This is a genomic window from Nocardia sp. NPDC049707, assembly GCF_040674855.1.
GTDB lineage: Bacteria > Actinomycetota > Actinomycetes > Mycobacteriales > Mycobacteriaceae > Nocardia.
On record NZ_JBFANN010000005.1, the window covers coordinates 1 to 57,671 of the forward strand.

At 65.2% G+C, this 57,671-nt stretch carries 47 protein-coding genes and 2 tRNA genes (1 of these 49 running past the window's edge); 25 read left to right on the forward strand and 24 right to left on the reverse strand.

Annotated features, from left to right (window positions below; translation table 11 throughout):
• The first annotated feature begins 146 nt into the window (after positions 1–146).
• The 8 genes from AB0J29_RS07100 to AB0J29_RS07135 all read left to right on the forward strand — a co-directional run bounded on the left by AB0J29_RS07100 (position 147) and on the right by AB0J29_RS07135 (position 12,860).
• Positions 147–683 (forward strand): NUDIX hydrolase, encoded by a 537-nt coding sequence (locus tag AB0J29_RS07100; RefSeq protein WP_062981726.1) that lies wholly within the window; start codon positions 147–149, stop codon positions 681–683.
• The gene (locus tag AB0J29_RS07105) at positions 680–3,376 is read left to right on the forward strand and encodes a DUF6049 family protein (RefSeq protein ID WP_364780627.1); all 2,697 of its coding nucleotides are present in this window, start codon (positions 680–682) and stop codon (positions 3,374–3,376) included. Before AB0J29_RS07100 ends, AB0J29_RS07105 begins: the two co-directional genes overlap by 4 nt.
• A gap of 184 nt (positions 3,377–3,560) precedes the next feature.
• Positions 3,561–7,955 (forward strand): lipid II flippase MurJ, encoded by a 4,395-nt coding sequence (locus AB0J29_RS07110; RefSeq protein WP_364780629.1) that lies wholly within the window; start codon positions 3,561–3,563, stop codon positions 7,953–7,955.
• 442 nt (positions 7,956–8,397) lie between these two features.
• Positions 8,398–8,931, forward strand: coding sequence for an RNA polymerase sigma factor SigM (sigM, locus tag AB0J29_RS07115; RefSeq protein WP_364781185.1), 534 nt, complete (start codon positions 8,398–8,400; stop codon positions 8,929–8,931).
• Positions 8,932–9,025: 94 nt separating this feature from the next.
• A complete protein-coding gene (locus AB0J29_RS07120) occupies positions 9,026–9,859 on the forward strand; it encodes a hypothetical protein (protein ID WP_364780631.1) in 834 nt (277 codons plus the stop codon).
• 241 nt (positions 9,860–10,100) lie between these two features.
• Entirely contained in the window at positions 10,101–11,087 is a 987-nt protein-coding gene (gene trxB / locus AB0J29_RS07125; protein ID WP_364780634.1) for a thioredoxin-disulfide reductase, read from the forward strand.
• 75 nt (positions 11,088–11,162) lie between these two features.
• Complete coding sequence (trxA, locus tag AB0J29_RS07130; protein WP_364780637.1) at positions 11,163–11,489, forward strand: thioredoxin; 327 nt, start codon at positions 11,163–11,165, stop codon at positions 11,487–11,489.
• 174 nt (positions 11,490–11,663) lie between these two features.
• Positions 11,664–12,860, forward strand: coding sequence for an N-acetylmuramoyl-L-alanine amidase (locus tag AB0J29_RS07135; protein ID WP_364496987.1), 1,197 nt, complete (start codon positions 11,664–11,666; stop codon positions 12,858–12,860).
• Between the two features lie 110 nt (positions 12,861–12,970).
• On the opposite strand, the gene AB0J29_RS07140 is transcribed toward AB0J29_RS07135, so the two are convergent.
• The 9 genes from AB0J29_RS07140 to rpmH all read right to left on the reverse strand — a co-directional run bounded on the left by AB0J29_RS07140 (position 12,971) and on the right by rpmH (position 20,126).
• Complete coding sequence (locus AB0J29_RS07140; protein WP_364780641.1) at positions 12,971–13,702, reverse strand: GNAT family N-acetyltransferase; 732 nt, start codon at positions 13,700–13,702, stop codon at positions 12,971–12,973.
• Positions 13,703–13,915: 213 nt separating this feature from the next.
• On the reverse strand, positions 13,916–14,959 hold the full coding sequence (locus AB0J29_RS07145; RefSeq protein ID WP_364780644.1) for a ParB/RepB/Spo0J family partition protein: 1,044 nt from the start codon (positions 14,957–14,959) through the stop codon (positions 13,916–13,918).
• A 25-nt stretch (positions 14,960–14,984) separates the two neighbouring features.
• The gene (locus AB0J29_RS07150) at positions 14,985–15,992 is read right to left on the reverse strand and encodes a ParA family protein (RefSeq protein WP_364780647.1); all 1,008 of its coding nucleotides are present in this window, start codon (positions 15,990–15,992) and stop codon (positions 14,985–14,987) included.
• A gap of 561 nt (positions 15,993–16,553) precedes the next feature.
• Positions 16,554–17,282: a 16S rRNA (guanine(527)-N(7))-methyltransferase RsmG gene (gene rsmG / locus AB0J29_RS07155; protein ID WP_364780650.1), complete on the reverse strand. Its 729-nt coding sequence runs from the start codon at positions 17,280–17,282 to the stop codon at positions 16,554–16,556.
• Positions 17,283–17,401: 119 nt separating this feature from the next.
• Positions 17,402–17,932: a protein jag gene (locus AB0J29_RS07160; RefSeq protein ID WP_364781188.1), complete on the reverse strand. Its 531-nt coding sequence runs from the start codon at positions 17,930–17,932 to the stop codon at positions 17,402–17,404.
• Between the two features lie 148 nt (positions 17,933–18,080).
• Positions 18,081–19,175, reverse strand: coding sequence for a membrane protein insertase YidC (gene yidC / locus AB0J29_RS07165; RefSeq protein WP_364780653.1), 1,095 nt, complete (start codon positions 19,173–19,175; stop codon positions 18,081–18,083).
• A gap of 4 nt (positions 19,176–19,179) precedes the next feature.
• Positions 19,180–19,533: a membrane protein insertion efficiency factor YidD gene (gene yidD / locus AB0J29_RS07170; RefSeq protein WP_364780657.1), complete on the reverse strand. Its 354-nt coding sequence runs from the start codon at positions 19,531–19,533 to the stop codon at positions 19,180–19,182.
• A complete protein-coding gene (rnpA, locus tag AB0J29_RS07175; RefSeq protein ID WP_364780660.1) occupies positions 19,530–19,961 on the reverse strand; it encodes a ribonuclease P protein component in 432 nt (143 codons plus the stop codon). The genes yidD and rnpA overlap by 4 nt, the downstream gene beginning before the upstream one ends.
• Before the next feature lie 21 nt (positions 19,962–19,982).
• Positions 19,983–20,126 (reverse strand): 50S ribosomal protein L34, encoded by a 144-nt coding sequence (gene rpmH / locus AB0J29_RS07180; RefSeq protein ID WP_084483849.1) that lies wholly within the window; start codon positions 20,124–20,126, stop codon positions 19,983–19,985.
• 617 nt (positions 20,127–20,743) lie between these two features.
• Here rpmH and dnaA point away from each other — a divergent pair.
• The 10 genes from dnaA to AB0J29_RS07230 all read left to right on the forward strand — a co-directional run bounded on the left by dnaA (position 20,744) and on the right by AB0J29_RS07230 (position 33,313).
• Positions 20,744–22,726 carry a chromosomal replication initiator protein DnaA gene (gene dnaA / locus AB0J29_RS07185; RefSeq protein WP_364780664.1) on the forward strand — a complete coding sequence of 661 codons (1,983 nt, stop codon included), beginning with the start codon at positions 20,744–20,746 and terminating at the stop codon, positions 22,724–22,726.
• Between the two features lie 840 nt (positions 22,727–23,566).
• Positions 23,567–24,742 (forward strand): DNA polymerase III subunit beta, encoded by a 1,176-nt coding sequence (gene dnaN / locus AB0J29_RS07190; RefSeq protein ID WP_364780667.1) that lies wholly within the window; start codon positions 23,567–23,569, stop codon positions 24,740–24,742.
• Positions 24,743–24,878: 136 nt separating this feature from the next.
• A complete protein-coding gene (gene recF / locus AB0J29_RS07195) occupies positions 24,879–26,066 on the forward strand; it encodes a DNA replication/repair protein RecF (RefSeq protein ID WP_364780671.1) in 1,188 nt (395 codons plus the stop codon).
• Positions 26,067–26,169: 103 nt separating this feature from the next.
• Positions 26,170–26,730, forward strand: coding sequence for a DUF721 family protein (locus AB0J29_RS07200; protein ID WP_364780673.1), 561 nt, complete (start codon positions 26,170–26,172; stop codon positions 26,728–26,730).
• A gap of 414 nt (positions 26,731–27,144) precedes the next feature.
• Entirely contained in the window at positions 27,145–29,193 is a 2,049-nt protein-coding gene (gyrB, locus tag AB0J29_RS07205) for a DNA topoisomerase (ATP-hydrolyzing) subunit B (RefSeq protein WP_364780675.1), read from the forward strand.
• A 47-nt stretch (positions 29,194–29,240) separates the two neighbouring features.
• The gene (gyrA, locus tag AB0J29_RS07210; protein ID WP_364780678.1) at positions 29,241–31,763 is read left to right on the forward strand and encodes a DNA gyrase subunit A; all 2,523 of its coding nucleotides are present in this window, start codon (positions 29,241–29,243) and stop codon (positions 31,761–31,763) included.
• A 39-nt stretch (positions 31,764–31,802) separates the two neighbouring features.
• A complete protein-coding gene (locus AB0J29_RS07215; RefSeq protein ID WP_364780681.1) occupies positions 31,803–32,867 on the forward strand; it encodes a DUF3566 domain-containing protein in 1,065 nt (354 codons plus the stop codon).
• A 136-nt stretch (positions 32,868–33,003) separates the two neighbouring features.
• A tRNA-Ile gene (locus AB0J29_RS07220) sits at positions 33,004–33,077 on the forward strand.
• Positions 33,078–33,107: 30 nt separating this feature from the next.
• Positions 33,108–33,215, forward strand: a complete 108-nt coding sequence (locus tag AB0J29_RS07225) for a DLW-39 family protein (RefSeq protein ID WP_364780684.1) — start codon at positions 33,108–33,110, stop codon at positions 33,213–33,215.
• Between the two features lie 25 nt (positions 33,216–33,240).
• Positions 33,241–33,313: transfer RNA gene (locus AB0J29_RS07230), tRNA-Ala, on the forward strand.
• A 334-nt stretch (positions 33,314–33,647) separates the two neighbouring features.
• Here AB0J29_RS07230 and AB0J29_RS07235 read toward each other — a convergent pair.
• From AB0J29_RS07235 to AB0J29_RS07265, 7 genes are all read right to left on the reverse strand, one after another.
• Entirely contained in the window at positions 33,648–34,478 is an 831-nt protein-coding gene (locus AB0J29_RS07235; RefSeq protein ID WP_364780687.1) for an NAD(P)H-binding protein, read from the reverse strand.
• Positions 34,479–34,508: 30 nt separating this feature from the next.
• Positions 34,509–36,122: an FAD-dependent oxidoreductase gene (locus AB0J29_RS07240; protein WP_364780690.1), complete on the reverse strand. Its 1,614-nt coding sequence runs from the start codon at positions 36,120–36,122 to the stop codon at positions 34,509–34,511.
• 49 nt (positions 36,123–36,171) lie between these two features.
• Positions 36,172–36,819: a TetR/AcrR family transcriptional regulator gene (locus AB0J29_RS07245; protein WP_364780693.1), complete on the reverse strand. Its 648-nt coding sequence runs from the start codon at positions 36,817–36,819 to the stop codon at positions 36,172–36,174.
• Between the two features lie 268 nt (positions 36,820–37,087).
• Positions 37,088–39,742, reverse strand: a complete 2,655-nt coding sequence (locus AB0J29_RS07250) for a family 78 glycoside hydrolase catalytic domain (protein WP_364780696.1) — start codon at positions 39,740–39,742, stop codon at positions 37,088–37,090.
• Between the two features lie 168 nt (positions 39,743–39,910).
• Positions 39,911–40,120: a hypothetical protein gene (locus AB0J29_RS07255; RefSeq protein ID WP_364780699.1), complete on the reverse strand. Its 210-nt coding sequence runs from the start codon at positions 40,118–40,120 to the stop codon at positions 39,911–39,913.
• A 137-nt stretch (positions 40,121–40,257) separates the two neighbouring features.
• On the reverse strand, positions 40,258–41,313 hold the full coding sequence (locus AB0J29_RS07260) for a hypothetical protein (protein ID WP_364780702.1): 1,056 nt from the start codon (positions 41,311–41,313) through the stop codon (positions 40,258–40,260).
• A gap of 40 nt (positions 41,314–41,353) precedes the next feature.
• Positions 41,354–42,061, reverse strand: coding sequence for a YoaK family protein (locus AB0J29_RS07265; protein ID WP_364780706.1), 708 nt, complete (start codon positions 42,059–42,061; stop codon positions 41,354–41,356).
• A 156-nt stretch (positions 42,062–42,217) separates the two neighbouring features.
• Between AB0J29_RS07265 and AB0J29_RS07270 the strand changes: the two genes are divergently transcribed.
• The 3 genes from AB0J29_RS07270 (at position 42,218) to AB0J29_RS07280 (ending at position 45,758) form a co-directional block, all read left to right on the forward strand.
• Positions 42,218–43,159, forward strand: coding sequence for an acyl-CoA dehydrogenase family protein (locus AB0J29_RS07270; RefSeq protein WP_364780709.1), 942 nt, complete (start codon positions 42,218–42,220; stop codon positions 43,157–43,159).
• Between the two features lie 710 nt (positions 43,160–43,869).
• The gene (locus AB0J29_RS07275; protein WP_364780712.1) at positions 43,870–44,907 is read left to right on the forward strand and encodes an ATP-binding cassette domain-containing protein; all 1,038 of its coding nucleotides are present in this window, start codon (positions 43,870–43,872) and stop codon (positions 44,905–44,907) included.
• A 32-nt stretch (positions 44,908–44,939) separates the two neighbouring features.
• Positions 44,940–45,758, forward strand: coding sequence for an ABC transporter permease (locus AB0J29_RS07280; protein ID WP_364781191.1), 819 nt, complete (start codon positions 44,940–44,942; stop codon positions 45,756–45,758).
• A 17-nt stretch (positions 45,759–45,775) separates the two neighbouring features.
• On the opposite strand, the gene AB0J29_RS07285 is transcribed toward AB0J29_RS07280, so the two are convergent.
• The gene (locus AB0J29_RS07285) at positions 45,776–45,988 is read right to left on the reverse strand and encodes a hypothetical protein (protein WP_364780715.1); all 213 of its coding nucleotides are present in this window, start codon (positions 45,986–45,988) and stop codon (positions 45,776–45,778) included.
• A gap of 257 nt (positions 45,989–46,245) precedes the next feature.
• On the opposite strand from AB0J29_RS07285, the gene AB0J29_RS07290 reads away from it, so the two are divergent.
• Complete coding sequence (locus AB0J29_RS07290) at positions 46,246–46,773, forward strand: peptidylprolyl isomerase (protein ID WP_364780718.1); 528 nt, start codon at positions 46,246–46,248, stop codon at positions 46,771–46,773.
• Positions 46,774–46,777: 4 nt separating this feature from the next.
• Positions 46,778–47,647 carry a rhomboid family intramembrane serine protease gene (locus AB0J29_RS07295; RefSeq protein WP_364780721.1) on the forward strand — a complete coding sequence of 290 codons (870 nt, stop codon included), beginning with the start codon at positions 46,778–46,780 and terminating at the stop codon, positions 47,645–47,647.
• A 44-nt stretch (positions 47,648–47,691) separates the two neighbouring features.
• On the opposite strand, the gene AB0J29_RS07300 is transcribed toward AB0J29_RS07295, so the two are convergent.
• Together AB0J29_RS07300 and crgA are read right to left on the reverse strand one after the other, a co-directional pair.
• Complete coding sequence (locus AB0J29_RS07300) at positions 47,692–48,156, reverse strand: PH domain-containing protein (protein WP_364780724.1); 465 nt, start codon at positions 48,154–48,156, stop codon at positions 47,692–47,694.
• A 130-nt stretch (positions 48,157–48,286) separates the two neighbouring features.
• Entirely contained in the window at positions 48,287–48,550 is a 264-nt protein-coding gene (gene crgA, locus AB0J29_RS07305; RefSeq protein ID WP_364350815.1) for a cell division protein CrgA, read from the reverse strand.
• 204 nt (positions 48,551–48,754) lie between these two features.
• Here crgA and AB0J29_RS07310 point away from each other — a divergent pair, with 204 nt between their 5' ends.
• Together AB0J29_RS07310 and AB0J29_RS07315 are read left to right on the forward strand one after the other, a co-directional pair.
• On the forward strand, positions 48,755–49,399 hold the full coding sequence (locus tag AB0J29_RS07310; RefSeq protein ID WP_364780727.1) for an aminodeoxychorismate/anthranilate synthase component II: 645 nt from the start codon (positions 48,755–48,757) through the stop codon (positions 49,397–49,399).
• Complete coding sequence (locus tag AB0J29_RS07315) at positions 49,396–50,523, forward strand: dihydrofolate reductase family protein (protein ID WP_364780730.1); 1,128 nt, start codon at positions 49,396–49,398, stop codon at positions 50,521–50,523. Before AB0J29_RS07310 ends, AB0J29_RS07315 begins: the two co-directional genes overlap by 4 nt.
• A gap of 190 nt (positions 50,524–50,713) precedes the next feature.
• Here AB0J29_RS07315 and pknB read toward each other — a convergent pair whose 3' ends face one another.
• The 5 genes in view from pknB to AB0J29_RS07340 are tightly spaced (at most 37 nt apart) and all read right to left on the reverse strand, a layout consistent with a single transcriptional unit that may run on beyond the window.
• The gene (gene pknB / locus AB0J29_RS07320; protein WP_364780733.1) at positions 50,714–52,618 is read right to left on the reverse strand and encodes a Stk1 family PASTA domain-containing Ser/Thr kinase; all 1,905 of its coding nucleotides are present in this window, start codon (positions 52,616–52,618) and stop codon (positions 50,714–50,716) included.
• A complete protein-coding gene (locus AB0J29_RS07325; protein ID WP_364780736.1) occupies positions 52,615–54,159 on the reverse strand; it encodes a protein kinase in 1,545 nt (514 codons plus the stop codon). The genes pknB and AB0J29_RS07325 overlap by 4 nt, the downstream gene beginning before the upstream one ends.
• Positions 54,160–54,196: 37 nt before the next feature.
• Positions 54,197–55,663: a penicillin-binding protein 2 gene (locus AB0J29_RS07330; RefSeq protein WP_364780739.1), complete on the reverse strand. Its 1,467-nt coding sequence runs from the start codon at positions 55,661–55,663 to the stop codon at positions 54,197–54,199.
• Positions 55,660–57,135, reverse strand: a complete 1,476-nt coding sequence (locus tag AB0J29_RS07335) for an FtsW/RodA/SpoVE family cell cycle protein (RefSeq protein ID WP_364780742.1) — start codon at positions 57,133–57,135, stop codon at positions 55,660–55,662. The genes AB0J29_RS07330 and AB0J29_RS07335 overlap by 4 nt, the downstream gene beginning before the upstream one ends.
• Positions 57,135–57,671 carry the end of a protein phosphatase 2C domain-containing protein gene (locus AB0J29_RS07340; RefSeq protein ID WP_364780747.1) on the reverse strand. It continues 954 nt past the right edge of the window, so only the last 537 of its 1,491 coding nucleotides appear in the window; the start codon falls outside the window, past its right edge; the stop codon is at positions 57,135–57,137. The genes AB0J29_RS07335 and AB0J29_RS07340 overlap by 1 nt, the downstream gene beginning before the upstream one ends.

Consider the following 57,671-nt stretch of genomic DNA (forward strand, 5'->3'; position numbering starts at 1 on the left):
GTCGTCGAAGCGCATGCGACGAAGTCGCGAGTCTCGACGGCTCGGACGCGAGACAGAAGGGGGCCGCGAACACGCCGCGCCCGCGCGGCCACAAACACAGCACGCCGCGCCGGAGGCACGGCAATTCAGCACAGTAGGATTGCGTGGTGTCTCCGGCCGATCGCGCGAACAGTCGACGCCGCCAGCCCCGGCGCCGCGGTTCGGCCGCCAACGCGGCAAAACCGCGCATGCGTACGGTACGGGAAACCTCGGCGGGTGGACTCGTCGTCGACGGGTTGGACGGGCCGAGCGATAAACGCAGCGCGGCGCTGATCGGGCGAACCGATCGGCGTGGCAGACTGCTGTGGTCGCTGCCCAAGGGACACATCGAAGAGGGGGAGACGCCCGAGCAGACCGCGATCCGGGAGGTCGCCGAGGAGACCGGAATCAATGGGATCGTGGTCGCCGAACTCGGCAGCATCGATTACTGGTTCGTCACCGAGGGTCGCCGGGTACACAAGACCGTGCATCATTATCTGCTGCGTTCCATCGGTGGTGAGCTCTCCGACGCCGACGTCGAGGTCACGCAGGTCGCGTGGGTTCCGTTGAGCGAATTGGACTCTCGGCTCGCCTATGCCGACGAGCGGCGACTGGCCGAAGTGGCGAACCGGATGATCGACCGGATGGAGACCGGCAAGCGATGACCCAGACTTTCCGGCATCGCGCAGCGATTCCGTGGGGGGTGGTGGCCGGGCGACGGGTGGGCCTGTTCCGGATCATCGCGACGGTCCTGACCATTCTCGGCTCGGCGACGGCGGTTCCGGTCTTGCTCGCCCAGCCCGTCGCCGCCCAGCCGACGACGCCGAATAGTTCGTCGTCGCCGAAATTCCTGAAGCTGACCCTGGATTCGGTGAATCCGTCCGCGGTGACCACCACCAGCGATCCGACGCTGACGGTCGCGGGCACCGTCACCAATATCGGCGATCGGGTGGTGCAGGACATCAGTGTCCGCATCCAGCGGGCCGCCGCGGTGTCGACGCCGAGCGGGCTGCGCTCGACCCTACGTCTGGACCAGGTCAATTACGATCTGACCGGTCCGTTCGAAGATATCGCCGATCGGTTGAGTCCCGGCCAGCGCAAACAGTTCACGATCAGCATCCCGTTGCGCTCCAACGGCGGTACGGCGTCGCTCGATATCACCAAGCCGGGCGTTTATCCGCTGCTGATGAATGTCAACGGGGAACCGGCCTATGGCACTCAGGCCCGCCTCGACGACGCGCGGTTCCTGCTTCCGGTGCTCGGCGTGCCGGCCGCCGTCGACGGCAGTTCGCCGATACCCGCCGCTCCCGATACCCCGGTGGCGACGACTCTGCTGTGGCCGCTGGCCGACCGTCCCCGACTGGTCGCCGGGGTCACCGGCCCACTCAATGGGAAGGCCGAGCTCACCGACGACGAACTGGCCGCATCGCTGGGCAAGGGCGGGCGGCTGGATCAATTGCTCGGGGCCCTGGAATCGGTGCTCGGCACCAATCAGGCCAGTCGTGATCGGACGCTGACCTCGGCGGTCTGTGTCGCGATCGATCCCGATCTGTTGATTACCGCACAGGCGATGACCAAGGGTTATCGCGTGCTGGCCAGCCCTTCCGATCCGGACGGTGCGACCAGGGCGGGCACCGGCGCCGATCAGGCTCGGACCTGGCTGGACCGGTTGCGCGCGGTCGCCGCGTCGACCTGCACGGTCGCGCTGCCGTTCGCGCAGGTCGATGTCACGGCACTGGCCGCCGTCAACGATCCCGAGCTGTCCACCCGGGCGCTGAACGAACCCGCCGAGATCGTCGATTCGATTCTGGCCACCAAATCGGTGCGCGGGGTGAGCATCCCGGATTCCGGCAGTATCGATGACAGCGCGGGAATGTTGTTGCGCGGCCACGGTTTCGGGACCGCCGTACTGGCCGATACCGGTACCGTCCCGCTTGGCACCGCCGGTACCTGGACGTATTCGCAGCCGATCACCACCGGACACGCCGGCATCGGTAGTCAGAGTTCCGCCAACCAGAGCAGCTCGAGTCCGCCGCTGCCGGAGACGAGCACGCCGGATGTGGTCCGGCTCGCCGAGATCGCCCCGGTGCCCGTCACCGCGGAGCCGATACCGGAACCGCGGACCAGCGCGCCACCGACCCCGTCTGCCATCGGTACACCGACCACAAGCACCTCCGCCCCGACCACGAGCCCGGCGCCCGCCAGCGCCCAGCCCACGCCCACCGATCCGGCATTGCACGCGGCGACCTTCGATATCTGGTCCGCGACCGCCCTTGCCGCGGTCGGCTCCAACCCGCCCACCCCGTCTTTCACCCCGGCACACGTCCGCTACGACGTCACCAACGACTCCAGGATGGCCCGCCTACAGGACGCACTAGGCGCCATCACCTGGACCGCGTTGAACCCGGAGCCGAACCGCCCGCGCTCGCTCTTACTGGCTCCGCCGCAGCAGTGGAGCGCGAACCGGGAAGAGGCCACCGCGATCCTGAAACAGGTCGACCTGCTGCTGCGCAATAACCTCGCGACTGCGCGTGCGCTCCCCGAGCTGGTCGCCGAATCGCCCGACCCACAGCCCTACGAACCCGACTATCTGCCGCAGGCCGCTCACGACGCGGTATCGGAAAGCTTCCTGCTGCCGGTCCACGACCAGGCCCGCCGGATCACCGATCTCATGCGCTCGCTCGTCGAGGTGCCCGCGGCCGAGCCGACACCGAATCAATATCTGACCCCGCTGCGCGACGATCTGCTGCGCGTGCTCACCCTGTCGGACCGGCGCTCCGGCGATTCCGCACAGCCGGATACCTATGCCCAGCGCCGGCTCGACCAGACGACCCGCACATTGGACCGGCTCTACGGTTCGGTCACCGTGCTGCCGCCCGGTGGGGTGTACACCTTGGCCTCCGAACAGAGCCCATTGCTCTTGGTCGCGCGCAACAATCTGCCGGTCGCCATCCGGGTCCGATTCCGGATCGAGGCGCCGGCGGAGACAAAGATCACCGATCCGGGTGAGGAGACGCTGCCTCCCACCGGAAGTCGGTCGTTCCAGATCCCGACCGAGGTCACCGACAGCCGTAACCTGGTCATTCCGATCTCCCTTACCACGTCCGACGGTGTCCCACTCGGCAATCCCACCTCGGTCTCGGTGCGTTCGAACGCTTACGGTCAGACCTTGGCAATAATTACGGCGTGTGCCGGAATACTGCTGCTCCTGTTGGCCGGGCGCCGGTTGTGGCGTCGGTTCCGCGGACAGCCGGATCCGGCCGACGAGGGTTTCGATCCAGGCACCCGGCGCCGGGTGAACAGGTACCGACGTGCGCGCAGGCGCGTACTACAGCAGGAGCAGCAGGAGGTGGGATGAGTACGAGGACACTTCGCTCGTGCTCGACTGTCGTCGCTGTGTTCGTTCGGTCGCCCGGCAAGCAGTCGGCCGTCGCCGATCGATACCGACCCGACACCCACTCATGGCATCGTGGAGGACGATCGCGTAACACCGTGGACGGCATCGGCCCGGCGACGGGGGCTGGCATGACGCAGGAGGCACGATGAGCGACGATGATCTATCGGCTCATCGGCAACCACCTGTTGATCGGCCCGACGGACCCCCGGTCCGCCGGGCGCCTTCGGCACCTTGGGAACGCCCGCTCGCGCAGCCACCGGCAGGACCGGAGGACGCGGAGATGACTCCCGATGAACGTTTCGGCGATTCGCCGCGCGTACCGCAGGTGAGCCGTCCCGGTCAGCCGCAGCGACCGATGCCGCCGCCCCGTCCGACCCCGCGCGGCTCGCAGCCGCCCACCGGTCCGATGGCGCCACCCTCCGGCGCATTGCCCAGGCAACCGGCGCCGCAGCGACCGGCGCCGCGTCCCCAGCAATATCCGGACCCGCAGCAATATCCTGAACCCCGGCCGCATCCAGGTCAGCAATCGCATCCGGGCCAGCGCCAATACCCGGTGTCGCCGCAACAGCCCGGTCCGGCTCGGCCGCGGCCGATGCCGGGACCGCCGGGCGCACCGCCTCGGGTCCCGCCCCAGCGTTTCGCGCCGCCGCCGAACTATCAGGCGCCGCGACCGAGCTATCAGACGCCACCGCCACAGCCCCCGGTGACGCGGCAGCCACCGATCGAACGACAGCGGCCGGTAGAGCATCAGCAACCCGTCGAACGTCGGCAACCGGTAGCACCGCAGCACCATCCCGTTCCTCGGGAAGGGGCCAAGCCGCGTACCCAGGAATGGCCCGCCGCACCCGCATCGGGCGCGGTCGCCACCGAAACCAAACAAAACGCGGGTTCGCGCCTGCTGCGCGACTCCGGATCTATCGCGATCGCCACCCTGATCAGCCGCGTCACCGGCTTCGGCAAACAGCTGTTGCTGCTGACCGCGCTCGGCCCGGCCGTCGCCAGTGCCTACACCTCGGCCAACCTGATCCCCAATATGATCACCGAGCTCGTCCTCGGCGCGGTCTTGACCGCAATGGTGGTGCCGACACTGGTGCGCGCCGAACAAGAGGACGAGGACGGCGGTGTCGCCTTCACCCGCAGGCTGGTCACCGCCGCCTTCGCCGTACTCGCCGCGGCTACGCTCTTCGCCGCGGCTGCGACGCCGCTGCTGGCGACCCGGGTCTTCGTCTCCTCGGACGGCAAGGTCAATACCGAGCTGACCACGGCGCTGACCTATCTCTTGGTGCCAGCCATCCTGTTCTATGGCATGTCGGCACTGTTCACGGCGATTCTCAATACCCGACAGAACTTCAAACCCGGGGCCTGGGCACCGGTGCTGAACAACGTCGTCGTGCTGGTCGTGCTCGGTCTCTATGCCCTCACCCCGGGTGAGATCACGCTCGATCCGGTCCGGATGAGCGATCCGAAACTGCTGGTACTCGGCGGCGGCATCACCCTCGGTGTGGCCACCCAGGCGCTGAGCCTGCTGCCCGCGATCAAGCGCAATCAGATCGATCTGCGACCGCTGTGGGGTGTCGACGCGCGACTCAAGCAGTTCGGCAAGATGGGCTCGGCCATCATCGTGTACGTGGTGATCAGCCAGATCGGTCTGATCGTCTCGAATCACATCGCCTCGACGGCGGATGAGGCGGGCCCGGCGATCTATACCAACGCCTGGCTGCTGCTCCAGCTGCCCTACGGCGTACTCGGTGTCACGCTGCTCACCGCGATCATGCCGCGGTTGAGCCGCAACGCGGCCGCCGATGACACACCCGCGGTCGTGGACGACCTGTCCGTCGCGACCCGCTTGACGTTGATCGCCCTGGTTCCGGTGGTCACCTTCTTGACACTGGCCGGTCCGCAGGTCGGCGAGGCGCTGTTCGGCTATGCGCGGTTCACCGGCGACGCCGCACGGCTCGGCACCGCGGTGAGCTGGTCGGCCTTCACGCTGATTCCGTACTCCCTTGTGCTCATCCATCTGCGCGTGTTCTACGCCAGGGAGCAAGCATGGACGCCGACCTGGATCATCCTCGCGATCACGACCATCAAGATCCTGTTCTCGGCACTGGCACCGGCGCTGGCGAGCGACAGCGGTCAGGTCGTGATCATCCTCGGTGTCGCGACCGGACTCGGCTTCCTGGCCGGTGCCGTCATCGGCGGCTATCTGCTGCACCAGAGCCTCGGTGATCTGCGCATGGTCAATGTCGGACGCACCGTGACCCGTGTTCTGCTCTCCTCGATCGCGGGTGGCGCGGTCATGCTGATCGTGGACAAGGTGCTCGGCATCGACCGGCTCTCCGGTGGCCCTGGCTCGCTGATCCGGGTGATCATCTCGGCCATCGTCATGTTCGCGGTCGCCTTCGGGCTGATGCGCCTGGCCGGTATTCCGGAGATCGTCGCGATCACCGTCGCCATCTCCCGGCGCCTCGGCTTCACCCCGCCCGCCCCCGATCTCGACCTCGAGGGCCCGGTCGAGGACGAGTACATGACGCAGGTGTTCCGGCGGCCAGAGCCGTATGTGGCATACCCTGGCTTCGACCCGTACATGGATGCCCAAACCATGGTGCTACCCGTGATCCGAGCTCATACCGTTGACAGCACCGGTATGGGTGAGTTCCCGTACCCTGTTCGGCAGAGAAGCACAGGTGGCGAGTTCGCCGAAACTTCGACATATCAGGGCGAAGGAGGAACGAGGGTGAGCGACGACGCGGCGCTGGGCGGCGTCCCAGCCGCCGAATCTGCTACGACCAAGGCAGGCGGGCTCTCCACAGATGTTCCGCCCGGCGGGGAGGCGTCCGATCCCGCATACGCGAATCAGGGTGCCGATAGCGGTCCGCCGGAGCACGATTCGGCGCCCGAATCCGGTGAGCAACCGCTGGAGGCCCCGCAACGCGATCCGATGTACGACACCGGGATGATCCCGATCCCGCCGCAGCTACCGCCGATGGACGATGCGGGCCGAAGAACGCCACGCGGCCCCAAGCTGATGCCGGGCGCTTCGGTAGCGGGCGGCCGCTACCGGCTGCTCGCGAGTCACGGCGGATCCCGCGGACTCAGGTTCTGGCAGGCGCTCGATATCAAACTCGACCGCGAGGTCGCGCTCACCTTCGTCGATGCCGATCAGAAGGCCACCGACAACTCCGGTCACGACGGTCCGCAGGCCATCCTGTCGCGCACACTGCGCCTGGGCCGAATCAACTCGCCGGGCTTGGCCCGCGTGCTGGATGTGGTGCGTGGCAGCTCCGGCGGCATCGTGGTGGCCGAGTGGACGCCGGGCCGGTCGCTGCGCGAAATGGCCGAAACGGTGCCATCGCCCATCGGCGCCGCCCGCGCCATCCGGGCGCTGGCCTCGGCCGCCGAGCTGGCGCACCGCGGCGGTGGCTCGCTGTCCATCGACCATCCGGATCGGGTCCGGATCAGTGCCACCGGTGATGCGGTACTCGCATTCCCGGGCACACTGTCCGATTCCGACGCGCAATCCGATGTGCGCGGCCTCGGCGCCATGCTCTATGCGCTGATCACTGCCCGCTGGCCGATCCGCGCTGGTGGCATGACCGGCAACGCCGCTACGGTCGGCGGGTTGCGGCTCGCCGATTTCGGTTCCGATGGCACCCCCGTCGAACCGCGGCAGATCCGGCCCGAGGTGCCGTTCGAGATTTCGGCGGTCGCGGTCCGTTCACTGGAATCGAATAAGGGTGTGCGCACCGCGGCGACCGTGCAGCATGTGCTCGAACAGGCCTCGGTGGTCGATCAGAAGACCGATTTCATCCCGGTGCTTCGCCTCGGTCAGCGTCCGCCGAACAGCGTCGAGGAATCGCTCGCGGATCCGGAATTGCTTGCGGCGGAACGGGAACGCTCGCAGCGGATGATGTGGATCATGGTGGGGCTCGGCATTCTGGCCGCACTTGTGGTCGGCATCATCATCTGGTGGATGGTCAGTGTCTTCGCACCGAGCGCCTCGAACGCACCGCTCAATGAGCAGCGCAATATCGGTCTCACCACGAACAGCTCACCTGGGCCCGCACCCACCTCCGGCGGTACGACGGATACGGCCGCGAGCGGGGTGCCGGTTCCAGTGACGAGCGTGTCGGTCTTCTCCCCGGAGGGCACTCCGGACAATGTCAGTGGTACCGGTGCGGTGCTCGATCACGATCCGGGCACCGTCTGGCGCACCGATCAGTACTTCCAGCAGTTCCCGGCGCTCAAGAAGGGCGTCGGGCTGCTGGCCACCCTGCCGAGTCCGGCCAAACTGACGAGCGTCTCGATCGAATCGCCGAGTCCGGGCACCTCGGTCGAGATCCGCACCTCGCCAACGGCCGCACCGACCCTGGACCAGACCCAGCTGATCGGCTCGGCCCGACTGGAGAACGGCATCACCGAAATCCCGGTCCACGGCGATCAGGCGGCCCGCTATGTGCTCGTATGGATCACCGGACTCGGCAATTCCGGTGGGCAGTTCCAGACTTCGATCGCCGAAATCCGCTTCGACGCCGCGGCTTGACCACGCTGGCGAGTGTTCGGGCCGAACCAGCAAGTGCGGCTGGGGCCGCGTTCAGGTCCTAAGTGAAGTGCCCGTTGACTTTTGGGCTTGCTCGACGAGTTACCGATGTTCTTGCGAATGTTCTCGCATCGCGCCCGCCGGTGTCGATTCCCCGGGCATACCGCACCGATTCAGCCCTGACTGGTCTGGTTGCTGTCAAATCTTTACTGACGATATGATCTAGCCGCGCTCTCACAGCAGGGGGAGCCCCCCGGGTTCTGGTTTTTCGATCCTGGATGCTGCGAAATTTCGATGGTGGTCGCTATGTCCGTCATCGCCGTGAGAGCTGTCCAAGGGGTTGGTTTTGCCGTCCGAGCTGAACGAGGATTCCCACCGGGGGAAGTCGCGGCCTGTTGCGTTCGACGAGCGTTCGTTCGTACCCGACGACCTCACCGATGTCGAATTGCTGCACGCCCATGTCCGCGGTCAGCGGCATGCCTTCGCCGAATTGCTGCGCCGCCATAACGACCACCTCTGGCAGACCGCCCTGCGCACTTCCTATACCCGCGAGGACGCGGCCGATTCGCTGCAGGACGCCCTGCTCTCGGCACACCGGACCGCGGCCACCTTCCGCGCCGAGGCCGAGGTGCGCAGCTGGCTGCATGCCATTGTGGTGAACGCCTGCCTGGACCGGATCCGGCGCAATAAGACCCGCCGCGCGGTATCGCTGTCGCCGGAGACCATGCCGGAACCGAAGGACACCAGGGACGATATCGCCGAACTGGAAATGTCCCTCGTCATCGACCGCGCGCTGTTCACGCTGCCGGAGGAGCAGCGGGCAGCGCTCGTCGCGGTGGAGCTCGAGGGGCGTAGTGTCGCGGAGACAGCGGCGCTGCTCAACGTTCCGGAGGGCACCATCAAGAGCCGATGTGCGCGGGGTCGGCTGCGGCTTCGAGAACGTTTGGAATTTCTGCGTGATCCGGGGAACCGGAAGTAGCTGTGATGCGTCATTAATAGTGACGGACAACCAGACGATATACAGCAGTGCCCGTGACGTGCGGCGGGCATCGACTCGAGAACCCGGAGGTGCGATGGCGACGCAATCCGTTCCGCAGCCTCCGTTCTCGCCCGAACTGCTCGCCGATCTCCATGCCGACAATCTGGCGCCGGAGCTGAGTGAGCAGCTATGGCCGGTGGTTCGCAATGATCCGGATGCCCTGCGGTTCCTGAACTCGCTCGACGACGTCAGCGCCGAACTACGCGCGCTCGGCCGGGACGAGCGCAACATCCACGCCATGCCCGCCGATATCGCGGCCCGGCTGGAGGAGTTCGTCGAAGGTCTGGATGCGGCGCGAGAGCCCAGCGAGCGGGTCGCAACCGTCCATCGACTGCCCTCGGTCACCGCACCGCCGGAGTCAACGGCCACGGTGTGGCCCGAATCCACCGATGACGCAACGGATTCCGAACCGGTGAACCCCACACCCGGCACCGCTTCCATCCCGCTGCGGCAACGCCGCACACGCGCGCTCCGCTGGCTCGCCGCCGCGGCTGCCGTGGTCGCGGTCGTGGCCGGTGTCGCGGTCGTCGTGGACGCACTGCGCGGGCACGAGGTGTCCCCCAGCGCCCAGCCGAGCACCGGCAATGTCCAACTCGGTGACGAACTCGACACCACCGTCGTACTGAGCGCCCTGGGTCGCAATGACGTCACGGGCGCACTCGGCACACCAACGGCCCTGAACAGCTGCGTCCACGCCAACGGCCTGGACCGCACCGTCCTCGGCTCGACCAACACCACCTTCCATGGCAAGGACGCCGTGTTGATCCTGCTCACCGGCCCGCGCCCGCGTAAGATCACCGCACTGGTCGTCGGAATCGGTTGCGGCGCAGACGATCCGCAGCAGTTGGCACTCACCGATATCGGTTGACGAGTGGGCGACTCCTCCGCCTCCTCGAACCTGCGCCGGCATCGTGGGTGCCACCGAAGCTATGTTGCCGACCCGCGGTCCAGCCGTGGACAGTGCTGGACGTACCCCGTTACCCGTAATTCCGAAATCAGCATGTTGATGGCTGACAGCCGATCGTAGGAAGCGGGCGCGGGCGCGGGAACATCTGCGTTTACCCTGTTGTTGACCGACACGTCTAATGAATCCCCCTCGGAAGGGTCACATGAGCAACGCAGTCCGCGACTTGATCATCGTCGGCTCCGGACCCGCCGGCTACACCGCCGCCGTCTACGCAGCCCGCGCCGAACTCCAGCCCCTGCTGTTCGAGGGCACCCAGTTCGGCGGCGCACTGATGACCACCACCGAGGTCGAAAACTTCCCCGGTTTCCGTGCCGGCATCATGGGCCCGGATCTGATGGAGGAGATGCGCGAACAGGCCAAGCGGTTCGGCGCCGATATCCGGACCGAGGATGTGGACGCCATCGACCTGACCGGCCCGATCAAGACTGTTACCGTCGGTGACGAGACGTACCAGGCCTACGCCGTAATCCTCGCCATGGGCTCGGCAGCGCGCTATCTGAACGTCCCGGGTGAGCAGAAGCTGCTCGGCCGCGGTGTCAGCGCCTGCGCTACCTGTGACGGCTTCTTCTTCAAGGGCCAGGACATCGTCGTGGTCGGCGGCGGCGACTCCGCGATGGAGGAGGCGACCTTCCTCACCAAGTTCGCCAACACCGTGACCATCGTGCACCGGCGTGAGGAATTCCGCGCCTCGCGCATCATGCTGGAGCGCGCCAAGGCCAACGAGAAGATCAAGTTCGTCCTCAATGCCGAGGTCGCCGCGGTCAACGGCGATACCGGCGTGACCAGCCTGACCCTGCGCGATACCCGCACCGGCGAGACCTCCGAGCTGGCCGCGACCGGCCTGTTCGTGGCGATCGGTCACGACCCGCGCAGCGAGCTGGTCAAGGATCAGGTGGCGCTGGACGACGAGGGCTATGTGCAGGTGCTGCACCCCTCGACCGCCACCAAGGTGCCCGGTGTCTTCGCCGCGGGCGATCTGGTCGACCACACCTATCGCCAGGCCATCACCGCCGCGGGCACCGGCTGCCGGGCCGCAATCGACGCCGAGCGTTGGCTGGCCGAACAAGGTGACATCGCCTCGAACACCCTGGATCACGCCGGCAACTCGATTGCCGTGCCCGCCAACTGATCTCATTATTTCTGCACTACCCGCGGCGCGAGCGACGGGCCCGGGGAGCGCCGCAATTCAACAAAGGAGATACCCATGTCCGAGAACACGGTCACCGTGACCGACGCGTCCTTCGCCGAGGATGTGTTGCTCAGTGCGAAGCCCGTCCTCGTCGACTTCTGGGCCGACTGGTGCGGCCCGTGCAAGATGGTCGCCCCGGTACTGGAGGAGATCGCAGGCACGCACGCGGATAAGCTGACCGTGGCCAAGGTGGATGTGGATGCCAATCCGGGCGTCGCCCGCGATTATCAGATCCTCTCGCTGCCAACTATGATGCTGTTCTCCGGTGGCAAGCCGGTCAAGCAGATCGTCGGCGCAAAGGGCAAAGCCGCCCTGTTGCGTGAACTCGACGGCATTATCTGACGTATTCGTCAAAGGAACGCCGTCATTCGACGACGCGCCGTAGGATGCCTGGACGCCGGGAATTGCTGAATTCCGGTCCGGGTCTGAGACAATCGACCGACCTCCGGTCGTGCGACGGTGTGAGCCTTCGCATGAGTGGGTACCCGGGTGGACGGAAGGAAAGGGCTCTCACGCATGCACCGACTTCGTCACGGCGATACCGGTCCAGCCGTCGCCGAGGTTCGGAGCACCCTGGCAAGTCTCGGGTTTCTGCATACGCACTCCGCCGCAGCAGATCACGCTGATGCGCGAGAGTACTGGATGGACACCGACGCTTCCTTCGATCGCCAGCTCGACTCGGCGGTTCGCGCCTTCCAACAGCACCGCGGACTGCTAGTCGACGGGGTCGTCGGACCGGCTACCTACCGCGCGCTCAAGGAAGCCTCCTATCGCCTCGGTGCCCGCACGTTGATCTACCAGCTCTCCGCGCCGCTCTACGGCGACGATGTGGCAACGCTGCAGCGCAGGCTGCAAGACCTCGGTTTCTATGTGCACCGCGTCGACGGTTACTTCGGCCCGCACACCCATGAGGCACTCACCGCATTCCAGCGGGAGATCGGCTTGGCGGCGGACGGCATCTGCGGTCCGGATACGCTGCGCTCGCTGGAGCTGCTCGGGGCGCGCGTCACCGGCGGCAATCCGCATCGCATCGCCGAGGAAGAGGTCGTGCACCGGGCCGGGCCGCAGCTCACCGGCAAGCGGATCGTCATCGATCCCGGCCTCGGCGGCCCGGATAAGGGCTTCGCGGTGCCGACCGAGTACGGCGATGTCTACGAGTCGGAGATCCTCTGGGACCTGGCCAGCAGGCTGGAGGGCCGAATGGCCGCCACCGGCATGGAAACCTTCCTGTCGCGGCCGTGGGGCGCCAACCCGACCGATGCCGAGCGCGCCGATACCTCCAATGCCTTCGACGCCGATCTGATGATCTCGCTGCGTTGCGCGACCAATCCGAGCCCGTCCGCGAACGGTGTCGCGGGCTTCCACTTCGGCAACTCGCACGGGTCGGTATCGATGATCGGTCAGGTGCTCGCCGGCTTCATCCAGCGCGAGGTGGTTGCACGAACTTCGTTGCAGGACTGCCGAACTCACTCGCGCACCTGGGATCTATTGCGACTAACCAAGATGCCGACCGTCCAGGTCGATATCGGTTATCTCACAAACGAATACGATGCATCGGTCCTCACCAACCCACGGATGCGCGATGTCATCGCCGAGGCGATCCTTATCTCGGTAAAGCGGCTGTATCTGCTCGGCCAAGACGATCAGCCGACGGGCACATACACTTTCGCTGAACTATTGGCGGAGGAAATGGCCGCCGCCGACCGGATGTAGCGAACTTCCTTCTGAATCAATAGATTACGAACAACCAATATACTTCCGATACGAGTGCGCTCCTGCCGACGAAACTGTCAGCAGGAGCGCACCGTTATCTGTGCTGAGTCTCAGGGAGCTCCGACGCGGAAGGGCACGGTCAGCGAGGCCGCGGCGAGTAGCTGATCGAGCGCGCGCTCCACATCTTCCTTCCAGCCGTGATCGGAGTTCAGTTCCAAACGCAGCCGGGGAAAACGATGATGCGGCGCCACCACTTCGAAGCCCACGTCCTCCAGGAAGTCGGCCTCGATCATGCAGGTTTCCGGCGAACATTCGGTCGCCCTACCGGCCGAGGCCACATCCCGGACCGGTGAACCGATCCGCTCCATCAACCGCATCGAGCCGAGCGAACGGTCCGACATCGCGGTTGCCGGGGGATCGGTGCGAATCCCGAAGGCCTCCAATGCGCGGACGCCGCGACGCACCAGATCGGCCACCACGGCCGTCATGAGGCGATGGGCTATGTCGGCATCCTGGTAGGGGAATTCGGCCCGCAGTGTGGTCAGCAAGACCGCGTCCGGGCTGACCGGCGATGTGGGGAAGAGGCCGGCACGCGGTACGGCGCTCGGTGGCGAATACAACGCACACCCCGCGACCTTGCCGTCCACGTTCGCGACCTGACCGCACGAACCCCACTCCAGCATGACCGTGGAGAGCCAGGCCTCCTTCTCGAAGACCGGATCACTGAACTCACGGGAGGTCGCGGCCACGGCCGGATCGATCTCCCAGAACACGCAACGCCGCGCATGCGCGGGTAGCTTATCGAGTCCGCCCAGGGTTAGTGCTGTGACGCTGGTCGACACCGCTCTGCTCAGCCTCCAGCTATCCGATTCATCCACGCTCACGCTGCATTCACTCGCCAGCAAGAATAAGCGATCAAAGCGAACCCGCCTCATTCCACGTCGCCGTGCTGTTGCTAAGGAGCCGCTCCGTAGGCCGTTTCCGCGCCGTCACAGTGACGTTTCGACGCCGGACCGACTGCCTACCGGAAATACACGGCTATTTTGCCACTTCTGTCACTTGCCGAGCTGCTGCTCCATCATGCCTACGATGCGTTCGAGGTCTTCGACCGAACCGAATTCGACAACGATCTTGCCCTTCCGCTTGCCGAGGCTCACGGTGACGCGAGTGTCGAATGATTCCGACAATCGCTCGGCCACATCCTGTAAACCCGGCATATGAATCGGCTTGCGCCGGGGGGCAGGGGGAGCGGCCGTATCCGGATCCCGGTTCGCCAGGGTGACGGTTTCCTCGGTGGCCCGGACCGACAATCCCTCGGCGACGATGCGGGCGGCGAGTACCTCTTGGGCGTCGGCGCCTGCCTCGAGGCCGAGCAGCGCGCGAGCGTGCCCGGCGGACAGTACGCCGGCCGCGACCCGACGCTGCACCGGGATCGGCAGCTTCAACAGGCGAATCATATTCGTCACCACCGGTCGGGATCGACCGATTCGCGTGGCCAATTCCTCATGGGTGACATCGAATTCCTCGAGCAGCTGCTGATAGGCCGCCGCCTCTTCGAGCGGGTTCAGCTGCACCCGGTGGATGTTCTCCAGCAAGGCATCCCGCAGCATCGCGCCGTCCGCGGTCTCGCGGACAATGGCCGGAATGGCCGCGAGTCCGGCCTCCTGGCAAGCGCGCCAACGTCGCTCGCCCATCACGATCTGATACTTGTCCACCCCCGGCTCCAGCCGACGCACCACGATGGGCTGCATGAGGCCGAATTCCTTGATGGAGTGCACCAACTCGGTGAGCGCGTCTTCCTCGAAAACGTGTCGCGGCTGCTTGGGATTCGGTTCGATCTGCTCCGGCGGAATTTCCCGATAGGTCGCACCACCATCCGACAATTGCTCATCGCCGGGGTCAGGGACCCGGTGCAGGAAGGCGGAAGCCGGCTGCGGTCCGATCGGATCGATGCCGATGACGACATTGGCTGCGGCGCTGCCGAGTCCCGGTGTGGCACCGAGCCCCGAAGTGGCACCGAGCCCCGGTGTGGCCGCCGGCCCCGTCGGAATCAACGCGGCAAGTCCGCGGCCTAGTCCGCCCTTCTTCGCCTGAGTCATCGGTTACCGACCCTTTCCTCGTTCGTCACTGCGCGCGCTCTGCCGCACCCGGCCGAACCACCGGCCGCGCGGCCATCTCGCGACCGGCGTCCAGATAACTCATCGCACCCCGGGAGCCTGGATCATAATCGAGCACCGTCATGCCGTAGCCCGGCGCTTCGGAGACCTTCACACTGCGGGGGATGACCGACTTCAACACCACATCACCGAAGTGCCCACGTACCTCCTCGGCGACCTGGTCGGCCAACTTGGTCCGACCGTCGTACATCGTGAGAATCACTGTCGACACATGTAGTTCGGGATTCAGATGCGACTGCACCAGACCGATATTGCGGAGCAACTGCCCGACACCCTCGAGGGCGTAGTACTCACACTGGATCGGGATCAGCACCTCCTTGGCCGCGACGAGCGCATTGACGGTGAGCAGACCGAGCGACGGCGGGCAGTCGATCATGACGTAATCGATGTCGTACCCGGCGATATTGGCCTCCTGGATGGCGGCCTTGAGCCGCCCCTCCCTGGCCACCATGGAAACCAATTCGATCTCAGCGCCGGCCAGATCGATGGTCGCCGGAATGCACAGCAGGCGCTCGCTGTGCGGACTCCGCTGAATCGCATCCCGCACCGACACCTCGCCGATGAGGAGTTCATAACTCGACGGGACACCCGAGTGATGTTCGATGCCCAGGGCGGTGCTGGCATTGCCCTGAGGATCGAGGTCGATCACGAGAACCGTCATCCCGGTATGCGCCAGGGCGGCCGCGAGATTCACGGTGGTTGTCGTCTTACCGACGCCCCCCTTTTGATTGGCGATGGTGATGATCCGTTGCTCGCGCGGTTTCGGCACTGTCACCTTTCCTGGATGCAATATCTGGCTTGCACGTTGGGCTTCGGCCGCTATCGGGGTCTCGCTCGGGGAGATGTGCCCGAACGGTGTGCTTCCAAATGCCTCCGCATCGAAGGTGCTGGAGTCCAGCATCCCCGGCACGCGCGACGCTGTTTCCCGTGAAACATTCGCCGGACCGCTCGACATAGACAGCTCCTAACGCGAGAACCTCAGATCACATGCGCCCGACCGAATTCGACGCCGTGTCATCACTAGCCGTGTCGGATCGAACTTGATGCTCAATCGGAACGGCGGCGTCCGCTCGACCGAGCGAAGCTCTTGCCGCTGCGGCACCCACATCCATCCGTGGCAACAACGCTCACGCCCGACGCTCACTAGCTTGCCAGCACTCAGCGCGATAAGAAAGCTGAATCGCGGCATCACGCAAAGGACACGCGAATCTGTACCGAATCGCATCGCTGCGAACAAGATTGACGCACCCGATCCGCTGCTTCACATGAAATATGAAGCCCCGGACCGACACCGAAGTTCTGTTTCACATGAAACATCGAATATGCCCCGAGGGAGCGGGTGGCCCACGTTGGGCGCTCTCGCATCCAATGAGCCCGACGGAATGGGGATCATCGTTTTCTCTAGCCGGGGACATGGGATTCGAAACGTCACGTGAAGTTTCGAGTTGCAGCCCGCCGAGATACAGACGCCCAGACACGCCGTTTCACGGGAAACATTGCCGCGAATCGGCTGCTGCTACTTCGATTTCCGCGCCGACCTACCGGCCCGACGTGACGGACGCCCGGCACGCGGCAGCCGCTCCGCACTGATCACCAGAGTCGGGGTGGAGACGAGTCCGGCGCCGCATTCCACAACGGTCGCATTCCCCGCGCCCGCCTTCGCCAATTCCTCGCCATCGCGCTCGAGTTCCTCGGCCGCGCTGATTCCCTTCAGCGCAAGCATCCGTCCATGATCACGCAATAGGGGGACCGACCACTGCGCCAACTTCGCCAGCGGAGCGACCGCGCGAGAGGTCACCACATCCGCGCCGCCTGCTTCCTTCAGCACGCCCGACTGCTCCGCCCGACCGCGCACCACGGTCATATCGAGTCCGGCCGCCTCGATGAATTCGCTCAGAAAGAGCGTGCGGCGCAATAGCGGCTCCACCAAAGTGATCCGAAGATCGGGACGCGCGATCGCCAGTGGGATTCCGGGTAGTCCGGCACCGCTGCCGATATCGACAACAGTGGCGCCCTCCGCCATCAGCTCACCGACCACCGCACAATTGAGAATGTGCCGATCCCATAGCCGCGGCACCTCACGGGGACCGATCAGTCCGCGCTCGACGCCGGCGGCGGCGAGGGCGGCACAGTACCGACGCGCGAGATCCAGCCGGTCTCCGAATACCACCGCGGCCGCGGCCGGGGGCTCCAGCTCATTCGGCAACGCGGTGATGCCGCCGAGATCTCGTTCCACGTGAAACATCCTTCCGAACTCGAGTCGATCAGTGTGGCGATGGGGCTAGGGGAGGGGAGCGCATCCGAGACATGAAAAGGGCCTCCGGTCCGAAGACCGGAGGCCCTAATCCAATCACAGTGCACGATTCAGGCAGGCACCACGACAACGTGCCGATTCGGCTCGACGCCCTCGCTCTCGCTGCTGACACCATCGACGGCGGCGACCGCGTCGTGCACGATCTTCCGCTCGAACGGAGTCATCGGCGCCAACGGCTCCGGCTTACCGGATTCCAGCACCCGCTGTGCGGCGGCGGTGCCGAGCGCACTCAACTCGGAGCGACGCTTGGCCCGCCAGCCCGCCACGTCGAGCATGAGCCGGCTGCGCACTCCGGTGGCCTGCTGCACGGCCAGACGGGTCAGCTCCTGCAGTGCGTCGAGCACCTCGCCATCGCGGCCGACCAGCTTGGAGAGATCACGGCCGCCATCAATACTCACGACGGCGCGGTCACCCTCGACATCGAGATCGATATCGCCGTCGAAGTCGAGCACATCGAGCAACTGCTCGAGGTAGTCGCCCGCGATTTCGCCCTCTTCGATGAGAGCTTCCTCGGCATCGTTCGCGGCGTCGGTGGAGTCGGCCCCCGCATCGGCTTCGCGACCGCCCGCATCGTTCACCATCGTCGTCGTCGCCACAGTGGCGTCCCCTCCGTCGGTTTCAACAGTCATTTGATTTCCTCTTCATCTGCTCATCGCGCGCGACCGGCGACCGGCGCCAATCGGAGAACGCGAACAGGGTTGCTCAGAGATCCCGCAGGCGCGCGAGGTGTCAGCGCCGTCGCTTCTGGTTGGGGCGCCCACGGTTGCCCGGCCGCTTCTGCCCGCCCGAGCGCCGCTGTCCCGCCTTGGTCGGCGACTTCGCGGTGCCGTTGGTCGACGGTGCCGCGTCGACCGCATCCACGGCATCGGCATCCGCATCAACCGGTGTCGCGTCGGAGGGTGACTGCTTCTTCTTGATATTGACCGGTTTCGCACCAGGCTTGGGCGCGTTCTGTGCGCGCTGCTCCAGCTTCTGCTGCTTCTTGATTTCCTCTTCCTTCGCCATACGGCCGAAGACGAGGTGCTGCTGCCCGTAAGTCCAGATGTTATTGGAGACCCAGTAGAGCAGGATGGCGATCGGCAGGAACGGGCCACCAACGAGCACGCCGAGCGGAAACACCCACAGCGCGAGCTTGTTCATCATGGCCGACTGCGGGTTGGCCGCGGCTTCCGGACTCTGCCGGGCCACCGAGGCGCGGGCGTTGAAGTGCGTCGCCAGACCGGCGATCACCATGAGCGGGATGGAGACCAGCGCGATGCTCAGCTTGGTCGGCACGCCGCCGTAGTCGGCGAAGGCCTCCAGCTGGCCCGGCGGGCTGGTGATGTAGGCCGAGATGGGGGCGCCGAAGATACGCGCGCTCAGGAAGGACTGGACGTCGACGGCGCTGAAGACGTAGTTCGGCGTATGCGCATTGTCGTAGGCCGACATGCTGAGCTGGCCGATACCGGTGCCGGTGCGGTTGAACGAACGCAGCACATGGAACAGACCGAGGAAGACCGGCACCTGCGCCAGGATCGGCAGGCAGCCCATCAGCGGGTTGAAGCCGTGATCCTTCTGCAGCTTCTGCATCTCGGTCGCCATCTTCTGGCGATCGTTCTTGTACTTCTTCTGCAGCTCCTTGATCTGGGGCTGCAGTTCCTGCATCTGCTTGGTGGTGCGCACCTGCTTGACGAACGGCTTGTAGAGCACCAAGCGCAGCGTGAACACCAGGAACACCACGGCCAGTGCCCAGGTGAGTCCGTTGTCCGCGCCGAACGCGAACCCGAAGACCCGATGCCAGAACCAGAGGATCCAGGACACCGGATAGTAAATGAAGTCGAGCACGGCTCTATGCACTCCCGTCGTTCGTATCGCCGATCACCGCGCGCGGTGATCCTTTACAAGCGTGTGGCGCCGATGGCTGCTGGTCGGCGGCTGTCTCGTTCCGTTCGCGTGTTTTCCGCTCCGGAACGGGATCCCACCCACCAGGGTGCCAGGGTGCGCATTTCGCCAATCGCACGACCGTCAATCCGAGGCCGACGAACAGGCCGCGGGTGCGTAACGCGGTCACCGCGTACTCGCTACAGGTCGGGGTGAAACGACACACCGGCAGGCGCATGGGGGAGACATACGTCCGGTAGAGCTCGATCAGGAAGATCACCGTGTTCGCGGGTAGCCGAGCAACGGTGGAGCGCGCACTCATCCCGCACCGGCCACGGTAGCGGATGGGCGAATCATATCGAGCTTGCGCAGCGCGCCACGCAGCTGGCGGAGCAACTCTGTCGAGTCGGTGGTCGCGGCGCCGGGCAATGCGCGGATGACGATATCGGCATCGGCGGGCAGCTCGGCGATCACCTGACCGCACATATGACGCAGGCGGCGGGCGACGCGGTGTCGAATCACCGCGTTGCCCACCGCCTTGCTGACTATCAATCCGAACCGCGGACCGCCCACGCGGACCAACGATCCGGCCTCTGCCGCATCGCTTCTTCGTCCACTCTCGCCCACAGTTCCGTCATACCCGTGCATGAGCGCGTGTACGACCAGATCTCGCCTCCCGATTCGCTGGCCGCGGCGCACCGTCCGGGAGAAGTCGGCACGATGATGCAACCGATACGGCTCAGGCAACACCGGAGCGTCCGAGAGCGAGGATCAGGCAGTAAGGGACTTGCGGCCCTTGCTGCGACGCGCGGACACGATGGCGCGACCAGCGCGGGTGCGCATACGGAGACGGAAGCCGTGGACCCGCGCCCGACGACGGTTGTTCGGCTGGAACGTCCGCTTGCCCTTGGCCACGGTCGACACTCCTCCAGTAGGTGGGCGCCGTTCGGCGCCCAAAGCTTGTCAGTGATACGTCTTTGCGCGATGAATCACGAGGTGGTCATCATCGATGCGCGTCGGTCCTGGCGCACGAGGTCGATACGACCCGACACGGTCAGCACAGGACCGCCACCGCACCAAGGGGTGACTGTACGAGGGTACTGATCGGCAAAGTGCGGGTCAAACTCGGCCCATCCGTATCGTAGACTGCTCGGAACCGCCGCACCGGAGTCATCGCTTCCTGGGCATAACCGTGAGTTCGTCCACACCCCGAGCCGCCGGCCGCCGCACCGACCAAGGTGCATAGCCAGGAGATTGCTGCAGAACCGCAGGTCCAGGCCGTATAGCGGCGGAGCGCAACCTCGTTTCACATTTCCCCAGGGTTCTCCACATCTGTGGATAATTGTGTGGAAAGACCCCTGAAGTGGCATATTCGTAGGGCCGACGGTGCCACGCCGCCGCCCGGATGGGGGACCCGGGCTGCGTCCGAACCGGTTACGGACGTACGCGGAATCACATCGACTCAGCCATGGCCGATACTCCGCAGAATCCGACCGTCTGCTCCTATCGCCTACTTCCGGGGAGGAAACTGCATGGACGACGAGCAGAACGTGTTGGCCACCGTGTGGCCGGAGGTGGTTACCGAACTCACCACCGGCTCGGCCGATGGTGCCATCCCGCCGGTGTCCCGGGCCCAGCAGGCCTGGCTCAAACTGGTCAAGCCACTGACCGTGGCGCAGGGGTTCGCCTTGCTCTCGGTGCCTTCGTCGTTGGCTCAGGAGGCCATCGAACGCGATCTGCGCGAACCCATTCTGCGTTCCCTTGGCCGTCGTCTCGGTCCGCAGGTCGAGGGCCTCGGCGTCCGGATCGCGGCGCCGGCGAACCAGCCGACCGAACGTCTCGGCAATAATCCGCGCCACGCGCGCATGACGAGTCGGCCCGAGCGTGGGCGCGACAGCGGGCGCGGTCCGGCCGGCTATCCCGCGCCCGACTATCCCGGACGCAACGACTACGCCCCGCCGCGTTATGCCCAGCCCAGTGATTACCCGGCGGTGCCCGACTACCCGGCGGGACCGGATTACGCGGCGACACCCGACTACGAGCCCGCGCCCGAATACTCGGGGGCACCGGAGTACCTGCCGGTGCCCGGATACGAAGTGGCGGGGGGATACCCGACCGACGAATACCAGACCCGCGGGGACTATCCGAGCCAGACCAATGGCGAACGGCAGGAGCCGTCGCCCGCGCCGCGGCGCGAATCCGGACTCCCGCCGCGCCGCGATTCGGTACCGCCCGGACAGGAGTCGCTGTTCAATCCGGAGCCGACACCGGAACCGGTGCGGGCGCAGGGCCGGGCGCCGCTGCGGGAGGCGGCACCCGCGCGAGAATCCCGCCCGAGCAGCGATCCCGCCATCGCGGCCGCGCACGAATCGGTCCGCGAGCCGATCTCGGACAACGCGCACGATGACGAACCGGTCGTCAATGTCCGCAATTCGTGGCCTACCTACTTCACCAAGTCGCAGGAGAATCCGGCGCCGTCGAATTCCTCGGCGAGCCTGAATTCGAAGTACACCTTCGAGACCTTCGTCATCGGCGCGTCCAATCGCTTCGCGCACGCCGCGGCGGTCGCGATCGCGGAGGCACCCGCACGTGCCTACAACCCGCTGTTCGTCTGGGGCGCCTCGGGTTTGGGCAAGACCCATCTGCTGCACGCGGCCGGACACTATGCCCAGCGACTGTTCCCTGGCATGCGGGTGAAGTACGTATCGACCGAGGAATTCACCAACGACTTCATCAACAGTCTGCGCGACGACCGGAAGGTGGCATTCAAGCGCCGCTACCGCGAGACCGACATTCTGCTGGTCGACGACATCCAGTTCATCGAGGGTAAGGAAGGTATCCAGGAGGAGTTCTTCCACACCTTCAACACCTTGCACAACGCCAATAAGCAGATCGTGGTGTCCTCCGACCGGCCGCCCAAGCAGTTGGCCACGCTGGAGGAGCGGCTGCGGACCCGGTTCGAATGGGGCTTGATCACCGATGTGCAGCCGCCGGAGTTGGAGACGCGCATCGCGATTCTGCGCAAGAAGGCACGGATGGACCGGCTCGACGTACCGCACGATGTGCTGGAGCTGATCGCCAGTCGGGTCGAGCGCAATATCCGCGAGTTGGAGGGTGCGCTGATCCGGGTGACGGCCTTCGCCTCACTGAACGGCCAGGCGCTTGACCTGCCATTGGCCGAGGTCGTACTGCGCGATCTCATGCCGGATACCGCGACGCTGGAGATCAATGCGGCGACGATCATGGCCGTCACCGCCGAATACTTCAACACCACGCTCGAGGAGCTGACCGGGCCGGGTAAGGCTCGGCCGCTGGCCCAGGCCCGTCAGATCGCCATGTACCTCTGCCGGGAACTAACGGATCTGTCGCTGCCGAAGATCGGCCAGGCCTTCGGTCGCGACCACACCACGGTCATGTACGCAGAGAAGAAGGTGCGCAAGGAGATGACCGAGCGGCGTCGCGTATACGACCAAGTGCAAGAACTAACAGCCCGGATTAAACAGCGTTCGCGCTGACCAGCACTAACACCCCGGCACCGCCTCTGACCTGGGGCGGTGCTTTTTTATGCCCTGTGGAGTCCTCGAGGAATTCCTGTGGAGTCCTCGAGGAAACTCCGAGTTGTGCACCGGTTCGTCCACAGGCTGTGCGGATGATCGTGGATCCGTTGCTAACAGGGGTGGAATCAACAGAGTCCACAGCCATCGCCATACACAGGCCCTGACCAGCAACGGACTCGGTCAGGGGCTTGTGGAATCCTCGAGGAGTCCATGTGGAGTCCTCGAGGATTCCTCGAGCTATCCACGATTCGGTGCACATGTGTGAACAACCCGGTGAATCAGGTGGAACAACTCGAGGAGCACTCGAGGATGAATGGTGAACAAACCCGCGACATCCACAACCCCCCTTCGTTCATCCTCGAGTCACCCAGTAGTCATCCCCACCGCGCCACACCCCCGGACCTGCGGATTCGGCCGCAGTCCACAGATTCCACAGTGCCTACTACTACTTCAGTTCTTCTTCTTGAAGATCTCTCTTCAAAACAGGATGTGTGGAAAGTCGATCGGTGAGCGTCGGCATCCGAACCGCTCGCCGAGACAAGCAAGGAGAAGAGCCCAAACACATCCGCGTGATCCACCCGCACCTGTTCTCCTTGCTCGATATTTCGGAGCGCGGTTCATGGGCGCTACACAGAACAACCGGAGGGTCGGGCTAGGTTCAGCTGGTCTGGACGAGTACGGTTCAATGTCGGTCGCCTATGCCAGACTGCAAGGCGGCAGGTACAGCACCCCCTTTTTCGAGAATCAACGCTGACGAGCCGACAGAGATCACGGAACCGGGAGAGGACAGATCGGGCGATGGAGCTGGCGAGTATGAAGTTTCGGGTCGCCCGAGAGGATTTCGCCGAGTCCGTTGCATGGGTGGCACGCAGCCTCCCGTCGCGGCCTCCGGTGCCTGTACTCGGCGGCGTACTACTCGTGGCGGGCGAGCACGGACTCACCGTTTCCGGCTTCGACTACGAGGTCTCCGCGCAGATGCGCGTCGCGGCCGAGGTCGCCGGACCCGGCGAGGTGCTCGTCTCCGGCCGACTCCTCGCCGATATCACCAAGGCGCTGTCCAATAAGCCCGTCGATGTCGCGGTCGACGGCACCCGCGTGTTGATCACCTGTGGTAGCGCGAAATTCTCCTTGCCGACCATGCCGGTCGAGGACTATCCCCAGCTGCCCGAGGTGCCCCAGCAGACCGGGCAGCTGAGCGTCGATGTCTTCGCCGAGGCGGTCGGACAGGTCGCGGTCGCCGCGGGCCGTGACGACACCCTCCCGATGCTCACCGGTATCCGGGTCGAGATCGAGGGGCCGCACGTCGTACTCGCGGCCACCGACCGATTCCGCTTGGCGGTCCGGCACATCGAATGGCAGCCCGCCCGCACCGATATCGAGACCTCGGTGCTCATTCCGGCCCGGACGCTGTCGGAGGCCGCGAAGACGCTCGGCCCATCGGATGCTCCCGTACAACTTTCGCTCGGCACCGGAAGTGGCGCGGACGGTCTGCTCGGCATCGTGAATGGGGGCCGTCGGACCACCACCCGACTGCTCGACGCGGAATTCCCCAAGTTCCGGCAATTGCTCCCCAAGGAGCACACCTCGGTCGCCACCCTCCCGGTCGCCACGCTGACCGACGCCATCAAGCGCGTCGCGCTGGTCGCCGAGCGCGGTGCCCAGGTACGGCTGGAATTCACCGGCGAGGGGCTGCTTCTCTCGGCCGGCGGCGATGACGCGGGCCGTGCCGAGGAGTGGCTGGAGGCCGAGTTCCGTGGTGAGGCACTGACCATCGCGTTCAATCCGGGCTACCTCATCGACGGACTCTCCGCGCTGCACGCCGATCGGGTCACCTTCGGCTTCACCACGCCGAGCCGTCCCGCGGTGCTGCTGCCTGCGAGCGACGAGGAACCCAAGGTGACGGAGTCGGGTGCGTTCGCCGCACTGGAGAGCCCGTACATCTACCTGTTGATGCCGGTTCGGTTGCCGGGCTGAGCATCGGCGCCGATGCGTTTTATCCACAGTCCGTCCACAGACAGTGGATGGACCCCAAGATGTTGTGGTCTGCGCCCGATTCGTCGCCAACAGCGGCGAAAAACGGCAATGACGACGGCCGGAGCGGAGTAGACAGGTGTTCATCCGGACGCTGTCACTGCGCGACTTCCGGTCTTGGGAGCACGCCGAGCTCGAATTATCCCCAGGCCGAACGGTTTTCCTCGGGTCCAATGGGAATGGCAAAACGAACCTGCTCGAGGCGGTCGGCTACCTCGCCACCTTGGGCTCACACCGAGTCGCCGCGGACGCGCCGCTGATCCGTATCGGCACCGAACGCGCCAGGATCGGCGCGACCGTCGTGAACGCGGGCCGCGAACTGCGCATCGATATCGAATTGAACCAGGGCGCCGCGAATCGCGCGCAGATCAACCGATCTCCAGTGCGCAGGCCGCGAGAAATCCTCGGCATTCTGCAGACGGTGCTCTTCGCACCGGAGGATCTCGCGTTGGTCCGCGGCGATCCGGGGGAACGGCGCCGCTTCCTCGACGAGTTGTGCACAGCCCGATTGCCGCGGCTGGCCGCCGTGCGCGCCGACTACGACCGGGTGTTGCGGCAGCGCTCGGCCCTGTTGAAATCCGCTGGGCGCCAGGCCCGCTCGAAGGCCGAACTCAGCACCCTGGACGTGTGGGACGGACATTTGGCGACCCACGCCTCGGTGCTGCTCGCCCAGCGGCTGCGCTTGGTGCACGATCTATATCCCTATCTCGCACACGCGTACTCGTCGATCGCGCCCGAATCACGTCCTGCGACAATCGGCTACCGGAGCGCGAGCCTGCCGCCGGAGTTCCTGGATCCCGGGCGCGCACCGCAGCCCGATGACGTCGAGGCGCTCGAGGCGATCATGTTGCGCGAATTGGCGGCGGCGCGGCCGAAGGAATTGGAACGCGGGGTCTGCCTGGTCGGCCCGCACCGCGACGAACTGGATCTGATGCTCGGCACTGCCCCGGCGAAAGGGTTTGCCAGCCACGGTGAGTCGTGGTCGTTCGCGCTGGCGCTGCGGCTGGCGGCCTTCGAACTGCTGCGCGCCACCGGCGCCGAACCGGTGCTGCTGCTCGATGACGTATTCGCCGAACTCGATCGTCGCCGACGCACCGCACTCGCCGAGGTCGCGGCCGGCGCCGAACAGGTGCTCATCACCGCCGCTGTCGCCGAGGATGTACCCGCGGAACTTTCCGCGGTTCCGTTACGGGTGGAAACGAACGGCGGTGCGGACGGTCGGATCTCCCGGATCGTCGACCGGGAATCCGACGCCGCAACCGGTTGATCGGACCCGTCGGGTCCTGACCCACGTCGGTATGATCAGCCGCGATTGCACAGTGACGCGTCGGCAACCAACGCGCGAACGGCTGCGGGGAGAGGCGGACCTGGTGAACGATCCAACAGCATCGAATGCTTCCGCATCCGAGCCGGAACCGGAACTGCGCGGTATCGATCTGGCGCGGCGCGCGCTCGAGGAGGCGCGGGCGGCTGCCAAGGCCAGCGGTAAGTCGGTCGGGCAGGGCCGGGCATCGCCGCGTCGGCTGCGCACCGGAGCCCGCCGCCGCACCGGCTGGTCGGGCGCGCGGCCCGATGACCGTGACCCACAACTGCTTTCGAGTCTGGCCGGTGCCATCGCGAAGAACCGGGGCTGGTCGGCCAAGGTCGCCGAGGGCATGGTGTTCGGCCGCTGGGCCGGTGTGGTCGGCGAGGACATCGCCTCGCATGCGACTCCGGTGACATTGAAGGACGGCGTGCTGAGCATCACCGCCGAATCCACGGCGTGGGCCACCCAACTGCGCATGTTGCAGGGCCAGATCCTGGCGAAGATCAATGCGGCGGTGGGACAGGGCGTCGTCACATCTTTGAAGATCGCCGGTCCGGCGGCCCCGAGCTGGCGCAAAGGCGAGCGGCACATCAGAGGCCGAGGTCCGCGGGATACCTACGGATAAGCGGCGGTCGGCGACACATCGATCAGTTTCACGTGGAACGCCGCGGGCCGCGAGCCATGGAGTCCGCTCCGTAGAATGAAATATGCAGTGCGCAGCGGCGCGCGTGGCCGCGATCGCGACTCCGCCTCACAGGCAACTCTCAGGCCAAATCTGATGGACTCAAAGAGGTTGAAGGCGGATCCGACCCGCGATCGACCGATTTCTCTCAGCCACGGAGCCGTTAGGGGTGTCGTAGGTGCATTGTGGCTTGGGTCTACCAGTAGGATGGTGGCGTAACTAGCGGCGAACTTTCGGCGCGTTCCGTACAGCTCGCGCGTGGACCCGTACTTCACGACCAGAAATCTGAAACCGGGCCCCACGTCTGCTGTCCGATCGCTGCGCCAAGGATCAGCAAGTAAGGAGAGCTACCGACCAGTGGCTGCCAAGGACTCCAACGCATCGAGCTCGACCAACGCGACGTCGGGCAAGCAGGACTACGGTGCCTCCTCTATCACGGTTCTGGAAGGCCTGGAGGCGGTTCGCAAACGCCCGGGCATGTACATCGGCTCCACCGGCGAGCGCGGTCTGCATCACCTGATCTGGGAAGTCGTCGACAACTCTGTCGACGAGGCGATGGCCGGCTATGCGAGCAAGGTCGAGGTGACCCTGCTCGCCGACGGTGGTGTCGAAGTGGTCGACGACGGCCGCGGTATCCCGACCGATATGCATGCGCAAGGGGTGCCCACCATCGAGGTGGTCATGACCCAGTTGCACGCCGGTGGCAAGTTCGACGGCGAATCCTATGCGGTGTCCGGCGGTCTGCACGGTGTCGGCATCTCGGTGGTGAACGCGCTGTCCACCCGACTCGAGGCCGACGTGAACTACGGCGGTTATCACTGGACACAGGAGTACAAGGACGCGAAACCCGGCAAGCTCATCCAGGGCGAACCGACCAAACGCACCGGTACCACCATCCGGTTCTTCCCGGACCCGGACATTTTCGAAACCACCACCTTCAGTTTCGAAACGGTCGCGCGTCGCTTGCAGGAGATGGCGTTCCTGAACAAGGGGCTCACCATCACCCTGACCGATCAGCGAGTGCATGAGGGCGATGTCACCGATGAGGTGGTCAGCGAAACCGCGGAGGCGCCCAAGCACCTCGACGAGGGTGCCCCGACCGCCGAGCCGAAGGTAAAGGCCCGGACCTACTACTACCCGGGTGGCCTCGAGGACTTCGTCAAGCACATCAACCGCACCAAGCAGGCGATCCACAACTCGCTGGTCTCCTTCACCGGTAAGGGCACCGGTCACGAGGTCGAGGTGGCGATGCAATGGAACTCGGGTTATTCCGAGTCCGTCCACACCTTCGCCAACACCATCAACACCCATGAGGGCGGTACGCACGAGGAAGGCTTCCGCGCGGCGCTCACCACGGTGGTGAACAAGTACGCGAAGGATAAGAAACTGCTCAAGGAGAAGGAGGGCAACCTCACCGGTGACGACATCCGGGAGGGGCTGGCCGCCATCGTGAGCGTGAAGATCGCCGACCCGCAGTTCGAGGGCCAGACCAAGACCAAGCTCGGCAATACCGAGGTGAAGTCGTTCGTCCAGCGAACCTGCAACGAGCACATCTCGCACTGGTTCGAGGCCAATCCCGCCGATGCGAAGACAATCGTGCAGAAGGCGGTTTCGTCCGCACAGGCCCGCGTGGCGGCGCGGAAGGCCAGGGAGCTGGTTCGGCGCAAGTCCGCAACGGATATCGGCGGCCTGCCCGGCAAGCTGGCCGACTGCCGGTCCAAGGATCCGAGCAAGTCCGAGATCTACATCGTGGAGGGCGACTCCGCCGGTGGCTCGGCCAAATCCGGCCGCGACTCGATGTACCAGGCGATCCTGCCGTTGCGCGGCAAGATCATCAATGTCGAGAAGGCCCGCATCGACCGCGTCCTCAAGAACAACGAGGTGCAGTCGATCATCACCGCCTTCGGCACCGGCATCCACGATGAATTCGATATCGCCAAGCTGCGGTATCACAAAATCGTGCTGATGGCCGACGCCGATGTGGACGGCCAGCACATCTCGACCCTGCTACTCACGCTGCTGTTCCGCTTCATGCGACCGCTGGTGGAGCACGGGCACGTGTACCTCGCGCAGCCGCCGCTGTACAAGCTCAAGTGGCAACGGTCCGATCCGGAGTTCGCCTACTCCGATCGCGAGCGCGACGGCCTGCTCGAGGCAGGTCTCGCCGGGGGCAAGAAGATCAACAAGGACGACGGTGTCCAGCGCTACAAGGGTCTCGGCGAAATGAACGCCAAGGAGCTGTGGGAGACCACCATGGATCCCTCGGTGCGGGTGCTGCGTCAGGTCACCCTCGACGATGCCGCTGCGGCCGACGAGCTGTTCTCGATCCTGATGGGCGAGGACGTCGAGGCACGCCGCAGCTTTATCACCCGCAATGCCAAGGACGTTCGCTTCCTCGACGTGTAACCGGCGTGACGCGTAATTCCACGTCCGGTGCCAAAGGAGACTTTTAGATGACTGAAACCACCCTGCCACCCAGCGGCGGAGCGGGTGACCGGATCGAGCCGGTCGATATCCAGAACGAAATGCAGAGCAGCTACATCGATTACGCGATGAGCGTGATCGTCGGCCGCGCGCTGCCCGACGTCCGCGACGGCCTCAAGCCGGTGCATCGCCGCGTGCTCTACGCGATGTACGACAACGGCTACCGGCCCGACCGCGGCTATGTGAAGTCCGCCCGTCCGGTCGCCGAGACCATGGGCAACTACCACCCGCACGGTGACGCCTCGATCTACGACACTCTGGTCCGCATGGCCCAGCCGTGGTCGTTGCGCTATCCGCTGGTCGACGGCCAGGGCAACTTCGGCTCCCGCGGCAATGACGGCGCGGCCGCCATGCGGTACACCGAATGCCGCCTGACCCCGCTGGCCATGGAGCTGTTGCGGGAAATCGACCATGAGACGGTCGATTTCACGCCGAACTACGACGGTCGCTCACAGGAGCCGACGGTTCTCCCCAGCCGGGTGCCCAACCTGTTGATGAACGGCAGCAACGGCATCGCGGTCGGTATGGCGACCAATATCCCGCCGCACAACCTCAATGAGTTGGCCGAGGCGATCTACTGGGCGCTGGAGAACTACGACGCCGACGAAGAGGCGACCCTGGCCGCCTGTATGGAACGGGTCAAGGGTCCGGACTTTCCGACCTACGGCCTCATCGTCGGTAGTCAGGGCATCCAGGATGCCTACACCACCGGTCGCGGTTCGATCCGGATGCGCGGTGTTGTCGAGATCGAAGAGGACAACCGCGGCCGCACTACGATCGTCATCACCGAACTGCCGTACCAGGTCAACACCGACAACTTCATCAACTCCATTGCGGAGCAGGTGAAGGACGGCAAGATCGCGGGCATCTCCGATATCCACGACGAGTCCTCGGACCGCGCGGGTATGCGGATCGTGGTCACCATCAAGCGCGACGCGGTTGCCAAGGTGGTGCTGAACAACCTCTACAAGCACACCCAGCTGCAGACCAGCTTCGGTGCCAATATGCTCTCGATCGTCGACGGCGTGCCACGCACGCTGCGCCTGGATCAGATGATCCGGCTCTACGTCGAGCACCAGTTGGAAGTCATCATCCGGCGTACCAGGTACTTGCTGCGCAAGGCCGAGGAACGGGCCCACATCCTGCGCGGTCTGGTCAAGGCACTGGACGCGCTGGACGAGGTCATCGCGCTGATCCGGCGTTCGGCCAATACCGAAACCGCGCGCACCGGCCTGATGCAGTTGCTGGATATCGACGAGATCCAGGCCACCGCCATCCTCGATATGCAGTTGCGCAGGCTGTCGGCCCTGGAGCGGCAGAAGATCATCGACGAGTTGGCCAAGATCGAGGCCGAAATCGCCGACCTCAAGGACATTCTCGAGAAGCCGGAGCGGCAGCGCGCGATCGTGCGTGACGAACTGGTCGAGATCGTCGAGAAGTACGGCGACGAGCGGCGCACCAAGATCGTGGCCAATGACGGCGATATGGCCGATGAGGATCTCATCGCCCGCGAGGATGTGGTCGTCACCGTCACCGAGACCGGTTACGCCAAGCGCACCAAGACCGACCTGTACCGCAGCCAGAAGCGCGGCGGTAAGGGCGTGCAGGGTGCGGGCCTCAAGCAGGACGACATCGTCAAGCACTTCTTCATCAGCTCCACGCACGACTGGCTGCTGTTCTTCACCAATAAGGGCCGGGTGTACCGAGCCAAGGCCTACGAACTGCCCGAGGCCAGCCGGACCGCGCGCGGTCAGCACGTCGCGAACCTGCTGGCGTTCCAGCCGGATGAGAAGATCGCCCAGATCATCCAGATCAAGGGCTACGAAGATGCGCCCTACCTGGTGCTCGCCACCAAGAACGGCCTGGTCAAGAAGTCGAAGCTGTCGGATTTCGATTCCAACCGCAGTGGCGGCATCGTCGCGGTGAACCTGCGCGACGACGACGAATTGGTCGGCGCCGTACTGTGCTCGGCCGATGACGATCTGCTGCTGGTCTCCGCGCGTGGCCAGTCGATCCGCTTCTCCGCCACCGATGAGGCACTGCGTCCGATGGGCCGCGCCACCTCCGGTGTGCAAGGCATGCGGTTCAATGCCGACGATGAACTGTTGTCGCTCAATGTGGTTCGCGCCGATACCTATCTGCTCGTCGCGACCTCCGGCGGTTATGCCAAGCGAACCGCGATCGAGGAATACACCCCGCAGGGCCGTGGCGGTAAAGGCGTATTGACTATTCAATACGACACCAAGCGTGGCACCCTGGTCGGTGCGCTCATCGTCGACGACGAGGATGAGTTGTATGCGATCACGTCCGGCGGTGGCGTTATCCGGACGGCGGCCAAGCAGGTTCGTAAGGCTGGACGACAGACCAAGGGCGTGCGATTGATGAACCTTGCCGATGGCGATACGTTGCTTGCTATCGCGCGCAATGCCGACGAACCTGATCCTGATTCGATCGTCGGCGGAAACGGCGACACCGGTTCCTCTGAGCAGTAACCCCACAGCGGCGGCAACGAACGGATCTAAGGATTCCCATTGACCACGAATCAGCCGAACGACGAGCGGCACCCGACGAACGGTGTAACCGAACGGATCGCACCGTCACCGATTCCGCCGCGGCCGATCCCACGGCCGGTCGCATCGGCCGAGAACGGCCAGCCGAGTGGCCCGCAGGGAGGGGCCCAGCCGCACGAAATGCACAGCCAGCCAGGCGAAGTCGCGTTCAACGCGCCGGAGTCCAGCTCGGGTGCCGACGAGCGCCCGGCTCGGCCGGGTAACTCTGGCGAGTCGGCCGCTCCGGAGGCAGGCGACCGCTCGCCATCGAACGGCGGCGGTCAGTCGCCCTTCCAGGAGGGCTGGTCGCAACTGCCGCAGCGGGAGCCGCAGTCGAACCTGTACCGCCCTGGGCAGTCGCCGGTGACCGGTCGCCCGAATTCCCCGGGTGGTGGACTCGGTGGTGGGCTCAGCAGTGGCGGCCTCGGTAGCGCCGGTCTCGGTGGCGGCAATGCCCGCACCACCGCGGATCTCGCGGCCAAGGCGGCGCGTAAGGAAGCGGCGATGGTGAAGTCCGTCGGCATCGACGGACCGACCCGTAGCATCGCGCGCCCGGAACTGATCAAGGACATGCCGGACCTGTCCGAGATCCGGCACCCGCTGCCGGTCGAGACCCCGGGCCCGAAGGCCGCCGCACCGGTCTCACCGGCGGTTCCGGTCGCGGTCGCGGCGGCTGTCACCTCGGGTGAGCCATTGCGGGCCACCGTGCAGATCCGCCGGATCGACCCGTGGTCGACCCTGAAGATCTCGCTGGTGATCAGCGTGGCCATGTTCTTTGTGTGGATGCTCGCGGTCGGTCTGCTCTACATCGTGCTCGAGGGCATGGGTGTGTGGGAGCGGCTCAATAGCACCTTCACCGATATGGTCTCCTCCGACAGCGGCTCAGTCGGTTTGGTCGACGCCGGTTCGGTATTCGGCTATGCGGGTGTCATCGGGCTGATCAATGTGGTGCTTTTCACCGCATTGTCGACCGTCGGTGTCTTCATCTACAACCAGTGCTGTGACCTTGTCGGTGGTATCCAGGTAACCCTGGCCGACCCCGACTAGAACGGCGTCGACGCGGCAGGTCCCCGCCCTCTCGTAGGGCGGTGACCGGCCGTTTTGGTTAACGGCGGACGGGTAAGGTAATCTCGTGCCTCGGTTCGGTTAGCAGCTCCGGCAGGTATCCGAACGAGAATAATAGGGGCCTATAGCTCAGGCGGTTAGAGCGCTTCGCTGATAACGAAGAGGTCGGAGGTTCAAGTCCTCCTAGGCCCACTCCCGGACATCACAAGTAGGGTGGGATTCATGAAAATTATTCTCACGGTCGGTCTCGTAGTCGCGGTTCTCATCGGGATCACCAAGCTGCGCAAGCGCGACGATGCGGACCTGTGGCACGAAGTCACCACCCGCTGAACTGTCTTCGGACAGTAGGGAATTCGGGGCCTTAGCTCAATTGGCAGAGCACTGCCTTTGCAAGGCAGGGGTTAGGGGTTCGATTCCCCTAGGCTCCACCGCACAGCAAAGCCGCAGGTCAATACCTGCGGCTTTGTTGCGTTTTGTGTAGTTATCCGAACCGTTTTCGTGCTGCGGTGGGCACAGCCCATGTGCCAGGTGGAGCCGCATGCGCGCACGGCTTGGAAGCCGTGTCGGTGGGGTGCTGGTTACGGGTATCTGATCGGGGCCCGGTCTAGTCGTACACGCTCACCCTTCACATAGCAGGAGCGAGTGATCGCTGATGCCGATGTGAGGTAGGTCCGACGGGTTGGTTGCGTCGGCCGCCGTGCCCCGTTGGCCGGATCCCGAAGGCGGATGAGGGTCGTTGATGGCGTCGATCGCGGGCATCCGCTACGGCGCCGCGAAGTCCGCGCGGTGGTCGTGGATCCAATGTCGATAGGTGCGTGGCTGTTCCGAGGGCAGGATCGTCGAAATGGGCGTCGGTTCGATCGGGTGCAGGATGGCGCGGTGGTAGTACCGCAGCAGTGAGTCGGCGATGTGGGGCGGGATGTGCTGCTCCGTCAGCAGTCGGTGACCGATGGCGGGCGAGACTTCTTCGAACCGGACCGGTTGGCCGAGGGCTTCACCGATCAACTCCGCTTGTCCGGCTTGGCTGATCAGCTCCGGTCCGGTGAGTACGGGTGCAGTCCCGGCGAGACTGTCTTCCAACATCGCGGCGGCCGCTGCGGCAGCCAGGTCTTGCTCATGGATCGGAGCGATACGTGACCGCGCATGGGCGGCGCGAACGACGCCGTGCGTACGAATCAGGGGTGCCCACCACACGGTATTGGTGGCGAACATGCCAGAGCGGAGGAATACCCATTCCAGTCCGGTCTGTTCGATGTGGCGTTCGAGTTCCCGGTGTGCGATACCGGTGTGATTGTCGGGATGGTCGTCGAGCACCGATGCGGAGGACAGCAGCACGATGCGCCGCACACCGTGCGCGACCGCTCGAGACAGGAACTGCTCGGCGGTGCCGTGCACCGCGGCGGCGTTGAGGAATACCGTGGCGACCCCGTCGAGCGGGAACCGTCCGTCCAGCGCCGATACCGTCTCGACGCCTGGAGGCAGGCCAGCGGCTGCGGGGTTGCGAGTGACGGCTGTGACGTCGGCGCCTGCGGCGTAGAGCCGCTCCACGAGGGCCCGGCCTACGTTTCCGGTAGCTGCCGTGATCAGAAACATGCGTGTACTCCTTGTTGATCGGAAAGTAGTTCAGTAGGTTCGTGCCGCGTCGCGGCCGGCGATGCGGCCCCAGGTGAGGGCGGAGGCGATCGTGAGTCCCCCCGCGATGGTGCCGGGCCCGAAGACGGCCGCGGCTGCATTCCCCGCCGCGTAGAGGCCGGGGATCGGGTGTCCTGTCCAATCGAGAACGCGGGCATGCCGGTCGATACGAGCTCCGCCCTTGGTACCGACCGCTCCCGGGTGGATGGGGAGGGCGAAGAAGGGGGGCTCGGCCACTGGGCCGAGGTTCGGATGCACCGCGGCAGGGTCTCCGAAAGCATGCTCATAGCGAGAGCGTCCGCGGCCGAAATCCTCGTCGCGACCGGTCGCGGCCATGTTGTTGAATCGGGTGATGGTGCTCGCCAAGGCGTCCGGGGCTATGCCGAGAAGAGTGGCGAGGTCGTGGATGCTGTCCGCTTGGATCAGCCAGTCCGGTGCCTGCGAGCCTGCGGGGATCCCTGCGACCGAGTACTTGGCACGGAACTGAGCGTCGCCGATCGCCCAGGCGGGCAGGTTTCTGAGCCGATGGGTGTTGGGGTCGAGTTCGGCGAACGCGGCGGCGCAGTTGTGGCTGGACTCGTTGACGAACCGGTGCCCGGCGGCGTTGACCCAGAGCACGTGTGGCAGTGACCGTTCCGGCAGCACCAATTGTGCCTGCGGTGTCGCGTCCGAGTTGGGCCAGACCGCGCCGGGGACCTGGTAGGCGGGCCAAGACCAGTACTCACCCGGGTATGCCATCGCCGCGCCGATCTGTCCCGCCAACCGCAGGCCGTCACCGTTTTGCACCGGCGGGGTCACTGGGTGTGTGAGCGGCCCGGACAGCAATCGCGACCGGAGGTCGGAGTCGTGTTCGAATCCACCAGTGGCCAGGATGACACCGCGCCGGGCACGTAGTGTGCGGGCGGCACCGTCCTGTTCGGCGCGGACACCCGCGATCCGGCCGTTGTCGGCGCGGAGCAATTCGACCGCCCGGCATCCGCGCACCAGACCGACTCCCATGGCCCGGCAGCCGTGCAGCAGCCCGATGACCAAGCCTGCACCTAGGGTCACCACCTCGTCCGAGCTGCGTTGCGCAATCAGTTCCAGCGGTGGCCGCCCGCCGGCGAAGAGGCTGTGTTCGAACACCTCTTGATTGGTAAGTACCGGTGCGAAAAGCGGTGCTGGCCAGACTAGTTCGTCGATTACGCCGAGGTCGCCGACAGCCACCGGGCGAACCTCGATGTGGCGGGACGAATGGCCGCCCGGCAGCTCGACGAAAGTGTCGGGATATGCCGTGACCACCGAGAATTCGATCGGGGTGCGTTCCTCGAGAAATCGCACCGTTTCCGGCGTCGTCCGCACGAACGTCTCGACCAGGTCGTCCGCACGCCCGGGGGCCGCGGCGCGGCAATAGGTCAGGGCACTCTCGGCGGAGTCGGGGCAGTCGGCCTCCTGCATTCGATGGTTGGCCGGCGCCCAGATCTGCCCACCCGAGACCGCCGTCGAGCCGCCCCACCGCGAGGACGCCTCCAGCACCGCAACCTCGGCCCCGCCGTCCGCGGCCGCGAGCGCAGCAGCCAAACCGGCTGCGCCCGAACCGATCACCACAACGTCCACGTCTTCCACGAGTCCTCCACATCTATTTGTTAACACGTTAACAAATAGATGTGGAGTGTCAAGATCGTGCGATCACACCATCGAGCAACGCGGTGAGTCCGTAGTTGTAGTTCTCCCATGGATGCGGCCAGTCAGCGGCCAGCGCGGCGATTGTGGGGGTCAGTTCCGAATCGGCTTCCATGATCATGCGCGCCTGACCGGGCTGATTCGGGTCGGAGCGGGCTCGATCGGACCCGCTCCGGATGGTGAGGACGCCGACCGTGAACTGCCACACCGCGCGGTATGCGGACGCCGCCTGCTCGCGGTCCAGGCCGCAGGCCAAAAATGCCTGCAAGATCTCCTCGACCACCCACAAGATCGCCCGGCTGGCAAGATCCCCGCCGACCAGGACACCCACCAACCAGGGGCGCGCAGCAAGAGTGTCGTACAGCAGCCGCCACAACACCACCAGTCGCTGCCGCGGGTCTTCGGGTAGATCAGGCCGCCCGAGCTCACCCGCAATGTCGTCCAGCAGCGCCAGCAGCATCTCGTCCTTGTCACGCACGTGCCGGTAGATCGCCGTGGGAGAGCTCGACAGCCGATCCGCGACGCGGCGCATGGTCAACGCGTCGATACCTTCGGACTCCACGATCTGTTGTGCGGCCGTGACAATCGCCTCGCGGGACAGTCTGGCCGGCCGACCCCGGCGCCGCATCGAGTCAGTCATCAGCACAGTCTGTCACCGCCACTGAACAACACGGTCATGTCGCCGAACGCACCCACATGCCGCATACCGAGCGCTTTCTGCTGGTCCCGACATATGCGTGTCGTCGCCTGACCGGCTTCCGCTCCCACCGTAATTGCATTTCATCCCCGTGAACGGAATGAAATGCAATGGAATGAAATCCAATCTCAAAGCTGTCTCACCTGACACCCCAGCGATAGAGGGTGTTGCGGCATCCGATGTGACATTGCGGCCGCCGATGTCGCAGCGTTCAGCCGGCCTTCCATTCGAATCTGTGTGTCCCAGCCCCCACGCGCTCGACCCGGCCGTCGCCGAGCCGGATGTCTCCGGTCGCCCCCGGTGGAATCGTCACGTCCAGTTCGACCCGCTCACCGTCCACCCGCCAACTGCTGCGGGCGGCCCCGAAAGGGGTGGTAATCGATGCCGATGCATGGGTGAGGCCACCGCCGACGAACGGCTGGACCCGGACGACGCGATAACCTGGCTCGGCGGGAGTGATTCCCGCAATCCCTTCGATCAGCCATTGCACCACCGCGCCGAACGCGTAATGGTTGTGCGATCCTTTGCCTTTGCCGTTCTTGTCGTAGGCGTCCCAGGTCTCCCAGACCGTCGTCGCGCCACGCTCGATCTGGTGCAGCCACGACGGGCTGGTCGTCTGCAACAACAGGTCGAAAGCCAGTTCCGCGCGGCCGTTGTCGGCAAGGACCGGCAGGATCATCGACGTGCTCAGGAAGCCGGTGCCGACATGATTGCCTGCCTGCTCGATCAGCTGCGTCAACCGTTCGACGACCCCCGGACGCTGCTCCGGGGTGAGCAAATCGAATGCCAGCGCACGCACGTAATCATCCTGGTGGTCCGCCCCGATCCGGCCATCCGGCTGCACAAACGCGGATCGCCATGCGTCCCTGACCCGTTCGGACAACTCGGCGTAGTGCTGGGCATCGGCAGTCGAGCCGATCACCTCGGCGATACGGGACATCAGCATTGTGGAGTGGGCGAAGTACGCCGTCGCGACCACCGGCCGGTGCCACAACAGATCCCGTGCGAGCACCGCGAAGGGCTCGCCGGGTCGCAGCCATTCCCCCCAATGAAAACCGGTGTCGAGAATGTAGCGCTCCCTCGCACCGACACGTTTGCGCAGCACCCGTGTCGGTGAACGCTTCGTCCGGGCGGTGTGCTCGAGATGGTCGACCCACCGCCGCATGCTGTCGTACTGGCGGCGCAACACCGTCGCGTCGCCGTAATACCGATAGAGCGTCCACGGGAGCATGACGGCGACGTCGCCCCAGCCGACCGCGCTCGCCGTGATCCGGACGAGTCGATTCCGCCCACCATGGAACGTGGATGTTTCGCGGGGGACGAACGGTGGCACGGTGCCGTCCGGGAACTGCTCGAGCGCCAGGTTTCGCAGATAGCGGTTCAGGTAACCGTGCGCATCGACGAGCAGAGCAGCGGTGGGCGCGAATACCTGGACGTCACCGGTCCAGCCAGACCGCTCACGGGTGGGGCAATCGGTCGGGGTATCGGTGAAGTTCGACCGCAACCCCCACAACACGTTGCGCTGCAGCTGATTCAGGCGCTGGTCGGAACACTCGAATGTGCCCGCGACCGGAAGGTCGGTGGACAACACCACCGCTCGCACGTCATCCGGGCACAGGGTGTCTTCGAGCCCATCGACCTGGATATAGCGAAATCCGTGAATGGTGAACCACGGTTCGATCCACTCGACACGACCACCCAGCGTCACCTCGTCACGCTGCGGCGCGACCTTCATGACGGGCGGCGCGTCGAGGTAGGTCAGGTCGAGTTCTCCGTCGGGAGCGAGTAGTTCACTGTGGGTGAGCCGGACCTGCGAGCCTTCGGGTCCGGAAAGCCGGATTCGGACCACGCCGGCCATGTTCTGGCCGAAGTCGACGATCTGCGCACCGGACGGCAACCGGGTGATCGTTCGCGGCGTCAGCGCGTCGATCTCGCGTACCGGCGGGAGTTCTTCGGCCACCAGCGAGCGAGACGCCGGCGGCAGCACCTCTACCGGCGACATCCGCGCGGGCGGGTTGTCGCCGATCAGCCAGTCGTCGTCCGAGATACGCAGGTCGATGTGCTCACCATGCATCGGGTCCGAGGCAAGTATCCGTCCAGGTCCCCCGTGCCAGCTCGTATCGGTCACGACAGTGACGGTGCTGCCGTCGGCCAAGGCCAGTTCGATCTGCGCGAATCCCGCAAGCCGATCCCCGTACACCGCGCGCCGGGCGCTCATACCGATTCGCCCCCGATAGCGGCCGTCGCCGATCGCCAGCGCGATGATGTTGTGCCCACGTCGGAAGTTCTGCGAGACGTCGTAGGTTTGATACTCGACGATCTTGTCGAACGGCGTCCACCGCGGAACAAGCGCTGCGCCGGTCAGATCGCGACCGTTGACGAAGAACCGATACCAGCCCAGCCCGCTGACATAGGCCCGCCCGTGCACGACCTCCTCGGTCAACTCGACCGAACCGCGCAGGTACACCGCGGCGTCGGTGCTCGGCAACGTCAGGGGCGCCGCCGTGATCCACTGTGCGGACCATAACGCCGGATCCAGCACCCCGGTCTCGAACGACGCCGGATCGCTCCACTGCCCGGTACCACCCTGGGAATCCTCCAGACGAACCCGCCAGTGATAGCGACACCGCGACCGCAGTGGCGGCCCCTGGTAAGCCACATCGAACGGTAACGCCGACTCGACCCGGCCGCCGCACCACACCAGCTCGACACCGAAACGCTCCGAACACGACACCTCGATCACGTATGCGACCTGCTCCGCGTCATCATCGGTGACCGGAAGCCAGGAGAAAACGGGAGCTGGGCTGTCGATTCCCAACGGAGCGGTCCACCCGTTGGTTCGAAGTCCTTTGGCGGTCAACGACATGCTTCCTCCTCGAACAACAGCTCACTACTCGGTGACGAAATCGGCCATCATGGCCATGTCCTCATGCTCGAGGTGGGGCAGTACGGCATGTAGGTCCCGGGGTGGTTGGAGTCTGAGAGGATTCGGCGCCGTGACCGAATAGGTCGCGTGCTCGGCGGGTGATGTTTCCTAGACCAACTCGACCTCGTCGAATCCGACGGTCAGGCTGTGGCGCCGCTCTCGCAGCACGCCTCCTTCCCGGTGGACGAGGCCCTCGCCGAAGTCGATGCGCAGTTCGGCGCGATGGGCGTTGACTTCCCGCACGACCCCGCAGATTCCGCTGAACGGTCCCTCCGGGAAGTAGACGACATCACCCGGCCCGTATTCGGTAAACCCCACGCCGCCACAGTAATCCAAGTCAACAACCTTCGGCCGTAGGTTAGTGGTGAGTTAGCTCGTTGGCCGGGTGCGTCAAATGACATCGCTGGTATGCGGGCCAGCGCGTGAGTGCTTCGCGGACCGAGTCCCGGCCTGATTCACAGGGCGACCGAGGCTTGCTTCAACTGGGTGAGCATCGTTTCATCGGGCCAGAAGCGGGCCTCGAAGCGGATGGGGGACATGGCGGGAATCGGTGTGAGGCCGGTTATTTCGAGGGCGGCGGTGAGCGGGACTGTGCAAATGAGAACGGCATTGTTGTCGGCGTCGGTGCTGGCGAAGCTGATGTAGTCGGCGGCAGGGAGCAGGTAGTCGACGCCTTCGCCCCAGACGGTGTAGGTGTAGGGGCGGGTATCGGTGCCTGCCAGCTTTATCTCGCCGACGATGGCCATCTCCAGGTTGTAGCGGGTGAATTCGAGGTCGCGTTCGAGCGCCCGGTTGAGCCAGTGGGCCTGGACGGCGTATTCCCACATGGCCAGGCGGTATCCCGCGCGGACGGCGGTTCGGTGCTGTTGGTGTCGGCCCGCGCGGTCGAAGGGGACGACGGTGTCGTCCGCGTCGAGGGTGTAGCCCTGGGGCGAGAGCCGATGGTGTGCGTCCACATACTGTTGCTCGACCTGGCGGTAGATGCGGGCGAGCAGGTGTGGGATATCAGGGACCACGATCAGGGTGTCGATATCGGGAATGAAGACGACAGGGCGTCGGCCGGCGTAGCGCCGGCTGAAGCTCGCCAACCAACCAGGGGCGAGCGGCCAGGAGGTGAGGTATGCGCTGCCATCGCGATCGGTGCGGGAGAGGATGGCGTTGCCGCGTGGATCATGGGGCTGCGCAATGGCTTCCAGATTTTCTCGGGCCGCCGCGAAAACCTCGTCGGCCGAGACCGACCAGAGTGCCAGGGTCGAGTAGTTGATGACCGATCGCGCACTCGGTAGGTCGATCGCGACCAATTCGTCGACGAACGGGAAGGCCGGGCGGCTGAGGAAACGGGTGTCGATCTCGGCGGCCTCGGGCCAGCGGTGCAGCAGATCGTCTCTCGCTGCCTGTTTATAGGTCGTCGGACGCAGAATCGGCCGCAATAGCGGCCGGACTTCGGCCCAGCTGCCGTGTTGTGCAAGTGCCGCAAGGTGATCCGGCGGTGGATCATCGAAACTCCCCACCGCACAACCGTATCCGTCGCTTCGACGGCGCGCACAAGGGTCAGCTCGTCGCGGGCGGTCCGTGGCGGTCCAGGTGCAGGTAGGTGTAGCAGGTAGTGATCAGGCAGACCACGGTGGCGGCGATGAGCATGGCCCAGCCCGCGACGATCTGGCTCAGCAATCCGCCGAGCAGCGCTCCCGTGCAGAAGGCGGTATAGAGCAGGAAGTAGCCGAGCCAGTCGGCGTAATCGCCACCGCTGATATGGCGTTCGATGCCCTGGGCCATTTTGACCAGCGTGCCGGTGACGTAGCTGAGCGGAACAGAGACCTCGCCGTCCTTGACGAAGGAGGTGTTGAGGGCGCCGACGCCGAAGGTGACGAACAGGATCGGGATGAGGTCGATATTGGTGACGTTCGTTGCCCAGTAGCCGATGCCGTCCACCAGCGATGCCACGGCGAGGCTGAATGTGGTGAGCAGGGTCGGGCCGTGCGGATGGCCGGACCAGTAGCGCCTGCGGCACCAGGAGGCCACCACTACGCCGACGAGGAACGAGAGCAGCAGCAGCGCCGCGGCGATGGCGAGATGGGGTTCGTTGTGGAAGTAGCCGAGCACGGCGCGTTCGGTATTGCCGGTCATGAATGTCACGAAATAGCCCTCGGTATGCATGAACGCCGCGGCTCCGATGAGACCGGCCAGTGCGGCGAGTACCCACGACAACCGCGCCTCGGCGTTGTACAGCGCCCTTCGGCGCACGAGATCCGGTTTCATCACTGGTCAGGCTCCTCATACGGGGATGGCGAGTCAGTGATACTCGGCGATCCTGAGATTCTGCTGCTGCATCGCCGACGTTCCGGATAACGATTGCTCGGTCGTCGCTGTCTTGCCCGGTGCTGGCCAGGTGCTGTTCTCGGTTAGCGTGCACGAGTGGACTCTGTGTTCGACTATCTGCTGACCGAGGCGCTCGATCCGACACCGCTCGAGTCGATCACCGACGCGTGGGCGCGGCATCGGGCAGCCGCCGAGCGTTTCGACACCACGATCGATATCGCGATCGCCGGTGGATTCGGTGCGGACCGACTGGGTTTCGCATTCCTGTCCGGATATCAGCAGGCGCTGCGCGCGTTACTGCCCGAACTCCCGGCCGATGAGCTGGTCGCGGTCTCCGCGACCGAGGCGGGTGGCGCGCATCCGTCCGCGATCGCGACCGAGGTGACCGAGGCCGACGGCGGTTGGCGGGTGAACGGCACCAAGACCTTCACCACATTGGGGATACTCGCGCGCCGGCTGTTGGTGATCGCCAGCACGGGCACGGCGGCCGACGGCCGGAACCGGCTGCGCGCGGTCCTCGTCGATGCGGCCCAGCCCGGCGTCGGTGTGACGAATCTGCCCCGGACCCAGTTTGCCCCCGAAATCCCCCACGCCTCGGTGACATTCACCGACGCGGTGGCCGAGCCGCTGCCCGGCGACGGGTACTCCGATTACCTCAAACCGTTCCGCACCATCGAAGACGTCCATGTGCTCGCGGCCACGATCGGCTGGTTGGTGCGGATCGGGCGCGCGTCCGGCTGGCCGCGGGCGACGCTGCAGCGGATGCTCACGGCGGTGGCCTTCGTGCGCGGCCTCGATATGGATCGGCCGACCTCACCCGGGGGACATATCGCACTGGGCGGTGCGTACGCGTATTTCGAGCAGGTACTGACCGAATTGGAGCCGCTGTGGGTACAGGCCGATCCGGTCGTTCGCGAGCGGTGGGAGCGGGACCGTCGATTGCTGGCGACCGCCGGAAAGGTTCGGGCGCAACGGTTGACGGCAGCCTGGCGATCGGTGGGCACCGCGGAGAATCCGGCGGTGCCGACAGATAGCTGAGCTGGGGTGATCTGCCCCGGAAATGGGGAGCGGGCCTCGGCGAAGGGGGGGAGTTAGCCGAGGCCCGCGTATGGTCGGCCCGGGGGGGAGGGGCCGACGTGAATGATCCTACGCGATGATCCGGGATTGTGTGTGCGTGGGGATCGCCACTTTCCAAGATTTTTCGAGATGGCTCACCTGCGACGGGCGCGGACACCGGCCGAATAGCCGGACCGGTCGGTTGTCGGTCTGTTCACCGATTCTCTGACTGTTGTCAAAAATGTTGTTGCGCAGGGATTTACGGCTCGGGCTCGAACACGCAGCCCGGTCGAGATGAATGTGAAAACCATGCCGACCGGTTGCTGCGTGCCCGAAGTCGCTCCTCGGGTCTGTCGTCCGTACGACAGATTTGGCCGGATTTGCCGCGTGTCGTTCGGGTGCGGGCATGTCGGGCACATGGATCCCGAGTAGCGCCGGGCCCGAATCGGGTAGTGCGCTACCCGCGATCGGACGGATACCGGGCGCGATCGAACCGGTCGCATCCCGATCCGGCACCCCCCCGAGCACCGCCCGGAATGGGATGCGGCCGTTTGTGTTCGGTGGCCACTGGTGTCCGTCGATTACGGGGCAAGCCCAGGTCGACGAAAAATCACCGGAAATTGTCGGTGCCCAGGGCAATACTGACTCGAGTACTGGTCACCTCGCCCGAGCGAGCGAACCTCAGGAGAAGTATGCCCGACGCAATCGTCGCCGAAGGGCTGGTCAAAAGATACGGCCAGTTGGTCGCCCTCGACGGACTCGACCTGGCTGTGCCCGAGGGCACCGTCACCGCATTGCTCGGACCCAACGGTGCGGGCAAGACCACCACCGTCCGGGTGCTCACCACGCTGCTCATTCCGGATGCCGGCCGCGCGATTGTCGCGGGTATCGATGTGCTCCGCAATCCACAGGCCCTGCGCTCACGGATCGGCGCGTCCGGACAATATGCTGCCGTCGACGAATATCTCACCGGATTCGAAAACCTGGAGATGGTCGGTCGGCTTTATCACATGGGCGTGCAACGCAGTAAGGAGCGCGCTCGGGAACTGCTGGAGCGCTTCCGGCTCAGCGATGCCGCCGACCGGCCGGTCAAAGGCTACTCGGGCGGTATGCGCCGACGGCTCGACTTGGCTGGCGCGCTGGTGGCCAATCCACCGGTGCTCTTCCTCGACGAGCCGACCACCGGACTCGATCCGCGGGCGCGCCTCGACCTGTGGGATGTCATCGAGGAACTGGTGGCCGGTGGCACCACCCTCTTGCTCACCACGCAGTACATGGAGGAGGCCGACCGCCTGGCCGATGCCATCGCGGTGATCGACCACGGCAAGGTGATCGCCCGCGGTACCGCGGATGAACTCAAGACCCTGGTCGGCGGCGACCGCATCGAACTCACCGTCGACCACGCCGACAATCTCGCGGCCGCCCAGGAGGCGCTACAGGGTTTGGCGGATGGGGAGATCCATCTCGAACCCGGACTGCGCCGGATCACCGTTCCGGTCAGCGACGGATCGCAGGCGCTTGTCGCCGCCATCGGCCGGTTGAGCACGCACAATGTGCAGATCCACGATGTGGGTCTGCGTCGTCCGTCGCTGGACGATGTCTTCCTCACCCTCACCGGTCACGAGGCCGAGGAGTTGGTCAACGGCGATGGACGCAATGGCGACAGACCCGCGGATCGGCTCGACAAAGCCACGGACCGGCTCGAAGTAATGCAAGAGGGCAAGCGATGACCGCGGCGATCGTGGACACCGGAACAACCCGAATGCCGCTCGGCGAACGCCTCGTCATCGTCTGCACCGACAGCGTGACCATTGCGAAGCGGAATGTCATCAAGATCAAGCGCGTACCCGACGTGCTGATCTTCTCGACGCTGTCGCCGATCATGTTCGTGCTGCTGTTTGCCTATATCTTCGGCTCGGCGATCGAGGTGCCCGGCATGTCGGGCGGCTATCGGGAGTTCCTGATCGCGGGCATCTTCGCGCAGTCGGTGGTGTTCGGCGCGACGTTCACCGGATTGGGCCTGGCCGAGGATATGCAGAAGGGCATTATCGACCGGTTCCGCTCGCTGCCGATGGCGCCGTCGGCCGTGCTGGTCGGGCGCACCGTCAGCGATGTGGTGATCAATGTGGTCAGCCTGGTGGTCATGTCGCTGACCGGTTATGTGGTCGGCTGGCGGATTCGCGGATCATTGCTCGACGCGGTTCTCGCCTATGTGCTGTTGCTGCTGTTCGCGTACGCGATCTCCTGGATCATGGCCGTGGTCGGCCTGCTGGTCCGCGCGCCCGAGGTCTTCAACAATGCCAGCTTCATGGTGATCTTCCCGCTGACATTCCTGGCCAACACCTTTGTGCCGCTCGAGAATCTGCCGACGGCGCTGCGGGTATTCGCCGAGTGGAATCCGGTGTCGGCGGTCACCCAGGCGACTCGCGATCTATTCGACAATACCAATCCGATGGCACCGAAATCGGACGCCTGGTCCATGCAGCATCCGGTGGCAACCACGCTGGCGTGGGTGATGATCATCCTGCTGGTGTTCATCCCGCTCGCGCTGCGACAGTACAAGCGCACCGTCAGCCGCTGATCGTATTCGAGCGGCCGTCAGCGACCGTTGTCCGCGCGGGCGCCCGCCAATGGGGTGGGCGCGGAACCGTTGCGGGAGTATCCGATTCGCGGCGGCGCCGATGCCGGCTCCGGCGGTTGTGGACGCTTGCTACGGACCAACCAGGCCGCGCCACCGGCCAGCGCGACGACGACCGCGGCGATCAGTCGGTTACGAGAACGTGTGGAGGTGAGTAGGCGCCCCAGGGTCATGGGACAACTGTGGCACATACCCTCGCATCCCGCAGTAGTCGCAGATACGATTCTGCGCATCGGGACAACTGATTTCGTGGGCACATGGGTAACTCCCCGGGTACAGGCTAACTCAACCACGACGTTGCAGTCGGCCGCCTACGCTGCTGTCTTGCACCTGAGTCTGGCGCCTGAATTCGCGGGGAGGCGGATGAGCTCCCTGCGTGCCGGGGGACCGGTGTGGCGAACATGGATGTCTCGCTGGCTAGCATGACGGTGTGACCTCACCGAATCAGACCGCCGTGGCCACGTTGCACACCAACCACGGCGATATCAAGATCTCGCTCTTCGGTAACCACGCCCCGAAGACGGTGCGGAACTTCGTCGGCCTGGCCGACGGATCGGAACCGTACAAGACGGAGAACGCCAGCGGCGGCACCTCCGGTCCCTTCTACGACGGCGGGCGCTTCCACCGAGTGATCGACGGGTTCATGATTCAAGGTGGTGACCCGACCGGCACCGGACGCGGTGGACCCGGCTACGAATTCGGCGACGAATTCCATCCGGAGCTGCGCTTCGATCGCGGCTACCTGCTGGCGATGGCGAATGCGGGACCGGGCACCAATGGTTCGCAGTTCTTCATCACCGTCGGCCCGCAGCCGCATCTGAACCGCAAGCACACCATTTTCGGGGAGGTCGTAGACCCCGATTCGCGCAAGGTCGTCGATGCCATCGCGACCACGCCGACCGATCGCAACGACCGTCCCAAGGAAGCCGTCACCATCTCCAAGATCACTATCGAATAATCCGATGAATGCTCAACCGCCCGCACCGACGTGCGTCCGCCACCCCAATCGTCCTACGGGCCTGGCCTGCACACGGTGCGGGCGGCCGGCCTGTCCGGAATGTCTGCGACCCGCGGCGGTCGGCCAGCACTGTGTCGACTGTGTCCGTCAGGGGCAACGTGCGGTCCGGCCGGTGCGAACCGTCGCCGGTGCGCAGATGGCGCGGACCCCGATTCCGTATGTCACCTATGCGCTGATCGCGCTGAATACGATCGTCTTCGCGGTCACCGCGGGGCAATCGAAGAGTCTGGTGGAGAACACCGGGCATTCGGCGCTGTACATCGACTGGGTGCTGTATCCGCCGGCGGTGGCGCACGGTCAGTATGTGCGACTGGTCGGATCCGGTTTCCTGCACTACGGTCCGATCCACCTGCTGCTCAATATGTTCGCGCTGTACGTGGTCGGCCGCAGTATCGAGCCGGTGCTCGGACGGGTGCGCTATCTGGCGGTCTACCTGGTGTCACTGCTCGGCGGTTCGGCCGCCGTCATGGTTTTCGCGAAGGACACGCTGACCGCGGGCGCATCGTGTGCGGTGTACGGACTGTTCGGCGCGATCACCGTGGTCCTGATCCGGGTGCGGCAGAATCCGAATCAGATGTTGATCCTCATCGGCATCAATGTCTTCATCAGCTTCTCACTGCCCGGTATCTCATTGGCCGGACACCTCGGTGGACTCGCAGCAGGCACTCTTGCCGCACTCGGAATTCTGTTTCTGCCGCAGTGGTTGCGCGCGAAATCCCAAGACAACGCACGGCTGATCGGGTGGGCTGCCGTAGCCGCCGTCGGCGTGGCGGCACTTGCCGTCATCGTGGCCGCGGCGTTGACACTGCGGTAGATGCTTCACGTGAAACGTTGCCGCCGCGCACATCCGGTGCGCGGCTACTGCGCCAGTCCGTGTGCGACAAGGGATTCGAAGACCTCGTCCGGACTGGTGCCGAGGTCCCATCGGCCGAAGATCAGCAGGCGTTCGTCGCCGTGGTGCTCGACATCGATTTCGAGCATGGGATTCTTGCGACCGAGGCGGCGATAGCCGACGACTCGGGCCTGGATTATTTGATCGCGGGTGTACTCGGTTGGCCCGGTGAGGCTGCGAACCACCAGCCGCGGCGGTGGGTCGGTGGTGATGCTCAGGCGTGGGCGCTGTCGGAATCCGAGTCCGGCCAAGGCGAGCAAGCCGACCGCCGCCAATCCGATGAGCAGGCGACTCGGTCCGTCCTTGGCGAGGATGGCGGCACCGGCCAGCACCACGCCACCGGCGGTGACCGCGATGAGTGCTGCCATCGGCGTGGTCCAGGTGGTGCGTGGTACGGGAAACGGATCAGGCGAATCGGATTCGGGATCCACGTGTCACTTTCCCCAATCGTTCCTCGAGTTGTCCACACGGTTATCCACAGGTGTGCATGAATGACACGTCTGTGATCCCACCGCTACCGACTGCTTGCAGGTCGCTCGAAAGAGCCAGCTATTGCCCGGGTCAACGCCACCGCATGGTCATGATCAGGCCGATGACCATCAGACCGAAGCCGATCAGGAAGTTCCACGCCCCGAGATCCGCCATCCAGGTGATCCGGTCGTTGGCCAGGTAGTAGACGAGCAGCCAGACCAGCCCGGCCAGCATGAAGCCGAGCATGATCACGACATACCAGACGGGGGACGGCCCCGCCTTCACCTTGACCGGCGTGCGGCTGGCGGGATTGATCGTGTAATCAGTCTTCTTACGGACCTTGGACTTGGGCATGTCGTCCTCGTGTTCGGCGTTCAGGTCGGTACCGGCGGGCAGGATTCGGTTGAATTATGGCCGAGCTCGCGCACCACAGAACCCGACCCGGCGGGAGCCGAGACGGTCCGGGTGAGGGCTCAGGTCCCCTCCGGTCTGTCTCTAGGCTATCCCAACTGGTAATGCGCGCGACGGTCCGCCGGGTGGCCACGTAATCTCGACAGCATGCGTGTACTGGTCGTCGACAACTACGACAGCTTCGTGTTCAACCTGGTGCAGTACCTCGGCCAGTTGGGTGCCGAGGCCGTGGTCTGGCGCAACGACGACCCGAAGCTAGCCGATGTGGACGCGGTCGTCACCGAATACGACGGCATTCTGATCAGCCCCGGTCCGGGCACTCCCGATCGTGCCGGGGCGAGCATCGACCTGGTACATGCCTGCGCCCGGCACGGCATTCCGCTGCTCGGGGTATGCCTCGGCCATCAGGCCATCGGCGAGGCCTTCGGCGGCACTGTGACTCGCGCGCCGGAGCTGCTGCACGGCAAGACGAGCTCGGTCTTCCATCTCGGCGTGGGCGTGCTGGCCGGTCTGGCCGACCCGTTCACCGCGACCCGATACCACTCGCTCACCGTCCTCGAGCACACCCTGCCCGCGGATATCGAGGTGATCGGGCGCACCGAGTCCGGGATCGTGATGGCCATGCGGCATCGGACCCTGCCGATCCATGGCGTGCAGTTCCATCCCGAATCGGTGCTGACCCAGGGCGGGCACCGGATGTTGGCGAACTGGCTGGAGATATGCGGCGAGCGTCCGTCCGAGGGGCTGGTGGAGATGCTGGAGGCGGAGGTTGCGGCACTGGTGACCCAGTGACGCGACGACCCTATGTCCTGCTGTCCGTCGCGGTCAGTGTCGACGGATATATCGACGATGCCAATCCGCAGCGGCTGAAGCTGTCCAATGCCGCGGATTTCGATCGCGTGGATCAGGTGCGCGCGGACTCCGACGCGATCCTGATCGGTGCGGAGACGCTGCGTCGCGACAATCCGCGGTTGCTCGTCAACAGTGCGGACCGGCGCGCCGCGCGCATCGCGGCCGGAAAACCGGAGTACCCGTTGAAGATTGCCGTGAGCGCGCGCGGCGATCTGGATCCCGGGCTGCGGTTCTGGCAGTCCGGCTGCGAGAAACTCGTGTACACCACTCACGCCGGTGCGGCCAAGCTCGGCGATCGGCTGGCCGGTCTGGCGGAGGTCGTCCCGCTCGGTGCCGATATCGACCTGGGTGCGTTGCTCGACGATCTCGGCCGCCGCGGCATCGCCCGGCTCATGGTCGAGGGCGGCACCCGCATCCATACGGAGTTTCTCTCAGCGGACCTGGCCGACGAATTGCAGATGGCGGTCGCGCCGATCGTCGTCGGACATGCCGCGGCGCCGCGCTTTCTCGGGCCCGCGAGCTACCCGGCCCGCAGGATGCACCTGGCCGATGTCACTCAGGTCGGTGATATCGCATTGCTGCGCTATCTGCCGCGCGCGTCCGGCGGTACCCCCGAACAGACCGATATCCAATTCATGCGCCGGGCAATCGAACTGGCGCGGCTGTGCCCGCCGAGTCCGATCGCGTTCTCCGTAGGCGCGGTCATCGTTGCCGATGGTATCGAGATTTCGACCGGCTATTCGCGCGAGACCGATGAGAAGGTGCACGCGGAGGAGTCCGCGCTCGACAAGCTCGATGCGGACGATCCTCGGCTAGCCCGCGCGACGATGTACAGCACCTTGGAACCATGTTCCCAGCGCGCGACCACGACCCGGCTGCCGTGCACCGACCGGATTCTGCGGTCCGGGATTCCGCGCGTCGTCATCGCCTGGCGGGAACCATCGACCTTCGTGAGCAACTGTGTCGGGGTGGAGCAGTTGCGCCTGCGCGGCGTCGATGTGGTCGAATTGGCGGAGCTGGCCGAGGAGGCGATGTCGATGAATCGCCACCTCGATCTTTCCTGACCGGAGTCAGGGGCTGACTGCGGTGACGAATTCGCCGAGCTGATTGTCGTCGAGGTGGCCGGTCAGGTCGGGTTTCATGATGTCCCTGGCAGTGGTCATGGGGCTGCCTCCGGTTCCACGGTGGGTTGGATGAGCAGCCCCTACGCACGCCAATCGGACCAAGTGGTCCGTCTCCCGTATCAAGGCGCTATCACGGCGCACCGAGGACGTAGGTGGTGATCGACACCGTCCCGTTCTTCCCGATTGCCGATCCAGCCGCCGGCTGCTGGCTCACGATCCGGCCGATGGCGTTCGCATCGAAAGTGCCCTGGGTGGCTTGGGTGATCTGTGCCGAGGTGCCGGTCCATCCGGCCTGCCGCAGCTTTTCCACCGCCTGTGCCGCCGTCAGGCCGATCACGCTCGGCATGACGATGTCGCCGCTGGAGACCTGCACGGTGACCGTTGATCCCTTGTCCGCGGTCGCGCCACCCGCCGGGGTGGTCGCGATCACCTCACCCTTGGGCTTCGAGGACGGCACCTCCTGAACGGTGATCTTGAATCCGGAGCTGTCCACCAGATTCGGCTGCGCGACGCTGATGTCCTGACCGATCACATTCGGCACCCGGATCTGCTCCGGCCCGGCGCCGAGGGTCACGACAATGGCCCGGTCGATATCGACGCGGGAGCCGGCCGACGGATCGGTGCCGATCACCTTGTCCGTCTCCTGCGCACTCGACGGCTTGCGCTGCACATTCGGATCCATCCGCAAACCGCTGGCGTTCAGCTGCTGTTCGGCCTGCTCCTGGGTCATCCCGTCGAGCCGGGGAATCTGCACCTGCGCCGGTCCGGTGGAGACCTGCACGGTAATCGTGCTGCCCTTGTCGACCTGGGAACCGCCGAGCGGCTGGGTGGAGATGACATTGCCGGTGGCGACCGTGTTATTCGCCTTCTGCTGAATGGCCACGGTGAAGCCGAGCTTCTGCAGCGAGTCCTGGGCCTGCTGCGACGATTTGTTCGAAAGGTCCGGTATCGCGACCTGATCCGGGCGCGCACCCGGTCCGATCAATACCCAGAACAGGGCGAACGCGACGATGACCGCCGCGGCGGCGCCGAGCGCGATATAGAGATTGCGGCGCGGACTCGCCGGTTCGGCGCGCTCTTGCTCGGCGGTGTCGTCATTGCGCTCGACGGTGCGGAAGCTGCGCGGTGCCGGTTCGTTCGAGCCGAGGATGGTGGTGCGGTCCTCATCGGTCATCACCATCGGTGCGCTGGGCTTCTGGCCGCCGAGCACCCGGATCAGATCGGCGCGCATTTCCGCTGCCGTCTGGTACCGGTTGGCCGGATTCTTGCTCATCGCCTTGAGCACAACCGAATCCAGTTCGCGCGGCACTCCGTTGTGCACATGCGATGGCAGCCGCGGATCCTCCCGGACGTGCTGGTAGGCCACCGCGATCGGCGAGTCGCCGGTAAAAGGCGGCTCGCCGGTGAGGATTTCGAACAGCACGCAGCCGACGGAGTACACATCCGAGCGGGCGTCGACGGTCTCACCGCGCGCCTGTTCGGGCGAAAGATACTGCGCGGTACCGATGACGGCCGCAGTCTGGGTCATCGGGTTGGAGTTGTCGGCGATCGCGCGCGCGATGCCGAAGTCCATCACCTTCACCGCACCGGCCCGGTTGATCATGATGTTGGCGGGCTTCATATCGCGGTGCACGATTCCGGCCTTATGGCTGAAATCCAGTGCCGCACAGACGTCGGCAACGACTTCCATGGCCCGGCGCGGCGGCAGCGGGCCCTGACCGCGCACGATATCGCGCAGCGTATCGCCTTCGACGTACTCCATCACGATGTACGGCAGCGGGCCGCCGTCCACCTCCGCCTCGCCGGTGTCGTAGACCGCGACGATGGCCGGATGGTTCAGGGCGGCGGCGTTCTGTGCCTCACGCTTGAAGCGTAGATAGAACGTCGGGTCGCGGGCCAGGTCGGCGCGCAGCACCTTGATCGCCACGTCCCGGCTGAGCCGTAGATCGCGCGCCTTGTGGACTTCGGACATGCCGCCGAACCCGATGATCTCACCCAGCTCGTAGCGGGAGGAGAGATTCTTCGGGGTCGTCATGGTTGTCCTTGCGGAGTAGCAGCGCCTGGAGTGGCCGAGGGTCCTCGGACACCGGGACTATCAGGAAATGGTAAATCGAGCGTAGGGAACCACGAGCCTCTGGTGGTGGTGGATGCACTCGATGTCTTCGACGGCTTCGTCGTAGTCGGCGTCTGCGTTGTCGTCGTGGCCGGCGGCTGCGTGGTCGTGGTTGTCGTCGTAGTCGGCGCCGGTTCCGCGCTCGGCGGTGGTAGCGGGGGCCGGGCCGGCCTGGTCTCGGTGTCGACGGTCGTCGGCGGTTCGGTTGTCGTCGTGGTCGACGGCTGCGTGTTGACCGGCGGCGGCGCGACCTTGGTGGTGGTGGCGGACGGGCGCACGGTATCCGGATTGGTATCGCCGCCGAAGAGCAGCCACAAAACGAGACCGACGAGTAGCACCGCGCCGACGGCGACGGCCGCCCCGACCTTCTGGCCGGTGGTGTATTTCGAGGTCTCCGGATCGGGTGCCGGGTTGCCGCGGGTGGCACCGGAACTCATCACGGTCCTCGGCGCGGCGGGTGATTGTCTGGTCGAAGCGGCGCCCGCCACACCCATCGGGGTGGCCGGGGTGTTGTACCGGACCGTCGGACCCTCGTGGTCGTGCGCCGGCAGAATCACCGTCGGACCGGGCGGCAGTACCCGGGTCGCACCGGTCGCCATCGGTCCGCCGGTGGCAACCGGTGGTGGTGGGCGGCGTCCGGCACGCACAGCGGCGATGGCGTCGGCGAATTCGCCGCCGCTGGCGTAGCGCAGGGTCGGATCCTTGCCCATGGTGATCTCGATCAGCTCGCGCACATTGGGCGGCAGATCGGATGGCATCGGCGGCGGGGCCTCGCGCACATGTTTCATCGCGACGGTGATCGCGCCGTCGCCGCTGAACGGCCGCTGCCCGGCCAATGCCTCATAGCCGACCACACCGAGTGCGTACACATCGCTGGCCGCGGTCGCGTCCTCGCCGACTGCCTGCTCGGGCGCGATGTACTGGGCGGTGCCCATCACCATGCCGGTCTTGGTCACCGGGGAGGCGTCGACCGCCTTGGCAATGCCGAAATCGGTGATCTTCACCTGACCGGTGGGCGTTACGAGGATATTGCCCGGCTTCACGTCACGGTGCACGACACCGGCGGCGTGCGCGACCTCGAGTGCGCGACCGGTCTGCTCCAGCATGTCCAGACCCTGGGCCACCGAAAGCCGGCCCAGCCGGTTCAGCACCGTATTGAGCGGTTCGCCCTGTACCAATTCCATGACCAGATAGGCGGTTTCGCCGCCATGCGGATCCATGGTCTCGCCGTAGTCATAGATTCCGGCGATACCCGGGTGATTCAGCTGGGCCGTGGTCTTGGCCTCACTGCGGAACCGGTGCCGGAAGGTCGGGTCGGCCGAGAACTCGGATTTGAGCACCTTCACCGCGACCCGGCGGTCCAGCCGGGTGTCGAGTGCCTCCCATACCTGACCCATACCGCCCGTGGCGATCAGGCGTTGCAGCCGATATCGGTCGGCGATCATCGCGCCGTTGTTCAACATCCCGGCCCCCGTACATCCACTCGCACGTTCATATCTCTCAGCGCCCTCGCAAACCGGCATCCAAGACCGCGCGGGCAATCGGCGCGGCCACTGAGCCACCAGTCGCGGCCAACGCCCGGTCGCCGCCGTTCTCCACGATCACCGCGATGGCGATCTTGGGTTTCTGCGCGGGCGCGAAGGCGATGTACCAGGCGTGTGGTGGCGTATTGCGCGGATTGCTTCCGTGTTCGGCGGTTCCGGTCTTAGAGGCGATTTGATACCGGGTCTGGCCGTGTCCGACGGTGTTGTCCTCCGACGCGATCATCAGGTTGGTCAGCGTTGACGCTACCTGGGCGCTGACAGCTTGGCCGACTGAGACCGGTTTATTTTTGGAAAGCTCGCTCAGATCGGGTCCCTGCAGCTGATCGACCAGGTACGGCTCCATGCGGACGCCGTCGTTGGCGATGGTCGCCGCGATGACCGCATTGTCCAGTGGGGTGAGCGCGACATCGCGCTGGCCGATGCTGCTCTGGGCCAGTGCGGCATTGTCCGAAATCGGGCCGACGGTACTCTCCGCGACCGGAATCGGGATGTTACGGCGCTGGCCGATGCCGAAGGCGGCGGCCTCGTCCTTGAGTCTCGCGGCGCCGACCTTGAGGCCGAGTTCGACGAATGCGGTATTGCAGGATCTGCGGAATGCCTCGGTGAGCGTCGCGGTGGGGCCGCTACCGCAGGTGGTGCCGTTGTAGTTCTCCAGAGGCGTGTTGGTGCCCGGCAGGGTGATGCTCGGCGCTGCGGTGAACTGGTCATCCGGGGTTGCGGTGCCGTTGGCCAACGCGGCGGCGGTGACGACCACCTTGAAGGTGGAGCCCGGTGGATAGGTCTGCGACACAGCACGATTCAACATGGGTTGGCGTTGGTCCGCACTCAGCTCTTCCCAAGATTTGGTGCCCTGGGCGCCATCGTGCCCGGACAGCAGGTTCGGGTCGTAGCTGGGGGTGGACACCATGGTGAGAATCTTGCCTGTACTCGGCTCGATCGCCACCACGGAACCGGTGAAACCCTTGGCGCTCAGCTGCTCGTAGGCGACCTGCTGCATCATCGGATCCAGCGTGGTGAGCACATTGCCGCCGCGCGGATCACGACCGGAGATCATATCGATCAGGCGGCGTCCGAACAGCGAATTGTCCGAACCATTGAGCACCGTATCCTCGGCGCGCTCCAGCCCCGTGCTGCCGTACTGCATCGAGTAGAAGCCGGTGACCGGTGCGTACGCCTCCGGATCGGTGGGGTAGGTGCGCAGATACTTGTAGCGGTCGTCGGTGGCGACCGAACTGGCCAGTACCGTGCCGCCCGCGGAGATCTGCCCGCGCTGGCGGGCGTATTCGTCGAGCAGCATGCGTGAGTTGCGTGGATCGGTGCGGTAGTCGTCGGCCTTGATGACCTGCACATAGGTGGCGTTGAGCAGCAGCGCGACGATCATGAGCATCACCGCGACCGCGACCCGTCGTAGCGGTGTGTTCATTCCTGCGGCCTCGCTTCCGGTTTGCGCAGAAGCTCGGTGGTCGCATCCGCGATCGGGGCCACCGGATCCTTCTTGCGCACCGGCGCCGGGGCACGCGCCGCGTCGGAGACCTTGATCAGCAATGCCAGCAGCGCGTAGTTGGCCAGCAGTGACGAACCACCGTAGGACATGAACGGAGTGGTGAGACCGGTCAGCGGAATCAGCTTGGTGACACCGCCGACCACTACGAACAGCTGGATCGCGATGGTGAACGCCAACCCGGCGGCCAGCAGCTTGCCGAAGCTGTCGCGCACGGCGAGCGCGGTCCGCAGCCCACGCACCACGAACACCAGGAACAGCAGCAGCACCGCGGCCAGTCCGAACAGGCCGAGTTCCTCACCGATAGTGGTGATGATGAAGTCGGTTTTCGCGAAGGGCACCTGCGAGGGCCGCCCGCTGCCGAGGCCGGTGCCCGCCAATCCGCCGGTGGCCAGTCCGAACAGCGACTGCGAGATCTGGTAGCCGGTGTTGTTGTAGTCCGCGAACGGGTGCAGCCAGGTCTGGGTGCGCACCCGCACATGGCTGAAGGCCTGGTAGGCGAAGAAGAATCCGATGGTCAGCAGCGCGCCGCCGATAATGAGCCAGCCGACCCGCTCAGTCGCGATATAGAGCATCACCAGTACCGTGCTGAAGATCAACAGCGAAGTGCCGAGGTCCTTTTCGAAGACCAGCACGCCGATGCAGACGATCCAGACCACCAGAATCGGTCCGAGGTCGCGAGCGCGCGGGAACTCCATGCCGAGGAAATGCCGACCGGCTGCGGTGAACAGATCGCGCTTGGCGACCAGCACCGAGGCGAAGAAGATGATCAGCAGAATCTTCGCGAATTCACCCGGCTGCACACTCAAACCGGGCAGCCTGATCCAGATCTTGGAGCCGTTGGTCTCCGAATACGCGCCAGGCAGCAACGCCGGAATCGCCAGCGCGACCAGACCGACCAGGCCCAGGGTGTAGCTGTAGCCGGCCAGCGTGCGGTAATCGCGCAGTACGACCAGGAGCGTGATGAAGATGATCATCCCCAGACCGGTCCACAGGATCTGTTGATTGGCGTCGGGGGAGGGGATCGGCCACGAGTTGTAGGCGGCGGTCTGTGCATCGGCGAGATCGAGCCGATGAATCAACACCAGACCGAGTCCGTTCAGCAGCGCGGCGATCGGTAAGAGGAGTGGATCGGCGAACGGTGCGAAACGCCGCACCGCGAGATGCGCCACCGCGAACAGGGCCAGGTAGGCGAGACCATACTTCGCGATATCCCAGGTGATTGATTGTTCCTGACTCGCCTCGACCAGGAACAGCGAAACGGTGACGATGCCGGTCGCACCGGCGAGCAGGGCGAGTTCGGCATTGCGCTTCGTCGACGGCGGGGGCGCTGGCGCGAATCCGCCGGGAGGACTGGGAAATGCCCCAGCGGACGATGATGCCGGAGCAGACATCAGTCCGTCACCCGGCAAGGCTCCCCCGCCGTTTGGGGGTTCGGCGACGCGGGCGCCGTCGGGGCCGGGGTCTTGGCATCTGGGCTCTTGGTCTCACCCGGCAGCGGTTCGGGTGCGGGCGCCCGGTTCTCGGTGGCCGGCGCGCCCGTCCCCGGCACGGGTGCACCGGGCTGCGTTGGCGGTTCGCTCGGCGGAACGACACCGGGCTGCGGCACCGACTCCTTCGCCGTGCACACGGGCAGCAGTTCATTGCGGGCCAGCATCTGCATCTGCTTGCGCGCCTCGTCCAGCGAACCCGGCGGCAATCCCTTGTCCACCTGGTCGTGCCCGGTCTGCTTGAGATCGGACACCTTGAGCGCCGTGCATTTCGGCGGCAGCGTCTCGTCCGGCTGCTTCAGGGTGAGCGTGCCGGATGGGTCGACACAGCCGATCATCTCGACCTCGTGGATCGAATAACCCAGCACCGAACCCGGCAGCCCGCGCATGATGACGACCTGGTTGCTATCCGCCCCGACGTAGTAGTTGCTGCGAATCAT

What these genes read in the sequence shown, in the direction of transcription:
- AB0J29_RS07105 (WP_364780627.1), top strand. Translation starts at nt 680, where the DNA reads ATGACCCAGACTTTCCGGCATCGCGCAGCGATTCCGTGGGGGGTGGTG.
- AB0J29_RS07110 (WP_364780629.1), top strand. Translation starts at nt 3,561, where the DNA reads ATGAGCGACGATGATCTATCGGCTCATCGGCAACCACCTGTTGATCGG.
- AB0J29_RS07120 (WP_364780631.1), top strand. Translation starts at nt 9,026, where the DNA reads ATGGCGACGCAATCCGTTCCGCAGCCTCCGTTCTCGCCCGAACTGCTC.
- trxB (WP_364780634.1), top strand. Translation starts at nt 10,101, where the DNA reads ATGAGCAACGCAGTCCGCGACTTGATCATCGTCGGCTCCGGACCCGCC.
- trxA (WP_364780637.1), top strand. Translation starts at nt 11,163, where the DNA reads ATGTCCGAGAACACGGTCACCGTGACCGACGCGTCCTTCGCCGAGGAT.
- AB0J29_RS07135 (WP_364496987.1), top strand. Translation starts at nt 11,664, where the DNA reads ATGCACCGACTTCGTCACGGCGATACCGGTCCAGCCGTCGCCGAGGTT.
- AB0J29_RS07145 (WP_364780644.1), bottom strand. Translation starts at nt 14,959, where the DNA reads ATGACTCAGGCGAAGAAGGGCGGACTAGGCCGCGGACTTGCCGCGTTG.
- AB0J29_RS07150 (WP_364780647.1), bottom strand. Translation starts at nt 15,992, where the DNA reads ATGTCGAGCGGTCCGGCGAATGTTTCACGGGAAACAGCGTCGCGCGTG.
- rsmG (WP_364780650.1), bottom strand. Translation starts at nt 17,282, where the DNA reads ATGTTTCACGTGGAACGAGATCTCGGCGGCATCACCGCGTTGCCGAAT.
- AB0J29_RS07160 (WP_364781188.1), bottom strand. Translation starts at nt 17,932, where the DNA reads ATGGTGAACGATGCGGGCGGTCGCGAAGCCGATGCGGGGGCCGACTCC.
- yidD (WP_364780657.1), bottom strand. Translation starts at nt 19,533, where the DNA reads ATGAGTGCGCGCTCCACCGTTGCTCGGCTACCCGCGAACACGGTGATC.
- dnaA (WP_364780664.1), top strand. Translation starts at nt 20,744, where the DNA reads ATGGACGACGAGCAGAACGTGTTGGCCACCGTGTGGCCGGAGGTGGTT.
- dnaN (WP_364780667.1), top strand. Translation starts at nt 23,567, where the DNA reads ATGGAGCTGGCGAGTATGAAGTTTCGGGTCGCCCGAGAGGATTTCGCC.
- gyrA (WP_364780678.1), top strand. Translation starts at nt 29,241, where the DNA reads ATGACTGAAACCACCCTGCCACCCAGCGGCGGAGCGGGTGACCGGATC.
- AB0J29_RS07225 (WP_364780684.1), top strand. Translation starts at nt 33,108, where the DNA reads ATGAAAATTATTCTCACGGTCGGTCTCGTAGTCGCGGTTCTCATCGGG.
- AB0J29_RS07235 (WP_364780687.1), bottom strand. Translation starts at nt 34,478, where the DNA reads ATGTTTCTGATCACGGCAGCTACCGGAAACGTAGGCCGGGCCCTCGTG.
- AB0J29_RS07245 (WP_364780693.1), bottom strand. Translation starts at nt 36,819, where the DNA reads ATGACTGACTCGATGCGGCGCCGGGGTCGGCCGGCCAGACTGTCCCGC.
- AB0J29_RS07250 (WP_364780696.1), bottom strand. Translation starts at nt 39,742, where the DNA reads ATGTCGTTGACCGCCAAAGGACTTCGAACCAACGGGTGGACCGCTCCG.
- AB0J29_RS07265 (WP_364780706.1), bottom strand. Translation starts at nt 42,061, where the DNA reads ATGAAACCGGATCTCGTGCGCCGAAGGGCGCTGTACAACGCCGAGGCG.
- AB0J29_RS07275 (WP_364780712.1), top strand. Translation starts at nt 43,870, where the DNA reads ATGCCCGACGCAATCGTCGCCGAAGGGCTGGTCAAAAGATACGGCCAG.
- AB0J29_RS07280 (WP_364781191.1), top strand. Translation starts at nt 44,940, where the DNA reads ATGCCGCTCGGCGAACGCCTCGTCATCGTCTGCACCGACAGCGTGACC.
- AB0J29_RS07285 (WP_364780715.1), bottom strand. Translation starts at nt 45,988, where the DNA reads ATGACCCTGGGGCGCCTACTCACCTCCACACGTTCTCGTAACCGACTG.
- AB0J29_RS07295 (WP_364780721.1), top strand. Translation starts at nt 46,778, where the DNA reads ATGAATGCTCAACCGCCCGCACCGACGTGCGTCCGCCACCCCAATCGT.
- crgA (WP_364350815.1), bottom strand. Translation starts at nt 48,550, where the DNA reads ATGCCCAAGTCCAAGGTCCGTAAGAAGACTGATTACACGATCAATCCC.
- AB0J29_RS07310 (WP_364780727.1), top strand. Translation starts at nt 48,755, where the DNA reads ATGCGTGTACTGGTCGTCGACAACTACGACAGCTTCGTGTTCAACCTG.
- pknB (WP_364780733.1), bottom strand. Translation starts at nt 52,618, where the DNA reads ATGACGACCCCGAAGAATCTCTCCTCCCGCTACGAGCTGGGTGAGATC.
- AB0J29_RS07325 (WP_364780736.1), bottom strand. Translation starts at nt 54,159, where the DNA reads ATGTTGAACAACGGCGCGATGATCGCCGACCGATATCGGCTGCAACGC.
- AB0J29_RS07330 (WP_364780739.1), bottom strand. Translation starts at nt 55,663, where the DNA reads ATGAACACACCGCTACGACGGGTCGCGGTCGCGGTGATGCTCATGATC.
- AB0J29_RS07335 (WP_364780742.1), bottom strand. Translation starts at nt 57,135, where the DNA reads ATGTCTGCTCCGGCATCATCGTCCGCTGGGGCATTTCCCAGTCCTCCC.